The organism is Alkalimonas amylolytica (assembly GCF_900107845.1).
GTDB lineage: Bacteria > Pseudomonadota > Gammaproteobacteria > Enterobacterales > Alteromonadaceae > Alkalimonas > Alkalimonas amylolytica.
Genome location: NZ_FNRM01000003.1, coordinates 230,686 through 287,031, shown reverse-complemented (window position 1 = coordinate 287,031; position 56,346 = coordinate 230,686). Strand labels below are relative to the sequence as shown.

Sequence of the window (56,346 nt, the reverse complement as noted above, 5' to 3'; positions counted from 1 at the left end):
TCGCCGCTGCAACTTGAACAGGACTCCGACTTGCAGGCATTGCTGGCGGAGGCCATCGCAGCCAGACAACAACAGCAAGCCCGGCAGGCTGCCTTTGCCAGTTTGGAGCCATCGGTACGGCAGCTGTGGGCCAAACACTGGGCAGAGCTTGAGCAGCAGTTGCTGGCATTGCAAAGTCGCTTTAATGCTACCAGGCATTACTCCAATACCGATGAAAAATTCCGGCAGATACTGACCGAGCTGGCTCAGTGGAGTCGGGGGCAGGGCACCTTCGATAAAAAAATGACGCATTTTGCCAGCGGGCGTTTTGTCTGGAAAAAAGGCCAGGCACCGGAGATAGAGCCGGATCATCCGGCTTTTGTCGCCATGGCTCATCTGGCTGAGCTGTGGCAACAGCAAGCCGACGCTGACGCAGGAACTGATGATGGTGATGGCATCCGCCTAAAAGAAGGCATTTTAAGCCATGCCCTCTACTGGTGTCGGCAGGAGCTAAAGCGACGACTCAACCGCCAGGCACAGCTTGGATTTAATGATTTACTGACTGAGCTACACAGTGCACTGGACCCTGCGCAAGCTGGCGAGCATGCCAGCCAGCTGGCCGCCGGTATTCGGGCGGCTTATCCGGTGGCTTTAATTGATGAGTTTCAGGATACCGATCCGGTGCAATACGGCATTTTTAACCGCATTTACCGCATTGCTGACAACGATACCAGCACAGCCGTGGTGCTGATTGGCGATCCCAAGCAGGCCATTTACAGCTTTCGTGGTGCCGACATTCATACCTATTTGCAGGCACGGCGGGATACGGCCGGTCGGCATTACAGTTTAAGTCGTAACTTTCGTTCTACCCAGGCAGTGGTTGATGCCTGCAATCAGCTGTTTTTGCAGGCCGAAGCGCATCCACGCGCCGCCTTTCGCTTTCAATCCGAGGGCAGTACCGACAATCCGCTGCCCTATACTGCTGTCAGTGCCAGCGGTCGCAACGAGCAGTTGTTGTTGGATGGCAAGGCCTTGCCGGCGCTGCATATTCAGCATCTCCCCGGCGAGGAGCCCTGGCGCATCAGTGCTTACCGTGAGCACAGCGCTTATCAGTGTGCCAGCCGTATTGCTTTTTTGCTCAATGCCGCCAGTGCCGGGCGTTGCCGCTTTGAGGGCGAGCAGAGCCGGCCGCTGGCAGCAGAAGACATCGCTGTGCTGGTTCGTAGTCAGCAGGAAGCACAGTTGATCAAGGCTGAGCTGGCTAAACTGCAGGTACCGGCCGTGTATTTATCCGATCGGGGCTCGGTGTTCGCCACGGCCGAAGCGGCGGATGTGCTGCTCTGGCTGCGGGCCTGCGCCAGCCCGATGGATTTAAGTCTGGTGAAAGCTGCGCTGGCCACGCCGAGCCTCGGCCTCTCCTTGCAGCAATTGATGACCTGGCAGCAGGATGAACTGGCACTGGAAGCTCAGGTCCAGTGTTTTTTGCGTTTGCAGGCCTGCTGGCGTAACCAGGGGGTGCTGGCCATGTTGCGGCAATTGCTTGATCACTACCAGCTGCCGGCCCGTTTATTGCGTCAGCAAGATGGCGAACGTCAACTGACCAACTTGTTGCATCTGGCCGACTGGCTGCAGCAACAGGCGGTGCAGCTGGAAGGCGAGCAGGCACTGATCCGCCAACTGGCCGAACACCTGGACGAGCCTGGTGAAGAGCAGGTGATCCGGCTGGAAAGCGATGCTGCCCTGGTCAAAATCATCACCATTCATAAATCCAAAGGCCTGGAATACCCGCTGGTGTTTTTGCCTTTTGTGGTGGGCTGGCGTCCCATAGATGGCAAGGTACGACAGGTGCCTTACCGGGATGCAAGCCATACAGGCACCGAAGTGGCCGGTAAGGACGCTTTTCCCGCCGCCTGGCAGCAGGCTGATGACGAGCGGCTCAGCGAGGACATGCGGTTGTTGTATGTTGCCCTGACCCGGGCTCGGCATGGCCTCTGGCTGGGTACGGCCGCCGTCTGTGTGCAGGGCAAAAAAATGCAAAACCATCAGGGCGCTTTTGGTTATTTGTTGAATGGGGAGACAGCGTATCAGCAGCCAGTCGAGTTGCAGCAGCAGTTGCAGGCCTTAACCGGGCAAGGCGCTGTGCTGCAGCTGGAATCAAGTGATGAAGCCGAGCCTTATCAGCCGGCAGAGGCGCTGCCAGAGCTGGAGCCAGCCGCTAGCCCACAGCTGCCACCTTATCGGCGTTGGTGGATTGCCAGTTACTCAGCCATCCGCTTTCAAGCGCATGCCGCCGAACGCTTTGCCAGTAGCCCCACGCACAGTACTGACCCTTTAAGCGAGCCAGAAGATGCCAAAGCCGCACTGCAGGCCGAGTTGTATGCTGCAGCCACTGCCGGCGTGACATTCGCAGCTAAGAGCGCAGCCCGGCTAACGCTGCCGGCTTCAGCAAGCCAATTGATGCATCAACTGCCCAAAGGAGCCGCCTTTGGTACCTTTGTCCACGCCTTGCTGGAATGGGCAGCAGCCCATCGTTATCTGGATGCTGCTGGTCGGCATTGGTCTGGCTTTGCCGCAGCGGTGCAGGATAAGCAGGGCCGGGCGGTAGAGCTGCAAAGGCGTTGTCAGGCAGTGGGGTTGGAGGACTCTGCCGGCGCACTCAGCGATTGGCTGTGTCAGTTTTTACAGCAATCGGTGCCGCTTCATGGTGAAGCGCAGCCATTGCAGTTGATGGCCGTCACCGCTCAGCAGATTACGGTGGAACTGGAGTTTTTATTACCGATCGAGCAGGTCAGCAGTGATCTGCTCGATCGGCTGATCCAGCACTATGTGCTGCCAGGTGAAGTGCGTCCAAACGCCGAGCCGGAACAGCTGAACGGCATGATCAAAGGCTTTATTGATGGGGTGGTTGAGCATCAGGGCCGCTACTATGTACTGGACTGGAAAACCAACAGCCTCGGCGATGAGGACGCCAGCTACAGCCAGCAAACGATGCAGCAGGCGATGTTGAGCCATCGCTACGACATGCAGTGTGCGCTTTATCTGCTGGCGCTGCATCGCTTATTGCAAAGCCGCTTAGCCGATTACGACTACGATCGTCATATTGGCGGTGCCTGGTACTGGTTTGTGCGTGGCTCTGCCGAGCCTGGCCAGCACGGGCTGTGGCAATACCGGCCCGAGCGGGCATTGATAGAACAGCTGGATGCCTTGTTGCGGGGAGAACTCATTCCTGGTGAACCTCCACAGCATACCCATGCAGCTCGTGAGGTGACATCATGAGTGCTCAGAGCCTAACGCCAACCCTGCCTACTTTATTGCAGCAGGCCGAAGACTGGTGCCAGGCCGGACTTATCCGCAGCCTGGATTGGATGCTGGCGCAGTTTTTCAGCAGGCAATTGCCAGAGTTGACCGAGCTGGAGCTATTAGCGGTGCTGCTGTGCAGTGAAGCTCATGGCCGGGGGCATGTTTGCCTGGATATCGGTGCTGTGCTTTTGCAAAGTAAGGTCAAAGCTCCAGCCGGGCGCAGTGAGCTTTGGCAGCAGGCCGATGCTGAGTTAAAGCAGTATCTGAGCGCTCACAGTGGGCAGGATTGGTTGCAGGCATTGCAAGGCTCGGCTCTGGTGGCCAGTCAACTGCCAGGTCAGCAGGCGCATACGAGGGCGAACGCCCCCTTTGTGCTGGCAGGAAGTGCGCAAAAGCCGCTGCTTTATATGCGTCGCTACTGGCAGTACGAGCAGTTGATTGCCGCCGAAATTACCCGGCGTTTGCAACCGGAAGCGCCGCTTGCTGTTGATCGTGTGGCCCCCTTGCTGCAGGGACTTTTTCCGGCGCATAAGCGCGCAGCGCCTTTTGATTGGCAGATGGCGGCCTGCGCTCTAGCGCTGCGTAGCCGCTTTGCCATTATAACCGGTGGACCAGGAACCGGTAAGACCACTACCGTGCTTAAGCTGCTGGCGCTGCTGCAGGGCCTTCAGCTGACCGGACAGCAAAAACCATTGCAAATCCTGCTGGCCGCGCCTACCGGCAAAGCCGCAGCCCGCTTGAATGAATCCATTGCCCAGAGTTTGCAGCAGCTGGATGTCAGTGCCTTGCCATTGCCGGATCCCGGGCAATTAAAAGCCTGGTTGCCGACCCGGGTGCAAACCTTGCATCGCTTGCTTGGCGCCCGCCCGGACAGCCGGCACTTTAAACATCAGCGCCAGAACCCGTTGGCGGCCGATGTGGTGGTGGTGGATGAAGCTTCGATGGTGGATGTGGAGTTGATGGCGGCGCTGGTGCAGGCTCTGCCGGCCGATTGCCGTTTGTATTTGCTGGGCGATAAAGATCAGCTGGCGTCGGTGGAAGCTGGTTCGGTATTGGGGGATCTGTGCCGTTTTGCTGAGGCAGGCAGTTACCGGCCAGGGACGGTGGCCTATTTGCAGCAACTGTGCGCGGCTGCTATACCAGAGCGCTATGTTGCAGCAGAAGACGCACCGGCGTTGGCGCAGGTCACCGCCATGCTACGTCACAGCTATCGCTTTACCGAAGGCGGTGCTATTCATCGGTTGGCAACTTTAGTGAATCGTGGTGGGACAACGGATGATGGCGCTCGGGTTGATGGCAATGAGCTTGAGGGTGCTGGGGATGCTTGCTCTGCGGTAACGACCATCAAAGCCATAGCGGCTGAACCGAATAGCCCGGTGCAATTGCTGCAGCAAAGCATGTCAGCGGTGTCAACTGGGACATCAGCTTCAACTGCCATGCCTTTTAGTGATGCACTTAAGGCTTTATTGCTTACAGGCTACCGGCCGTATTTAACCGCCGTAGCAGCCTTTGCACCGGAGGCCGAAACCGCGCAGCGGAACCAGACGGCGCTGCAGATTTTGGCGCTGCAGCGTAATTTTCAGCTGCTGGGCGCTGTGCGTGAAGGCGACTGGGGCGTACAGGGCCTCAATGCCCGCATTGAACGCTTACTGGCCCGGCATGGCTTGATCCGGCCTGAGGGGCTGGCCTGGTATCCGGGGCGGCCGGTGCTGATGACCCGCAACGATTATCAGGTGCAACTAATGAATGGTGATATTGGCGTCTGTTTACCCGTGCAGGAACAAGGTGAGACAGTACTGCGGGTGGCTTTTTTGGATGGGGAAGGCGGCATTCGCTGGGTGCTGCCCAGCCGCTTGCACAGCGCCGAAACCGTCTTTGCCATGACGGTGCATAAATCACAGGGTTCGGAGTTCCAGCATACAGCCTTGCTGCTGCCGGCAAGCAGCAGCCCGGTGCTGACTCGTGAGCTGCTGTATACCGGCATCACCCGGGCCAAAACGACCTTTAGCCTGATTTACGATAACGAGGCTGTGCTGGCCAGCACCATAACACAGCGGGTGCAGCGTGCCAGTGGTATTGCTTTGCTGTGATGGGTTTTTTTACTCAATTAAAAATGCCGGCATCAAGCCGGCATTTGTTTTTCTGTTTCTCGGATCTTAGTTGGCTAGGGTGGCAATGACTCGTACCTGATCGGTCACTTCACTGGCAGGGATATAGCCCAGGCTGTTCGGGTTGGCGGCGACAAATTCGATTTTAGCCGCGACTGAGTCTACTTCAACCGGTGGCCGGCCTTTACCAGTAAATACCAGACGAGACCAGTAGGCTTTCATCTGTGCCGGGCTTCGGCCCAACGCTTCTTGCTCGAATTGATCGCGCAGTGGGTTGTTCTCTGGCAAATTAACCGGCATCAGACTGCCGGCCCGGCCCATAAAAATACGGGATACTTCTTCCAGGCTGACATCAGCCGTTGCCGGGTGAGCGATAATCGCAATATCAGCAGCACAGACGGATGAAACAAGCGCCAGGCTGGCAAGCAAAAACTTTTTCATAGCTAGCTCCTTAAAAGACCAGATCGATACCGACAGTCAGCAACTGATCACGACGATCGGCTACTTTGTCTTTTTGTGAACTAAACTGCACTTTCAGTGCTGCGGATGGATGGAAATCATAGCGGCTGCCAATATTCCAGGTGTCACGCTTGGTGGTGAAGGATTCTACTACTGTAGTGACAGCAGGCCGGAATAGATTTTCGGCAGCCAATGCCTGATAAATCTCTGCCTTGCCATCATTATCACGACGCTCAAAGCTGACAAAAGGCGTGTAACTGTCGATTCGATAACCCGCCGACAGGTAATAGCCATTCTGGGTTGGGATCACGGTATCTTTCACCCGGGCACGGACCACTTCACCACTAAGCACCAGGCTGCCGTTATCGTAGCCTAAAGCAAGCCCCATAAAGGCACTGCTGGCATCATCGATGCGGATTTGACTGGCGGTACTGGCAAAGCCTGATTGTTCCAGCAGGTTGAGCAAACCTGAGAGTTCGCCATCTTGATCAACCAGCGTCAGTTTGCCAGTTAAATAAGCCAGCCGGGCACTGAAATCACCTTGTACCAGCTCCCAGGTAGCACCGGCAATTCGTTCGATAGTTGCATCAGCTGGGGCTGGGGTAATGGCGGTTGTACCGCTGTAGCTTCCCAGGATCAATTGCAGTGTAGAATCTACCTCACCTAACTGACCAAAGCGGACCAGAGAAACGCCTTCCAGATTATTAAAATCCAGATTGTAGACCGAGCTCGGTACCCGGGCCCAGTCGTAGGCATAGCCGACATCCATAAAATCGGAATAGCGGTAGAAAGGTGTGCGCAGGCGACCTGCATTGATACGGGTTTGGCTGTTCAGTTCATAGGTCAGGTAAGCCCACTCAAACTCAGCATTAAAATCATTGGCACCACGTCCCATCAGCTGAGCGGTCACGGACAAACGATCGCCAAGATCAGCTTGGGCCTGCAAGGCAAACAGAGATTCGTTTTTAAAGTCGACTTCGTTATTGTAGCCATAGAGGCTATCAGAGCTGGATAAGGTGCTACCTGCTTGAATGGATGCAAAGCCGTTGAAGCGAATTTCCGCCTGAGCTGCAGTGGCGCTCAGTGCCAGCAATACACCCAAACTGAGTTGTTTGATTTTTGATACCATGTGGATCTGTACCCCGATCATTGGTGGGAAATCGATGTGTGGGCTCCTAGGCCAGCAACACAGTGTTATTCCATCGAGGCAAGTGGACGCTTTAGAATGTGCGGTCTGGCTACCATAGAAACAGAGTTTCGTTAGGCCCATGACTTTGCGCGTTCAGCTTTTCAGCTGACTTGCCAAGTGGAGGCGCGAATTGTACAGATAGTGGTCAGTCCTGTAAAGGCTGTTTCCATAAATTTGAATAAAGAGTGTAGATTCCACCCGTATTTTTGATTAGCTAGGGGGTAAGCTTGGTCACGGCATCACCCACTTGTACATTACTGAGTAAGCGCTCACCCACGCTTTCGGCAATGGCCCAATCATAACCAAGATCGGTAATACGCACCGTCAGTGGGCTGACGCGAAAGCGGGTATTATCAGCCCGAATACCTTGTTGTCGGTACAAGATGGTGAGCTCATCACCACGTCTAAGTCCGACGTTTTGACCGCTTTTTAAGTGCAGTCTGTTATTGCCGATTTCAGTAATAGTTGCGATAAAGGGCTCGCAGCGCAAAGCATCTTCAATATCGATGACTGCAGCATCCAGTACCCGGTTAATGGCCTCACCATAGCTGGTCAACCAAAAGCGGTGATCCAATGGTGGTATGCTGGTACGTTGGCGGAAATCCCAGCGGGCTTGAGTACGGTACTCTTGTTGCAATAGCACCTTGCCTGTACTTAATTGTTGCAGTTGCAACCGCATGTGAAAAAAGCGCTCACGTCTGGCATCGGACCAAAACCGCAGGTTCATATCTGTCCGCTCACCCAAAGAGACATCTTCGATACTGGCAGTGACCAGATAATCCGCGTTAGTTTGCTGCACTAAACTGCTGCGCTCTCTTGCAGACAAGTGGCGGTTTAGATCCGGGTAGTCAAGCCAGCTTGGTATCGAGCTATTCGATAATCCTTGCAGCTGCTGATATACCTTTCTGGCGCTGACTTCACCAATGGTTTGCAGATCGCCAATCACGCTTTGTTGTGGATTGCGAAGTGTAAAGGGACTAACCAGCAGCGGCTTTTTGTAGCCCGCACCTTGGCATTGCGCATGTTGTGGGAAAATATCGGCCCGAATAGTCACTTCGAGAGTCCGACCAATGCGCTGCTCTCGGACCAGCTCAATTTGCCTTACTTCTGCATGGCTTTGCCATTGCATGGAGCTTTTTGTCAGTAAGCCATTAGTCACCTGCTGTACACTGCTGATGGAGGCTCCGGCATAGAGCAAGGCCCGTCGGACGGCATCTTCGGTAGCTTTGGTGCGAGCTTCGGCTTCGTCACCACCGCGGATCACCGCCTGACCACTGGCTTCAACCCAGTCGGCTGCAGCACTCAAGCTGATAAGCAGCAATCCTAGCCCAATAAACAGCATTCGCATGATGATTTTCCTCAGCACTAAACTATGCCAGACTTTTGACGTTAGTTGGTCTCTGACGATTGAAAAAGCAAGTTGTGTACCACTGTTCTCAAAACCAGGATCGTTAAGGCAAGTTGGCGCGTGTTTTGCTTTTAAAATGTATCACCTGTGGAGATTGATGATGAACAAAATCCTGATTATTTGCAGCTTACTGCTGTTGTCGGCCTGCAGTCTGGTAGCAGATCGCCATGTAGAGTGGGAAACTGTACCGCCAGAGCAGTTCCCGGTGCTTCGGGCTGTGGGCTATGCACCTTTATCATTGCAACCTGGAGAAAACGAGCAGCATAAAATGCTGATGGCATTACAGGCATCCAAGCTGGATGCTTACCGTGAGTTGGCAGAGCAAGTCTATGGTCAGCGCATTGATGCCACTACCAGTATGCAGCAATTACTGGTCCGTGATGAGCAGTTAAGAGCCTCAGTACAGGGGGTGATTCGGGGTGCCCGGGTGGTGAAAAGTTATCCGGTAGGGGATGCCTATGCCACAGAGCTGGAGCTGGATTTTAGGGATGTCTATGAGTTGTATCAGGCACAGCAGCCACAACGTCGTATTCGGCATGTCCGTTATTATTAAGAATGTTTTACAAAGAGATGGTCAAGCTTTAAAGCCTTTGCCTTTATGGTCGACCGCTGGTTTGCCTTTGCGATCGTAAGTCAGTCCTGATTTCCCATGCAGCTGCAACAGTTCATTTTTGAAGTGTTGCAAGTTGAGCTGGCTTTGTTCCAGTGCCAGGCGGTTCACTTCATTTTGTTGTTTGCAGTTGGTCAGTAGCTGTTCCATTTCCGACACAGCCTGCTGGAAATCTTCAGTTTGTCTTGCGTCTTGCAGTTGTGGATGCTCAGCAATGTGTTGATCAAGTTGCTGCAAGGCCTCCAGACAAGCTACTTTCTGTTGGCCAAGGCTTTCCAATTCATCTGGCTGACGACTGGCGATGGCGGCAATTTCTTGCCGCAATAACGAAAGGAGCACATCCAGGTGCTCCTTTTGCTGTAACAGTAGGGTATTCAGGTCAGTGGCTGTCATCAGTTTTTACGAAAAATTTCGCTCTCAAATTGCATAATGCGTTTGGCCAACTGTTCGACATTAATCTGGTACTTGCCATCAGCGATAGCCCGTTTAATTTTTTCAACCTTTTCCTGATCTATGCCAGAACTGTTGTTGGCTTTTTCTTGCAAGCGCGCCATTTGCTTGGCCTGTGGCGTGATTGACACAGAGTCCTGCTTGGCTTGCGGTGCTGTCGGCTGTGGGGTAGCGCCAGCCTGTTTTTGCTGCGTAACCTGCTGCCGTTGGTTGGTTTGTTCAACCGTTTCTTTTTTTACCTGGTTGCCAGCATTGGCTGGCGGGGTGTTGTTAATTTGACTGACCATCTGAAACCTCTACCTACTGATCAAACTCCCTATGCTCATACTAACGGCAGGGATATAGAAAACTTTAGAATTTTTTTCTGTGAATGATTAAAAGTGTACTTTTACTTCATTCACTGCCGTTACACTGGCTTCAATCAGCTGATTTGATTGACGGTTTCGTATCCGAATCAAATCACCCAGGCTACCATCCTGCTCGGCAATGCCTGTGGCGCTGACACTTAAGCTTGCATGATCTACATGAATTGTAACAACATCGCCACGACATACAAGACAAAGATCCTGCAGACTAATAATTTGGCCCAGGCTAATAGCTCTGCGATTACGGGCACCTAAAATAAACTCAGGGTTATCAACGGGTGTACCGCGCTGCAAGCGCCGCTCGCGTTGTTCCAGTTGCAGCATGTCGGCAGTTAACCGAGTGCCAGGCGATAGGTTTTGCCGCGCGACCACAGCTGTTACCAGGTCAGTGAAGCGGGCAGGTATAAAGAGTTGCCAGGGTTGAGGGGCTTCGCAACGAATTTGTACTGTGGCCTGGCGATTGCGCAGGGCACCGGGCAAGCTTAGCTCTACAGGTGCAGCACAGCTTTTTACCCCGATGCGGGGATCCAAGCCCTGCAGTTGCCACTGACGCTCTGCTTGTTCATCTTGCTGCTGCGTTTCATTCAACCATTGCAATGCCAGCTCAGTCAGCTCTTCTGTCGAGTACTGATGGAGCGGTGCATCGGCTTTTACAGCTATCGTGGTGAAAATAACCACGATTGGCAGGATAATTTTGGCAATGCAGCAGATTTTATCGTACATTTTCATAAGGTTTCGGCTATGCTTAGTGACGAGTTTCGGTAATAAAAACCAGTGTCAAAATTCAGGCGGTTTGAATTGAAAGCGCCTCGTTGTAGTGCAATAGCAAGAATCGATCCTCTTTGCCCGATGACAGGAGCCGCAGATGGCAAGTATTTTAGATTCCGTAAATCAACGCACGCAACTGGTGGGACAAAACCGGTTGGAGTTGCTGCTGTTTCGCCTTCCAGGCAAGCAGCGCTATGGGATCAATGTCTTTAAAGTGCGCGAAGTATTGCTGTGCCCTAATTTAACGGCGCTACCAAAACGTAATAAATGGGTGCGTGGCATTGCCCATGTTCGCGGTCAAACCATTTCAGTGATTGATTTGAGCCTGGCGATTGGCGGTAAGCCGATTACCGATTTAGCAACGAGTTTCGTAGTGATTGCTGAGTACAACCGCTCCGTCCAGGGCTTTTTAGTGCAAGGTGTTGAGCGCATCATTAATATCAACTGGGATTCCATTATGGCTCCTCCAGAAGGAACCGCCGGTAAGCAGAGCTATCTGACCGCAGTGACTGAGGTGGATGGGGAGTTGATTGAAATTCTAGATGTGGAAAAAATTCTGGAAGAAATTAGCCCTTCACCAACCAGTTTAAGCAAAGATATTTCGATTGATACTGTCCAGCATGATTTGGGGGAGCGCTTCATCCTGATTGCCGATGATTCGGCAGTCGCGCGAAATCAGGTGAAAAAAGCTCTGGAAAATCTGGGTGTAAAAATGCACCTGGTGAAAAATGGCCGCGAGGCCTTTGAGTTTTTGCAGCAAACAGCAGCCGATTGTGAGTCATCCATTACTGAAAAAGTGGGTTTGTTAATTTCTGATATTGAAATGCCGGAAATGGATGGTTATACCCTAACCGCTGCCCTGAAAGCTGAACCAAAACTACAAAAACTGCATGTGATACTGCATACCTCATTAAGTGGTGTCTTTAATCAGCAGATGGTAAAAAAGGTAGGGGCAGATGATTTCATCGCCAAGTTTAACCCCGATGAGCTGGCCGAATCTGTTCAGAAGTGGCTGCATGTGGATTAATGGCAGTTAAGGAACCAATCGATGCCAAATCGTGAGCTGCAAGACAGCGAGTACAAGGTGTTCCGTGACTTTCTGGAGCAGCAATGCGGTATCGTGCTGGGCGATAATAAGCAGTACTTGGTGAAAAGCCGGCTTGGTCCTTTGATGGCCCGCTTTAATGTGGCGTCTTTGTCTGAGCTGGTAGCAAAAACCCTGAGCCCTTTTGAGCGCCAGTTGCGTTCTGCTGTAATAGATGCGATGACGACCAATGAAACCTTATGGTTTCGGGATACCTATCCATTCGAATTGTTAAAGAAGCAAATTCTGCCTGAGCTGGAAAAAACCAGCCGTACGTTAAAAATCTGGTCGGCGGCCAGTTCTTCAGGTCAGGAGCCATACTCCATTGCCATGACCGGGCTTGAATACCAGCAAAGCCGACCGGGTGCTTTTAGCTTGGGGCTTCATGTGCTGGGAACCGATATCTCCAATACCATGCTGGAGCATTGCCAGCGAGCTGAATACGATGGCCTGGCATTATCCCGTGGATTATCGCCTGAGCGGCGGGCTAAGTTTTTTGAAGACAGTGGCAACGGCATGATGCGGCTAAAAGCTGCCGTGCGGAAGAATGTCAGTTTCCGCCACCTCAATTTATTGGACAGTTACGCACTGCTGGGTAAGTTCGATATCATCTTTTGCCGCAATGTGCTGATTTACTTCTCCCCTGAGGTAAAAGCCAAGATTATCCGGCAGTTCGCTGGGGCTTTAGGGCCCCGTGGTTACCTGATTTTAGGCGCTTCTGAGTCGTTATCCAGTGTGAACTCTGACTTTGAAATGATTCGTTGTAACCCTGGCATCATCTATCGTAAAAAGGTTTAACACCTCTTATACCTACCTAAATAGCATCTAAAAAAATATTTGGCCCATCTTTTGCTTTGATTTCATCAGTTGGATGGAAATGAGGCAAATACCATGTCAATCAGTTTCAAAAATGCCTTTGGCATGCACCCAGAAGCCATGGTGATACGCGAGAAGCGCACTCAGGTGTTGGCCGAGAATATTGCCAATGCGGATACGCCAGGGTTTAAAGCGCGGGATATTGATTTCCAGCAAGTACTGGCGAACGCTCAGCATCGGCAAGGACGGACGGCTGCCCGCACCCATGAAAAACACTTTGCTATCGATAGCTCGGTACGAAAAGAGATGCAATACCGTAATCCAGACCAACCCGATACCGGTGATGGCAACAGCGTCGATATTCACCGTGAACGTAACCTCTTTATGCAAAATGATTTGGCGTATCGCACCAGTTTGCAGTTTCTGGACGGCCGGATTAGCAGTTTGAAAAAAGCAGTCAAAGGACAATAACCATGAGCTCTTTCAAAGTATTTGATATCGCCGGCAGCGGCATGACTGCTCAGTCAGTCCGGCTCAATACCACCGCCAGTAACATTGCCAATGCCAACAGTGTGAGCAGCAGTATCGAGCAGACTTACCGCGGCCGTCATCCTGTATTTGCGGCAGAGCTGGCCGAGGCCAAGCGGATGCAGGGGGAAGTGTCCGGAGTACAGGTGTTGGGGATAGTGGAGTCCGATGCACCGCTGAATATGGAATACAGCCCAAATCATCCATTGGCTGATGAGAATGGTTTTATCTACAAGCCAAACATCAATGTGATGGAAGAAATGGCCAATATGATATCAGCTACCCGCTCCTATGAAACCAATGTGAATACCGCAGATGCGGCCAAGAAAATGTTGATCCGGACACTGCGTCTTGGTCAGCAACAGTAATGAGGGCTGAGTGATGACCATCAATGCAACCAATGGCCTGAGTCGGGATCTGTACTGGCAGGACGATAACAAAGTACCGGATCGTAACAATGGTGCTTTGACCCAGGCTGACTTCTTTGCTTTGCTGACGCAGCAGCTGGCGTTTCAGGATCCAACCAAGCCAGTTGAGAATGATCAGATGATTGCTCAGATGACCAATTTCACCATGGCCGATGGCATCAGCTCGCTCAATACCAATTTCAAGAGTTTTGCTGAGAGCATGAGTTCGAATCAAGCGTTGCAGGCTTCTTCGCTGGTAGGTCGCAGTGTGCTGGTGCCTTCATCAGAAATGGTTTTCACCGGTCAGGACTTGTCGCGCGGTATTATTGATTTCGAGCAGCGCGCTACCAATGTGCGGGTCCGTATTGAAAAGCCCAATGGCGAATTGGTGCAAACCATCACTATCCCTGAAGTAGCAGCTGGTAAGTTTGACTTTGTTTGGGACGGTACCAACTCAAAGGATCAGGACATGCCACCTGGGGTCTACAAGATCAAAGTAGATGCGAATATGGGTGGTGAGAATCAGTCGGTACCGGTGATGGTGTATGCGCCGGTCTCCAGTGTCAGTTTAGGTCAATCTGGCAAAGGGATAACCCTGAACCTGGTTGGCTTGGGTGCCTTTAAATTAGCAGATGTACGTGAGATTTCTTACGGCTAATGGCCGCTGCCATAGCCTTGGATGAGAGGTGAGTTATGAGTTTTAATATCGCGTTAAGCGGCCTGGCCGCAGCACAAAAAGATCTGGACGTTACCGCCAATAACATAGCCAACGTCAATACCACCGGTTTTAAAGAGTCGCGTGCTGAGTTTGCTGATGTCTATGCAACCTCGATTTTTGCTTCCGGCCGAACCAAAGTAGGGGATGGTGTGACAACCTCGGTGGTGGCACAGCAGTTTAACCAAGGCTCGCTGCAATTTACCAATAACTCGCTTGATCTGGCGATTACCGGGGAAGGCTTCTTTGCCACTACGCCGGATCGCTTGTCGCGCGATTTTACCTACACCCGGGCCGGTAACTTTAAGTTGGATAAAGACAACTTTATTGTCGATAACCGCGGCAATTATTTGCAGGGGTTTAGCGTGGACCCATCTACCGGTCAGAATCAATCGGTGAGTTTAAGCACTACCCAGCCAATCTCGATTCCAACCACGGCCGGTGCCCCTCGTGCGACCAATAACGTCTTTATTACAGCGAACCTGAACTCGTCCGAGCTGATCAATACCACCACCTTTGAGCCCACGGATCCAGCGACATACAGTCACTCCACCTCAGTGACTGTGTATGACAGCTTAGGTGAGCCGCATATTTTGAGTATGTATTTCCGTAAGGCAGCTGTAGGTGATTGGGAAGTATTTGCAGTGTGGGATGATGTGACGGCTGCCCCTTTTGGACCGACGACCCTTCAATTTGACTCCAGTGGTGAATTGATCATTCCTCCAGGTCCACCACCAACACCACCGGTATTGGCACTGAATGCTGCCACCCTGAATGATCCGTTAAATGGCTACCTGACCAATGGCGCTGAGTTTTTGACGGATGTAGTGATTAACTTCCGTGATCCGGCTGGTATTCGTACCCCAACGCAATACGCAGCACCTTTTGATGTCACCAACTTAAGTCAGGATGGTACTACGGTGGGTAATCTGACCGGGGTGGATATCGATGCCTTTGGACGGGTACTCGCCACCTACAGCAATGGTGATGAAGAGTACCTGGCTCAGGTCACTTTGGTGCAGTTTGCCAATGTTCAGGGACTAAAGCAGGTAGGCAATACTTCCTGGCAGCAGACCATTACTTCGGGCGAGCCCATTGCCGGCCAGGCCAATGTGGGTACCTTTGGTGCTATCAATTCCTCGGCACTGGAGCAATCGAATGTGAACCTGACCACTGAGCTGGTGGACTTGATCAGTGCCCAGCGCAACTTCCAGGCCAACTCGCGGGCGCTTGAGGTAAACAGTACCTTGCAGCAGACCATCCTGCAGATACGTTAATCCCTTCCATATCGCTTTTCAAAGCCACCTGCGGGTGGCTTTGCTGTTTTTGCACCATAAAGCAGGTTGTGGCACTTGTTTTGCATTGTTTAAAGCTAGCAGCCACAACCACGTTAATTAGCAGGAGGCCGTGATGGATAATTTGCTCTACATCGCCATGAGCGGAGCCAAAGAAAATCAGCATGCTATCAGTGTACGGGCCAATAACCTGGCCAATGTCGGCACTACCGGTTTTAAAGCGGATTTTGAACAAGCCAGAGCCATGCAGGCATTTGGTGCCGGTTTACCGACCCGTGTGTTTTCGATGACAGAGCGTCCTGGTCATAATTTTGACGCTGGTCCCTTGGTGATGACCGAACGCGACCTCGACATTGCCATTAAAGGTGATGGTTGGTTTGCCGTCCAGTCGGTCGATGGCAGTGAAGCCTACAGCAGAGCCGGCAGTTTGCAAATCAATGCTTTTGGCATGCTTGAAACAGCCAGTGGCCTGCCAGTGATTGGAGAAGATGGGCCGATCCAACTTCCTTTGCCTTTGGCCAAAGTCGAAATTGGCCAGGACGGGACTATTAGTGTGTTACCCCAAGGCGCGCCAGCTGAAGCTTTGTTTGAGGTCGGTCGCATAAAGTTGGTGAACCCAGAGCTTGCAGACATTGAAAAAGGCCTGGATGGCTTGTTCCGGCGCAAAGATGGCGTGGTTGAACCGGAAAGTCCGGAGGTGGTTCTGATTAACCGCGCGCTTGAGCGCAGCAATGTCAATGCGGTGGGAGAAATGACACATATGATTAGCTTGCAACGACAGTTTGAAATGCAGGTGAAAATGATGAAGAACGCACAACAAATCGATCAGAAGCAAGATTCGCTTCTGTACATCATGGGTTAAGCGAAGGAGGCAATCATGCATCCAGCATTGTGGATAAGTAAAACGGGCTTAGATGCCAAGCAGCGGGATATCTCTGTTATCTCAAATAACTTGGCGAATGCCAGCACCATAGGCTTTAAAAAGAGCCGGGCGGTGTTTGAGGATTTGCTGTATCAGAATGTCAATCAACCCGGTGGTCGCTCATCGCAAAACTCCGAGCTGCCCAACGGCCTGATGATAGGCGCTGGTACCAAGGTGGTGGCAACTCAGAAAAACTTTACTCAGGGCAACATGATTACCACCGAAAATAGCCTTGACTTGATGATTCAGGGGCATGGTTTTTTTGAGATCCTGATGCCTGATGGCACCATTTCCTATACCCGTAATGGCCAGTTTACCGTCGATCAGGATGGCAATATGGTGACCTCCGGGGCAGGTTTTCAGCTGGAGCCAAACATTGTGGTACCACCTGAAGCCACAGGTATTACCGTATCGCAAGATGGTGAGGTTTCAGCACGGATCCCCGGCCAGGCGGATAATGCGGTGTTAGGGCAGATCACGGTGACCAACTTTATCAATCCGGCTGGTTTAGAACCTATTGGACAAAACCTGTTTCGCGAAACTGCGGCCAGCGGCGATCCGGTGCAGGGCATCCCCGGTTTGGAGGGGTTAGGCTTGATTGTGCAAGGAGCGCTGGAAACCTCCAATGTCAATGTCACTGAAGAGCTGGTTAGCTTGATTGAAAGTCAGCGGGTGTATGAGATGAACTCCAAAGTCATTTCATCGGTGGATCAGATGCTTGGCTTTGCCATTCAACAACTTTAATTGAAGGAGGCGGTGATGCGAGTTTTAACTGCGGTTACCTGTGGACTCTTGCTGGCCGGTTGCTCCAGTATGCAGCCGCCCAAGCAGGACGATCCTTTTTATGCGCCAATGCCGCCGGCACCTGCGCCCAGAGCCATTGAGCGAAATGGTTCCTTGTTCCAGGCACGCTATGCCAACAGCATGTACTCGGATAGCCGCGCCCGGCGCGAGGGCGATATTATTACGGTGGTGCTGAGGGAGCGAACTCAGGCCTCAAAAAATGCCCGCACTGAAACACAGCGTGACAGTAGCAACCAAATTGATCCCATCGTTGGCTTAGGTGGTCGCCAGTTGAATACTATTCAGCTAGGTACCAACAGCAGCAATGATTTTAAAGGGGATGCCAAATCGAATCAGAGCAATAGCCTTACCGGAGATATCACGGTCAATGTGATTGAAGTGCAACCCAATGGCAACTTGTTGATCCGCGGTGAAAAGTGGTTACAGCTCAATACTGGCAGAGAGTTTATCCGGTTAACGGGCATCATCCGGCAAGAAGATGTCGAGCGCGATAACACCATCGAGTCGAATAAAATTGCCAATGCCCGTATTGAGTACAGTGGTACCGGTGCATTTCATGGTGGTCAATCCCCAGGTTGGCTTACCCGGTTCTTCTCAGGGCCAGCCTGGCCATTTTGAGGGTAGTGTATGAACTTCTGGCAACGACTAATACTGCTTGGCTTTTTGCTGGTGACCAGCAGCGTACAGGCTGCTCGGGTGAAAGATGTCGCGGACGTAGAAGGTGTTCGCAGCAACCAACTGGTAGGCTATGGTCTGGTGGTTGGCTTGCCGGGGACCGGTGAGCAGAGCCCTTTTACCGAGCAGAGCTTTCGCGCCATGTTGTCCAACTTCGGCATTAATTTGCCGCCCGGCAGTCGAACACAGATAAAAAACGTGGCTGCTGTGGCGGTGCATGCCGAACTACCTCCTTTTGCCAAACCAGGTCAGAGCATAGATGTCACTGTATCGTCGGTTGGCAGTGCCAGTAGTTTGCGTGGCGGTACTTTGTTGCAAACCTTTTTGGTGGGGCTGGATGGCGAAGTCTATGCGGTCGCTCAAGGTAGCCTGATTGTCAGTGGCCTGGGTGCGGAAGGCATGGATGGCTCACGTATTCTGGTCAATACGCCAACGGTTGGCCGTATCCCCAATGGCGCGACTGTTGAGCAGGAAGTGCCGTCACCTTTTGCTGATGGCGATTACATTACTTTTAATCTTCACCGGCCGGATTTTACCACCTCACGCCGATTGGCCGAGACCATTAATGAGTTTATCGGTCCGGATACCGCATACTCTCTGGATGGCTCCTCTATTCGAGTGCGAGCGCCACGAGATATGAGTCAGCGGGTAGCGTATCTGTCGACCTTAGAGAACCTGACTTTCGAGCCAGCTAGTAACTCGGCACGCATTATTATCAACTCCAGAACCGGTACTATTGTGATTGGTAAAGAAGTCCGGCTCTTTCCTGCGGCGGTTACCCATGGCGGCTTAACCGTGACCATTGCGGAAAATCCGCGGGTGATCCAGCCTAACCCCTTTGCTGGCGGGGAAACCATGATAGAAGAAAGCACCATCATCGATGTGAATCCTGAGCGTTCTCGGATGTTTAAATTCGATCCTGGTGTCACGCTGGATGATTTGGTTCGCACCGTCAATGCGGTAGGGGCAGCGCCGGGTGATCTAATGGCGATTTTAGAAGCACTCAAAGAAGCCGGTGCCATTCATGGCGAGCTGGTGGTGATTTAGGAGCATAGGTATGGACTCAATTCGCCAGCCGCTGTCGTACCATGATATCAACAGCCTGCAGCAAATACGCCAGTCGGCGGGGCAGGATGAAAAGCAAGGCTTGCGCCAGGCAGCAGAGCAGTTTGAAGCCATATTTATGAATATGTTGCTTAAAAGTATGCGTGAAGCCAATGCACACTTTGAAGCCGAAGGCATGATGCACAGCGAAACCACGCGTTTTTACCGCGATATGCACGACAACCAGTTGGCCTCAGATCTGTCGCAAAGTGGTAGTTTGGGGCTGGCGGACTTGATTGTGCAGCAGCTTGATCCAACCGCTGCTGTAAGCAGTGCACGTCCGCCTATACCTGGTGACTTACTGATGCCGCAGCCGATACAGCGCCAAAGCCAGCAGCAGAGGACTCGTATGGAGGCCACTGCTGCAGAACCGCAAGCAGCGCTGTCTGCCAAAGCAGTGAAAAAACCCAGCAGTTGGCAGGTTGCTTCACCGGCAGAGTTTGTGGAGCGTTTGTTACCAGCTGCCCGGGAGGCTGCTTCTGCGCTTGGGCTTGATCCTTTGGCCTTGGTAGCACAAGCGGCACTGGAAACAGGCTGGGGCCAGCATATGATCCGCACTGCGAATGGTGAAAACAGTTACAACCTCTTTGGTATTAAAGCCAGCCGCGGTTGGCAGGGGGAAACAGCAGTGGTGGATACCTTGGAATACCGCCAAGGCGTGGCCCAAAAAGAAAAAGCGAAGTTTCGGGCCTATGCCTCGCCGGAACAAAGCTTGCAAGACTATGTGCAGTTTATTCGTGGCAGTGCCCGCTATCAGGATGCGGTGAAAGTTGCCTCGGACAGCGTGGCATATTTTCGCCAGTTACAGGCGGCAGGTTATGCTACGGATCCAAATTATGCAGAGAAAATTAAGTCGGTATTAAGCAGCCCAACGATTCGGGCCTTTCGCAGTACAGTTCAAGATTAACGGATACTGGCCGATAACAGCTATGGTTGGTGGTAACAAACACTTTGGTGGAGTCGCAAGATGTCGGATAACTTACTCAGAATAGGGTCTTCAGCCGTCATGGCCAGCAGTACCTTGCTGAATACCACCAGTAACAACATTGCCAACATCAACACCGAAGGCTATGTTCGTCAACGTACTGAATTCGAAGCGCAAATCCTGGGGCTAGGCGTTGGCAAAGGCACCACTGAGCGGCTGGTCAATGAATTTACCTTAAAGCAGCTGCGTCGTGATACATCTTCCTATGCATTTTCCAGACAGTACCTGGATGAAGCCAACCGGGTAGACGCGCTGTTTTCCAATCCCGCCAACAGCATCGCGACTGGCATGAATCAGCTGTTTGATCAATTCCAGATTGCCAATAACGACCCAACAACGCTTGCGAACCGCCAGCTGATCATCGGCAGTTCGGAAGCATTGCTGGATCGCTTCAACACCATGTCGACCCTGGTGCTGGATCAAGATTTGTTTATCAACCAGCAGCTGGATATTTATGTTGATGAATCCAATGGTTACATCAAGCAAATTGCCCAGTTGAATAAAGAAATTGCCAGTTATGGTACTGGCGCCAGTCGTCCAATTCCTCTGAACTTGTTGGATAAGCGTGACGAAGCCATTCGGAAATTGTCCGAAATGGTCGAAATTCGTACTTTGGATGCCAGAAACGGTGAGAAGCTAGTATTTATGGCAACTGGTCAATCCCTGGTGGTAGAAAATGGTGACTTTTCTCTGCTAGCTGCGCGCGGCAATCCGGATCCTTCCCGCAAAGAGCTGCGTTTACAGTTATCCGGCAATACCAATGTCATCCGTGACATCAATGTCAAGCAGTTGGGGGGTAAGTTGGGTGCGCTGATTGCTTTTCGTGAAGAGATTCTTGACCCCACCCAGAATAAACTTGGTCAGGTCGCGCTATCGCTGGCCGATGCCCTGAACGAGCAGAACAAACTGGGAATGAACTTAAATGGTGAGCTGGGTGGCCCACTGTTTACCTTGCCAAGCTTTAGTGGCTTTCCCTATCAGAGCAACAGTGCTGGTTCCAGTTTAACCGGTACCGTAGAGGCTGGTCAGGGCAGCAAGATCCCACCGAATGATCTGCGTGTGACTGTCTTATCGGCCACTGAGGTACAAGTACAAGCTGTCGATTTAAAAGGCAACGTGATTGCCGGCTCTGAAATCGTGGTTACTGTGGCTGGTTTTCCTGCCACCATAACAGCCGATGATGCCGGTGGCGATCTCTATGGTTTTAGCTTTGAGATTAATGGCGCTGTTGGTGATCAGTTTGAGTTTAAACCTTTGGCGACAGCCGCTCGGCAAGTTGGCATGGCTACGACCCGGCCGGAGGATATTGCCCTGGCGTCACCCATTCGGATTGATCAAACGCTTGGGAATTTAGGAAATGGGAAAGTTGCTAACTTGCAGGTTACGGATACTACCCCTGCGACTGCACCCGACTATGGTTTTACAGCTCCTGCTGGTTTGGTTAATGGCCCCTGGACAGTGACTTACCTGGGTAGCAACAGTTTTCAGATTGAAGACAATGTGGGTAACGTAATCGCAAACCCTAATTTTGCTTCGGCCAACTATCAGAATTTGTTTGAAGAAGCCGGTGTCGATGTCGGTTTTGACTTTTCAATTAGCGGTATTCCAAGTGCCGGTGATACTTTTACCATTGAATTCAATAGTGGTGGCTTTAACGATAACCGGAATGGTTTGCAACTTGCCGGTTTACAAACCGATACCACAACGACTCGGCTCAATGCATTATCAACGCCTGGTGGTGTGAACAGTGCCAGTTTTAATCAAACTTATGCATCGATGGTGAGTTTGATCGGTGAGCGTACCAATCAGGCCCGCAACAGTGAAGCTGCGAATGATGCCTTGTTGCAACAAAGCAAGCTGTGGTTTGAGTCTTTATCGGGCGTTAGTCTGGATGAAGAGGCTGCCAATTTGGTTCGGTTCCAACAAACCTATCAGGCGGCGACCCGGATTATTTCTACATCACAAACCATTTTTGATACGCTGCTGGCGGCAGTGAGGTAATTCCTATGCGCATGTCGTTCAATATGAAATTCAATCTGGGCCTGAATGGTGTACTGAACACCAACGCCAAGATGTCCCGGGCACAGGAACAACTGACCAAGCAGACTCGGATATTGACTCCGGCCGATGATCCGGCTTCCTCTGCCAAGGTACTGGGGCTGGATCAAAGCCTGGCGCAGACCGAGCAATATCAAAACAACTCCATTTTACTTAAGAACAATCTTGCACTGCAGGAAACCGTTTTATCCAACATGCGCACCTCCATGGATCGAGCCCGGGTATTGGCGATCGCGTCTGGTAATGGGGCCTATGCGGAGGAAGATTTAAGAGCTGTAGCTGCAGAGCTTCGTAATATTCAGATTGAGCTGCAAGACTTAATGAACACTAAGAATGCAGAAGGAGGTTATATCTTTGCCGGCTTCCAGGATAAGAATGTACCTTATGTTTTTAATCCGGTATCCGGACGCTATGAATTTGAAGGGGATGATGGCCAGAAATCATTGCAGATTTCTCCGACCATTGCTTTACCTGGTAACGATAGCGGCAAATTTGTGTTTGATGATGTGCCAGCAAGATTTAAAACCAGTGCAGCATCTATCGTGGCTGGTGGCGCAACTTCGGCATCGATTACGGTGACCAATCAGGATCAGTTCGATCGGTTTTATCGCTCTAACTACGACAACCTGACTCCGGCGAACAATACCTTCAATGTAGTGTTTACCGCACCGGATCAATACGAAATTCAACAAAATGGTACTGCTCTGGTACCACCGGTGACCGGAACCTATACGGCCGGGGAGTCCATTAACTTTCGTGGTACCCGCATCACGGTTGACGGCCCTGCTGTGCCGGGACAGGTGGATTTTAGTTTACAGCCACCAGAGAAAAAGAACATTCTGGACACATTGGAAGAATTCATTGCTCGGCTTGAGAATCCTGATTTATCGGCTTTTCAGCTCAATGAAGGTATCTTGGATGCTATATCCCAAATTTCCAACTCTGCCGATAAAGTAGATAACTTCATGGCCAATGTTGGTGGTCGTATCAATGTGATTGATAGTGTGTTTGAAACCAATGAAGATTTAAAAATCAACAACAAGTCGTATCGGGCTGATTTATCTGAAGTGGATTATGCTGCTGCATTAACGGAAATCACCAAGCAAGAAATTGCTTTGCAGGCGATCTCGGCAACCTTTACCAAGGTATCTGGTGTGTCACTATTCGACTTTCTTCGCTAAATATTTTTTTTGAGATAAACATGCGTAAATGTAGGCTAGCTAATTTTTTTTAGATGAAATCAAAAAAAAATCGAAATTCCTCTAAACTTCCTGCCTTAGCTTCCGATAAATAAGTATCTGAGATGATGTTGTGACAGCCTCACAACACAACGATACAGCGAAGCAGGCAGGAGATTTATTATGTCACTTTACGTCAATACCAATACCTCATCACTGAACGCGCAACGTCAGCTATTTAACTCTGGTAATGCACTGGATGTGGCTTTCAAGCGTCTTTCTTCAGGTTTTCGCATCAACAGTGCAGCTGATGATGCGGCAGGCCTGCAAATATCTAACCGTCTAACCAGCCAGGTGAATGGCTTGGATCAGGCCGCCCGAAATGCTAACGACGGTATTTCTCTGGCTCAGGTGGCGGAAGGTGCGATGGATGAAATTACCAACTCGTTGCAACGGATCCGGGTGCTGGCTATTCAGGCCCAAAATGGTATCAATAATTCTGCTGACCGCGCGGCCTTACAAAAAGAAGTGACCCAGTTAAAACTGGAAATCAGCCGTATCGCTGAGACCACCCAGTTTGGTAAACAAAATCTGTTGCAAGGTACTTATTCTGCAGTCTTTTTGGTTGGAGCCAACGCCGGACAGAATATCAACATTAACTTATCACGAGCCGGTGGCGGCTTTGGTACCTCAGGTCTTGGTTTGGCAGGATTGAGCGTTTCTTCAGTTGCCGGTGCTTCTGCAGCATTGGCTGCCTTGGATAGTGCCATTGCAGTTATTGATGGTACTCGTGCTGACCTTGGTGCCATCCAGAACCGTTTCCAGGCGACGATTCGTAACCTGACGAATATCTCAGAGAACGTAGCTGGTGCCCGCAGTCGGATCCGTGATACGGACTTTGCAAAAGAAACTGCTGAGCTAACACGTACTCAGATTCTGCAGCAGACCAGCACTACAGTATTGGCTCAGGCAAATCAGCGACCACAGGCAGCTTTAAGTCTGCTGCAGTAAAAGGATACTCCTGCTTCAAACCAAAAAGCCGCAATTGCGGCTTTTTTCATTTATGATTTATTCTCGCTATAAAGTGTTTATTTTTAGATGTTTTCTAAAGTTTGTCTTTATTTTTCCGATATATAGACTGTATGGATTTAATTTTTCCATGCGATAAATTCAGACAGGAGAACAACCATGTCATTATACGTCAATACCAATACCTCGTCGCTGAATGCCCAGCGACAATTGTTTAACTCGGGCAACTCGCTGGATGTTGCCTTTAAGCGTTTGTCATCCGGCTTCCGGATTAACAGCGCTGCCGATGATGCGGCTGGCCTGCAAATCTCCAACCGCTTGACCAGTCAGGTCAATGGTTTGGACCAGGCAGTTCGTAATGCCAACGATGGTATTTCACTGGCTCAGGTCGCCGAGGGCGCGATGGATGAAATTACCAACTCGCTGCAGCGGATCCGGGTGCTGGCTATCCAGGCACAGAATGGTATCAATAACTCAGCTGACCGCGCTGCGCTGCAAAAAGAGGTGACACAACTGAAGTTGGAAATGAGCCGGATTGCCGAGACCACCCAGTTTGGTAAACAAAATCTGTTGCAAGGTACCTACTCAGCAGTATTTCTGGTCGGTGCCAATGCAGGCCAAAACATCAGCATCAATTTGTCCCGTGCCGGCGGTGGTTTTGGTACTTCAGGTTTGGGGCTGGCTGGTTTAAGTGTCTCCAGTGTTGCAGGTGCTTCAGCAGCATTGGCCTCCATCGACAGTGCCATTGCCATTATTGATGGTACCCGGGCTGATTTGGGTGCGCTGCAGAACCGCTTCCAGGCTACGATCCGAAATCTAAGCAATATTTCGGAGAACGTATCTGGTGCACGTAGTCGGATCCGCGACACCGATTTTGCAAAGGAAACTGCAGAGCTGACACGTACGCAGATCTTGCAACAGACCAGTACCACTGTGTTGGCGCAGGCCAACCAGCGGCCACAGGCTGCCCTGAGTTTGCTGCAGTAATTCAGCCTCAGTGACAGCGGAGTTCTCACGAGTAGGTGAGGATTTTGCCAGACAATAGGGTTGTTCACCTTGGTCTCTGCATGATCAGATGAGTGTATCTGATTCATGCAGAGCGCCATGTGAGCATACAACCTATTGACCTGCAGGCATAGAAGCGGCGGCGTCTGTTTGACGCCATGCCGTGGCCTGTTTGGTAGCTTGTCAGAAGGAAGTCAGTATGGCATTGATGGTAAATACCAACCAGTCTTCATTGGCATCTCAACGTTTGCTGAGCAACGCGACAGCAGGTTTGAGTTCAACTTTTGAGAAACTGAGTTCGGGGTATCGGATTAACAGGGCAGCAGATGATGCGGCTGGCCTGGTGATCAGTGGTACCTTGACCAACCAGGTTCTTGCTTTGAATCAAGCGGTGCGCAATGCAAATGATGCTATTTCGTTGGTGCAGGTGACTGATAGTGCGATGGATGAAATCGCAACCAATCTTCAGCGTATGAGGGTTTTGGCTATTCAAGCTGAGAATGGTTTGAACACTGAGGTCGATTTGGATGCATTGCAGCAAGAGTTTGATCAAATGCGTCAGAGTATCGATTCAATTGCAACCAACTCCGAGTTTGCCGGGATCCCTTTGTTGGATGGAACGGCAGGGGAGCTGACATTTTTGATAGGCGCTGAAGCCGGGCAAAAAAAGGTAATCGTTCTTGATCAGGATTATCGGGTGAGTCCGGATGGCCTGGACTTAGGTGAAGTGGACTTGCGAGAGGATGATACTGAAAGCATTTTGGCTTCCATAGATGATGCTTTGTTACAAATCGATAGTGCACGGACTGATTATGGTGCCATCCAGAATGCTCTGCAATCGACCATTAAAAACCTGAGTAATGTCAGTGAGAATGTCTCTGCGTCACGTGGTCGTATCAAAGATACCGATTATGCGAAAGAAACCACAGAACTGACTCGGACTCAAATTATCCAGCAGAGTAGTATCAGTGTGCTGGCACAGGCGAATCAACGACCTCAAGCTGCTTTGCTGGTGCTTGACTCAGGATAAACCGATTTTAACGAGCAAGACAAGAGAGGCCACTTTTAGCCCCGGTTAAATTGCAGTTTTGCCGGATAGAACAAAGGCCAAAAGGCAGGAAATATACTCCGGAGTGACTCTTAAATTGCCTTACTCTGCTCATCAGCCACCGTTTAGGTGGCTTTTTTATTTGAAATTTATTGAACAAAAACAGTGGTTTAATTTTTTCTCGTCGAATTTATAAAAAAAAACGAAATTTTCCCTAAAGTTCTCATGAACCAAGCCGAAACACTGGTTAAGCCGAGTTGCAGCTTGGCTCCGTTGACGGTACGTCGGTAACCACCGATACCCGTAGTGCAAAAACAAAGTAGAAGGCATAACGGTTTTGCAGAACCCGTGCTGGATACTAAGGAGTGACTCATGTCTTTATTTGTCAATACCAATACCTCGTCGCTGAATGCTCAGCGTCAATTGTTTAATTCTGGTAATGCGCTGGACGTCGCTTTTAAGCGTCTGTCATCAGGCTTCCGGATCAACAGTGCAGCCGACGATGCAGCCGGTTTGCAAATATCTAACCGTTTAACCAGCCAAATTAATGGCTTGGATCAAGCGGTACGTAATGCCAATGACGGTATTTCTGTAGCTCAGGTCGCTGAAGGTGCTCTGGAAGAAATTACCAACTCATTGCAGCGGATCCGGGTGCTGGCGATTCAGGCTCAGAACGGTATCAACAACTCATCCGACCGGGCAGCACTGCAAAAAGAAGTGACGCAGTTGAAGCTGGAAATGAGCCGTATTGCGGCCAATACCCAGTTCGGTAAGCAAAATATTCTAAATGGTACCTACTCTGCTGTGTTCCTGGTAGGCGCTAATGCAGGTCAAACCATCAGCATCAACTTATCTGGTGTTGGTAACGACGGTAAGAGTTTTGGTACCTCTGGCCTTGGTTTGTCAACCCTGAGCATCTCTTCCGTTGGTGGTGCTTCAGCTGCACTGGCATCGATTGATAGCGCGTTGACACGGATTGATGGTGTGCGTGCCGACTTGGGTGCCTTGCAAAACCGTTTCCAGGCTACGATTCGTAACTTGACCAACATTTCTGAGAACGTTTCTGGCGCTCGTAGCCGGATCCGCGACACAGATTTTGCGAGAGAAACCGCTGAGCTAACCCGGGCACAGATTTTGCAACAAACCAGTACTACTGTGTTGGCGCAGGCAAATCAGCGGCCTCAGGCGGCTCTGTCATTGTTGGGCTAAACTTAATTGAAACGGTCGGCGAAAACTCGCTTTAAAGTTTTCGCCGCTCGGGTCGATAAGGAGTTAAGCAATGAGTAGTGTGAATGCAACAAGTGCGGCTGTTATGGTCACTCCGTTACCGCAAGGTTCGGAAGCCGCACTAAGCAGCTCTTCCGCTACCTTGCCCAATAACAGCAAGGCGGCGTCAGAGCCCATGCAGGCTGCGGCTGCCGAGCCGGTTGATAAGCAGCAGCTGCAAAATGCAGTGGATGTTATCAATCAGGCGGTCGAACTGGATCAACGTGGGTTAAGCTTCACCATTGATGATCTGTCTGGTCGCTCCATCATCAAAGTCAGGGATCTGGCAACGGATGAGTTAATACGGCAAATACCGACAGAAGAAATTCTGAAAGTTGCGCAGGATATTAAACGACTCCAGGAGGAGATGGGGCAATCGATTGGCCTGTTAATCGATAAAAGAGTGTAGGAGTATTCAACAATGTCTGGTGTAAACTTTTTAGGGTCAGCCTCTGGCTTACCACTTAATGACTTGGTGATGTCCTTTGTCAACGTTGAGCGTCAGACAAAAATGGGCCGCATCGAGGACACCAGAAAACAGCTGGATGCTTCTTTATCCGGATTTGGTCGGCTTAAGTCGGCCTTATCCGGCCTACGTCAAGCTAGCCGTGACATTGGCGGTACAAAGCTGAATCAACGCCAGGCTTTGATTAATCAGCCTGAAGACAAAACTTATTTTCGTGCTGAAACCAATTTCAGTGCAGCGCCAGGTCGGTTTGAAGTGAATGTTAATCAGCTGGCTGGTGGCAGTCGGCTCGAGTCTGCCGATGGTGACTTTACTTCTGCTAATGATGTGGTGTCCACCACCGCAGGCCAGTTAACCTTCAGTGCCGATGGCAAGAACTTTACCATCAACGTAACTGCAGGCATGACACTCGATCAGTTACGTTTACGTATTAACCAGAATAAAAACAACTTTGGCGTTGATGTCAATTTGATCAATGCCGGTGATGGCCTTGGTACCAAAATGGTATTTACTTCCAAGGTTACCGGGGATGGCAATGATCTGGTTATTAGTAACAACAATGCAGAGCTTGATAAATTATCGACCGTAGCGACCGGCCCTGATCCGGCCGGTCTTGAATACAGTCGTAATGCCCGCAATGCCATTATTGAAGTCGATGGTATTACCGCAACCAGCAAAACCAACACCTTTAAAAACGTTATTCAGGATACCACTATTTTTGCCGAGGAGCTGACTGAGCCGGGCAATCCTATTCGTTTGGAAATTGCCACCGACAAAGAGGCGGCGGAAGAAAAAATCAACACCTTTATTGAGCGCTACAATGCTGTGGTGACCTTGGTCGCTGATTTGACGAAAGGCAGAAAATTGTCGAGCGATGGCAAAACAGTAGAGGCTGAGGGCGGATCTTTGTCTGGTGATCCTTTACCCAGAAGCCTAATGTCACAGCTTAGAAACTTAGTCAGCTTAAAGCTGGATGTTGCAGACAGTAATGTATCAACCCTCTTCCAAATGGGCATAGGCTTCACGAATGATGGAAAGCTATCCATCAGTAGCAATCGTGAATTTGGTGGTGAGTCTGGCCGTCAGCGCTTTGAGCGCACGCTTGACCAAAATTATGATGATATGGCCCGTTTTTTTGGTGCAGACGATGGCTTGGTGGATAAATTAGACAAGTACATTACTGAATTCAGTCAAGCTGGTGGCATTATTGCTACCAAAGAATCGGTCCTACGTGATCAACTCTCTCAGAATACCAAAGCAAGTGAAGCGGCTGAACGGTACCTGGCAAGTTTTGAAGATACCTTGCGCAAACGTTATGGTGCGCTCGATAGCCTGCTTGGTTCCATGCAAAATACCGCCAATTTTGTAACAGCCCAATTAGCCAACCTGCCAGGGTTTGGTGTGAATAAATCCAAATAATCGAGGTTCCTATGAGTTATGGCATTAAAGCGTACAAATCCGTTGGCGTAAAAGATGATTTGGCCGTGGCTGATCCACATCGTGTGATTCAGTTATTGATGCAAGGTGCTCTGGAGAATATGGCCAAAGCAAAAGGCAGTATGGAGCGGAAAGATTATGCCGGTAAATCAGCCGCGGTTTCCAAAGCCATGACAATTATTTCCGCTTTGCAAGGGTCATTGGATATGGAAGCCGGTGGTGAGATTTCTGATAACCTCTGGGCTTTGTACGATTTTATGGTGAATCATTTGATGCTGGCCAGCCGCAGCAACAGCCCAAGCAAAGTAGATGAAGTGATGGAATTAATGCTATCCATTAAAGGTGCTTGGGATCAAATTCCTGTCAGTGAGCGGGAGAAAGGTTACCAAATGCAAGTTGCCCGTCAAAGCCATAGCGCTTCAGGTTTTTAATGCCATCTTTTATTGACTGGAAAAATCAGGTGGCCACGGCTCAGCAACAGCTGAGCCAATTGATGCAAGATACAACCGATCTCTCCAAAACTCAGCTGCAATTTCAGCAGTATCAGGAGTTGCTTCATTCTGGCGTGAAATTTGCTGAAGACTCTGAGTCTTATGGTCTTTTCCTTCGCGAGCAGCTAGACTGGTTACAACAACAAATGGTTCTGTTTGAAGCTGAAAAAGTGGCGGCAGCAGCTGAGTTGTTGCAACTCGAACGCCGAAAAAAAGCGAAGTCAGGCTACGATCAGAATACCTGAACTGACAGATCCACACCGGCTGTCCGTTCTGAAATGCCGGAACATCTATGCTCAAATACATTAATTACCAGTTGCACGAGGATGCTGAGCGCCAAGCTCAGGTAGAGCAGCAAGCCGCTGCAAAGATTAACTCAATCTTTACTGCAAATATGGCAGCTTTCCAACAATTTATCCCGTCAGTCGTCGATATCGTGCAGCAACACACCATGCAACAATACTCGGTATTCAGCACTAAAGATGCCATGCTCAATATTGTCGACTTTGCTACAGGACGTGTTGTTTATGGCTCTGATCCAATCCAAGAGGTAGCAGAAGAGGTCGCTGACTTTGTAGCTCATGCTCCTTATGTCGATTTATACCATTCTGATGTTGGGACAGCGGACTGGCCAGCAGAACCGTTGCCAGCACAAATTAATACCCTGGTTGTGTTTGGTATGGGGTTTGGATACCAACTCAATGAGCTGTTGCAGCAGGTTCGGGTACGTTACCTTATTGTTTATGAGCCTTCAGTGGATATGCTGTTTTGTTCACTGCAAGCGAATGACTGGCTGGCTTTATTCGAAACGGCTGCTGCATTAAATACCCAAATTTTTCTTCAGCTAGGAAATGATGGTAGCTCGCTTACCACTGATTTAGCAGAACTTTGTCAGGAAACGGAGCAAGACAGAGTGTACCTGTACCGTCATTACTTTCATCCAGTGATGGATAAAGTTATTGATTACGCCATGACACATCAGGGCGAGCCCGGTAAATTGTTGGCAGAGAGTGCGCATATTGGTCGGTACGAACATTTATACGATTTTATCAGTGAACGCAACCCCGGCGTGTTAGGTACAAGTCAGCCCCAGTCATTTACTGATGAAAAGCGCTATCAGCGGAATATGGCTGCTCTAAAAAAGTTCTACCCTAAGGTGCACCTGGCCATTCAAAAACATCAGGCAGAGCACTGGCAACTGGTGCAAGAGCAAGGGCAACCAAACCTCTATCATAAGCAGCGCAAGGCACTGTTTTACCAGAATATTGAACAGGAATCTGAAGCCCTTGTTGATTATTTTGTCCATCACCCCTACAAAGATGATGTGATCTTGGGTCAGCGTATTACCCGAAAACTTGAGCACTATCTTCATTTTTCGTACATGAAGAAAATACAACCGATATTAACCAAGACATTGCAGCAAAATAGTCGTTTGCCTCAACAAGTTGATTCTTTAATCGTCTTTGGGGTAGCCCTTGGTAAACACCTTGAGCACCTGTCTTCCATGCATCGTATCAAAAGCCTTTATATTTGTGAGCCTAATCTGGATTTTTTTGCAGCCAGTTTGCACGTGACCGATTGGGCGTCAATCTTTGAGCAGGCTGATGAGGATAAACGACGTATTTATCTGAACCTCGGCGGTGATGGTAGTCGCTATTTTTATGATTTGATGATGCAGTTTTATCAGGTTGGAGCTTATTCCATCGCCAATACCTACATGTTGAGCTCGTATTACAACGAGACTATGCAAAAAGCGATTTATGATTTGAGAGCTGAATTGAAGGTGGTATTGGCGATAGGAGAGTATTTCGATCACGCACGCTATGGCCTGGCTCATACCTATTATAGCCTAAGTAATGGGCATCATTTTTTTAAAAAAGAGCGGAAAGGCCTGCAGCAGCATGACTTTCTCAAATTGCCTGTCTTTGTGGTTGGTAATGGACCAAGCTTGGATCAATGTTTTGATTATTTAAAAGAATATCAAGACCAGGTGATCATCATCAGTTGTGGTACGGCGTTAAAAGCTTTACACAGCCATGGTATCAAGCCTGATTTTCATGCTGAAATTGAGCAAAATAGAGCGACCTTCGATTGGATCAACCAAGTGGATGATCCAAGCTATTTGCAAGATATCCGTCTTCTCAGTGTCAATGGTATTCATCCGGATACGGCAGCTTTATTTGCAGAGACGTATCTCTGCTTTAAAGAAGGTGAAACATCCACCATCGTATTTGAGCGCGAGTTGGCCAAAGAGAATGTGCAGGTAGCATCACTTAGCTATGCCTATCCAACGGTGACTAACTTGGTGGTAAATGCCATGTTGAAGCTTGGAGTTAGGTTGCTGTATCTGTTTGGTGTTGATTTAGGCTATGCGGATATAAACTATCATCACTCTAAATCATCTGCTTACTATAAGAAAAATGGCGAGCAAATTTACGCTTACCAGAAAGCTCACGGTGGTGGTCTGGTTACCGCTGGCAATTTTCGCTCACAGGTTTTTACGAAAACTGAGTTTGATGTTTCGCGGAAACTTATTGAGCAAGCTATAAAAGCCCATAGCAAGGATCTCGAAGTATACAACTGCAGTGATGGTGCCAGAATTGAGGGGGCAAGGCCTCTTCAGCCCGCAAATATCCTTTTGAGCCATATGAAGCTTGATAAACGAAAGGTGATGGCCGATTTTTTAGAGCAGAGCAGTTATTCATCCTTTGCTGATTTAGCACAGCCGGTGTGGCAACGGTTCAATTTTACCGCACTTGAACGGGGTATAGATGAATGGGTTTGCTTACTTGAGGAGCCTGTCGCTACGGCCGAGCAGGCTTTAGCCTTCATCGATAAGCAATGGTTGTTACTGCGTAAGTTTGGTGGTGATCAATACAACCTGCTGTACCTGATGATGCTGGGCAGTACAAATTACATTTCAGCTGTCCTTACTAAATTGTCTGTTAGCATTGATGAAGAGCACAAGGATTTGTTGGATGCTTTTCATGATGTTCAGCATATCTGGATTGATTATTTAAAAAGTGTCAAAGCGGACATGCTAAATGATCCGCTGGCATGCGATGGCGTTTCGGTTGCTTACTTAATGGATCGTTTAAAAGAGCCGTGAACAAAACGGCTATTTTGGGGAAAGCTTTCTCTAAGGCTAAAGCAAGCTTAAGTTGTGGCCGATATGCATTACATAAACCGGCAATACTTTGACAGAGGACCCGTCGGATGAAAACCGTGCTAACTTACGGAACCTTTGATCTGTTCCATATCGGGCATGTAAATTTATTGCGACGCGCCAAAGCGCTTGGTGACAGGCTGATTGTAGGTGTTTCAACCGATGAGTTTAATGCACGAAAAGGTAAGAGTACCTTGGTACCCTTTACTCACCGCTCAGAGATTGTGCGTAGCTGTCGCTTTGTTGACTTGGTGATCCCTGAGTGCGATTGGAAGCAAAAGGCAGACGACATTCAGACTTATCAAGCGAATGTTTTTGTGATGGGAGATGATTGGCAAGGAAAGTTTGATGACCTGGGAGCACTTTGTGAGGTGGTTTATCTTGAGCGCACTAAAGAGGTTTCCTCGTCGTCATTAAAGCAAGCGATTTCAGTATTCATGCAACTAAAGAATGAGTTGAGTGTATGAAGAAGAATAAGATAGTTGTCTATACGGCCATAGCAGGAGACTACGATAAACTCTTAGCTCCAGAGTTGATTGAAGACGGTGTGGACTATGTTTGTTTCACCGATAATCCCGATTTAACATCTGATCTATGGCAACTCCGGCCCTTTACCCCGAAAGAGTATAAGTTTGCGCAACAGGATCCTGTCCGGCTTGCTCGCCGGGTGAAAGTGCTGCCGCACGAACACTTCCCAGACTACGAATACAGCATTTGGATGGATGCAAATTTGACGTTACGTGGTAGCGTCAAGGAGCTTATTAATATTGGGTTAGAGACCTGTCACTTAGCCACCTGGCAGATGCCGGAGCGGGTATTGTGTACCTATCAGCAAGCAGAAGCGCTCATCAAAGGCAATTACGATGCTGCTGATGTCATTCGGGAGCAAATGACAAAGTATCGCCTGTTGGGCTTCCCTGAAATGAATGCTGAACTGGACCAGCATGGAGTGATGACATGCGTTCTGGTTCGCAAGCACATGGAGCCTGAGTTAATGAGGGCTATGTACGATTGGTGGGCTGAGATTGCACTCCATAGCCGTCGTGATCAACTCAGCTTTCATTACATCGCCTGGAAAAACCAACTGAAATACTATCTGTATGATGGCAATGCCCGGGATAATCGCTTTTTTATCTGGCGCCGCCATGACTCCAGAGTAGCCTATTTACAATCACTCGGGCAGACCATCTTACAGCAGATTGAAAGCCGGGCGGCAGAAAGGGCTATTGTATTGTGGGGCACAGGCAGCGCAGCCAGGCAAACAATGCAAGCATTACCAGGCTTGAAGGTTGAGGCGTCTGTTGATAGTAATAGCGCTCATTGGGGTAAAGAGATAGCAGGGCTTGCTGTTTATAGCCCAGAGCAGCTAGACGCTCGTTTGCACTATGTTGTGATTGCGTCATCATATTATTATGAGATTTCTACTCAGCTATGCGAGCGAGGGTTTTCCGATGAAACGGATTTCTCGTTTGGTATTTCCAAAGAATTAATCGGGCTTGTTAATTTCAAAGACTGGTAAAAGGTGGTGAATGCTACCGCTATAAATGAGTAAAGCCGATGCAATTCATTAATATGACAGACTCCACTTGTAAGCATAAAGCTATAATTCTAGTGGTGTCACCATTTCAGTACTGGTGTGCGCTGGAATACTTACATCAATACCACCCTGGAGCTGAAACTCTGGTGTTGGATGCCTCAGGGTTTTGTGGTAATTCAACCCGGCAGTTGCAGACGTTGTATCGGTTGTATCCACCCGGGCGCATTCGTGTGCTCGAGTTACTGCGACAAGGGACGCTGCAGGAGCGCATTGCTAGTTATGCCGGCCTGGCCACAGATTATGCAGATGAGTGCTTTGATACCATTGTGATTGGGGATCTTCGCCAGCAATGGATGCAGGATATTGCCTGCAGTGTAACGGCTAAGCAGCTGATTGTGGTGGATGATGGTGCGGCCACCAATCCTATTCAGCGCCATGTGCTAAAGCCTGCCGGGTATCGACTGCCAGTAAGCATGTACCGGGGCGATCCTTCACGACGGGCACAGGCACTTGCCATTAAACAAGAGCTGGGACTTCGCATTGAACCGAAAGCCGCTCGGTTGTTTTCGATTTTTTCTTTTGAAGACAACAACCATTGTCTGAGAAATGATTTATCGTTATTACGCCAAAACTGGCAGCCGGTTTCCTCTAGCCATCGGGAGTGGCATTTTATTGGTTCTCCGGTCTGCGAAAAAGGCTTTGTTCCAACAGCCGATTATCGGGCGATTGTCGAGGATGCAGCTGTGCTTGGTAGCGGGGAAGGGCAAGCTATCTACTTTGCTCACCGTTCAGAAGACATGGCCGAGAAAACGCCCTGGCTTGAGCAGTTGGGGTTTCAGATAGAGCACAACGATACACCCTACGAACTGTTGCTGGCAGAGCAGGGCCGTAAACCCGGATTGGTGACAGGTCTGCACTCGACTTGTTTGTTCAATCTGAAAATGCTGTTTGATAAGCAAGTCCGGGCCTGCTGCTACCAGCTGCCCGACGCCTTGCTTGGCTCTTTTCAGACAACACCTTGGGGCAGCGATTATTTTAGCTTGTACGATCATATTACGGCGATTTATCAGCGTCTTGCCGAATTTGGCATTGAAATCCGTATGCTGAGTGAAAGCAAAAGGAAAACAGGATGAAGAAAAAAGTAGCGTTGTTGACCGGGGTTACAGGGCAAGATGGTGCTTATTTGTCGCGCTTTTTATTGGATAAAGGCTATCAGGTTCATGGTATTCGAAGGCGCGCTTCCTTGCCAAACCTGGACCGGCTCCACGACTTGGTGGAGCTGCCGCAAGAAGTTAACAACGACTTTTATTTGCACTACGGCGATATGACGGACTCGCTCTCGTTGGTGCGTTTATTGAATGAAACCCAGCCGGATGAGGTGTACAATCTGGCAGCGCAAAGCCATGTGCATGTCTCTTTCTCATCACCGGAGTACACTGCTGATGTGAATGCTAATGGCACCTTGCGGTTACTGGATGCTATCCGCACCCTGAAAATGGAAGACAAGGTTCGTTTTTATCAGGCTTCAACGTCCGAGTTGTATGGCAAAATCCAGCAGCCGCGTCAAAGTGAAACCACCCCATTTTATCCACGTTCTCCCTACGCCACTGCCAAGCTCTTTGCCTATTGGGCGACCATAAATTACCGCGAGGCTTATGGCATCTTTGCCTGTAATGGCATTTTGTTTAATCACGAGTCCAAGTGGCGTGGTCGCTCCTTCGTAACCCGAAAAATCACGGCGGCAATTGGCCGAATGATGTACCAGCTGCAGGATTGTTTGTACCTTGGTAACTTAAATGCTGAACGTGACTGGGGGCATGCCAGGGATTATGTGGAAGCCCAGTGGTTGATTTTACAACAGGAGCAGCCGGATGACTTTGTCATCGCTTCTGGTCGTAAAACATCGGTCAGACAGTTTGTAGAAGCTTGTTTTACGTTGGTGGGTATTGAGCTTGAGTGGCAAGGCGACGGGGTAGATGAAGTCGGGCGGATTGCCAGTGTGGATCAAGCGCGCTTTGCCAGCCAGGTGCCCGGGCAGACTTGCCCTTATCAAAGCGGGGAAGTTCTGGTGCGGGTTGATCCTTTCTATTTCCGGCCAAATGAAGTCGATGTACTTTGGGGCGACGCCAGCAAAGCAGAGCGGATCCTTGGCTGGAAACCTAAAATCAGTCTGGAACAGATGGTGGAAGAAATGGTCGGACACGATTTGTCGCTGGCCCGAGACGAAGCTATTTTAAAGAAGTACAGCAATGAATAACAGCGACGATTTTATTCCTGTCTCCAAGCCCTACCTAACGGCCGAGGCTAAGACACTGGTGTTGGATTGCCTGGAAACCGGCTGGATCTCTTCCAAGGGCGCTTATGTTGAGCGTTTGGAACACGAGTTTGCTGCCTACCTTGGTGTGCCGTATGCCATCAGTGTCAGCAGTGGGACGGCCGCCTTGCATTTGGCCTTGTTGGCACTGGGGATAGGCCCAGGTGATGAGGTGATCGTACCGGATTTAACTTTTGCCGCAACTGCCAACGCGGTGTTGCATTGCGGGGCCAAGCCAGTACTTTGCAGCGTTAACTGGCAGGACTGGACTTTGGACCCAACAGATATTGCACGTTGCCTAAGCCATGCTACCAAGGCCATTATCCCGGTGCATTTGTATGGTATGCCAGCCCGGATGGCCGAGCTGCAAGTCATCGCCAAACAGCATCAACTGTTTCTGATTGAGGATTGCGCCGAGTCGCTGGGTGCCAGTATCGGCCAGCAAGCAACCGGCAGTATTGGGGATTTGGGGTGCTTTAGTTTTTTTGCCAACAAGCTTATCACAACTGGAGAGGGCGGCATGGTCACCACCCATTGTGACCAGTTGGCACAGAGGGTAAGGTGCCTGCGTGATCATGGCATGCTCCCTGAGCGCCGCTATTGGCATGAACTGGCAGGTTTGAATTATCGGATGACCAATATTCAGGCCGCCCTTGGGGTATCACAGCTGCAGCATTTGGATGCCTTTTATCAGCAACGTCAGCAGCAGGAGCAATGGTATCAGCAGTACTTAGCCGGGGTACCAGGCCTGGAGTTTAAATTACAGCGTCAGGGGGTGAAAACCGTCAATTGGCTGATGTCGTTGCGCGTCGACCCAGCCAAAGCAGGTTTTCATGCTGCAGAGCTGATGTATGACTTGCAGCAGCATCAGATTGAAACCCGTGGATTTTTTTACCCGCTGCATCTGCAGCCACCTTACCTGGATCAGAGTGAGGCATTGCGATCGATGGAGCAGTTAGCGGCTGAGGGTATCTCGTTACCAACCTTCGTTGGACTGACACAAAGCCAGGTTGAGCGCATTTGCCTAAGGATCCGCCAGTTTGCAAACGCCAGACTACAGGAGCCTGTATGATGCGTTCTTACCAGTTTTCCCAGCAGATTCAGTTAGGCCGGCGTCTGATTGGGCCTGAGCAGCCCAGCTACATCATCGCCGAAGCGGGCGTCAATCATAATGGCGATATGGCTATGGCACATCAGTTGATTGATGTAGCGGTAGCTGCCGGTGCGGATGCAGTGAAATTTCAGTTATTCAGCACTGAAGCCCTAATCCGCTCCGACGTTGTAAAAGCAAGCTATCAACTGCAGGGGGAAGGCGATGCGCAATCGCAGTTTCAGATGCTCAAACAACTGGAAATTAGCCCGGCACAATGCAGGCAACTTCAACACTACTGTGCTCAGCACGGCATTGAGTTTTTGGTCACCCCCTTTGATGAACCCAGTCTGGAGCAGCTCAAGGAAGCCAAGCTGAGTGCACTTAAGATTTCTTCGACCGATTTGACCAATCTGCCATTTCTCGTCAAAGCCGCCAGCCTGAAGATCCCGTTGATTGTATCGACTGGCATGAGTGAGTATTCCGAGGTGCAGCGCGCGGTCGACACTCTGTATCCACACTGCAAAGATCTAATCTTGTTGCAATGCACTTCCAGTTATCCGGCACCAGACTCGGCTTTGAACTTGCGGGTGATGCAGAGTTTTCAGCAGCAATTTCAGCTGTTGGTTGGTTACTCAGATCATACGGTTGGTCTTGGAGCATCTCCTTATGCGGTGGCTGCAGGGGCTGTCTTGGTGGAGAAGCATTTCACCCTCGATAAATCCTTGCCAGGGCCGGATCATCAGGCTTCGCTGTCGCCTGAGGAACTGCGGCAATTTGTTGCTGAAATTCGCCGGGTCGATGCCATGCTGGGCTCTGCGGTAAAATCCGTTGAGTGGTGTGAGCGTGCCAATCGCGCTTCGTTGCAAAAATCCATGGTGGCGGCATGCCGGATAGAGGCCGGTGAGCCTTTTACTGCGCAAAATCTGGTAGCCAGAAGAACCGGTGGGATAGGGGTTTCACCGGTTTATGCAGAGCAGTTGTACCGGCTTTGTGCCACAAGAAATTATGACGCCGGGGATATCATTGATGGCTGAAGCGCTGATCGTGTTGGGCGCTGGCGGCCATGCCCGCTCTGTGCTTGCGTTACTTAACAGTTTGCAGCGCCCGGTGCATGCTGTGCTGGACCCGGCTGCCCAGCCTGGAGAAACCATCATGGGGGTGCCAGTGCTGGCAGAATTGGCCCTGACCGCCCCTTGCGTGCTGGCTGTGGGGGATAACCAACGGCGTGCAGTGCTCTTTAAGCAGCATCAACAGTGGGTGTTGGCTGATGCTTTAATTCATCCGAGCGCTTTGCTGGATGCAACCGCTACCCTTGGCAAAGCAAGCCAGGTTCTGGCTTTAGCTTACATCGGGCCAATGGCGCGACTAGGGCTGAATTGCCTGGTGAATACCAGGGCTGTGATGGAGCATGAGTCGTGCCTTGGTGACCATTCCCACCTGTCGGTGGGTGCTGTGTTGCTTGGCAGGGCTCAGGTGGGTGCTTATTGCTTTATTGGTGCCGGTGCTGTGATTAAAGATGGGGTCAGCCTCTGTGATGGGGTGGTGGTTGGCGCCAATGCTTTTGTCAATGTCGACATCACTGAACCCGGTACTTATGTCGGAACACCAATCAGGAGGCTTTGCTAATGGATGCTGCCATTTATGTGTCCAGTTCGTGTGTCAATTACCGCTCCATCGCCCAAAGTGTGCAGCATCTGGCGGAGCGGGGGTACAAAGCCATCGAGCTGTCCGGCGGTACCCATTACTACCCCGGTTTTGTCGATGACTTGTTGCGTCTTAAGCAGCAGTATCATCTGCAGTATCGGTGTCACAATTACTTTCCGCCACCACAGCAGCATTTTGTACTGAACCTCTCGGCCAGTGATGATGGGATCCGCGATACCGCCATTGCTCATGTCAAACAAGCCATAGCCTTGTCGGTGCAACTGGAAGCCGATCGCTTTGCCATTCATGCTGGCTTTCGGTTGCAACCGGCGGTAGAGCAGCTAGGGCAGGTGATTGCATCGCAGCAGCTGCAGCCAGAGCAGGCTGCCTTGCAGCGTTTTGCTGAGGCCTGGGCAGAGTTGCAGCCCATTGCCGCTCAGGCTGGGGTGAAACTCTATGTTGAAAACAATGTTTTGTCGGCGGCGAACCTGTCGGCTTTTGGCGGGGAAAATCCATTTTTAGCGACAGATCGGCAGTCCATAGAACAATTAATCGCTGTAACCGGAGCCCCTTTGTTGCTGGATGTGGCTCATCTGAAAGTAAGTTGCCAGAGTTTACAGCTGGACTTTGTCAGTCAATTGCATAAGCTGATGGCGACAACCGATTACCTGCATTTGAGTGACAATGATGGCAGCGCCGATCGTAACCAAGGACTGCTGGCTGGTCATAACCTGCTTGAGTTGTTATCGCAACACGACTTTTCCGGTAAAACCATCACGCTGGAAGTGTACGATGGCGATGTCAGTCTGGCACAAAGCATGCAGGCAGTAAACCGCTTGCTGGAGCTACGGCATGAGCACTAAAATCCGGACAGAAGCCCGTGTATTGGCTATCGTGCCGGCCCGCTCTGGCTCTTTGCAATTGCCAGACAAAAATATCCGACCTTTTCATGGCAAGCCACTGATGGCCTGGAGTATTGAAGCAGCGCTGACCTCCGGAGTGGTCGATAGTGTGGTGGTGTCTACCGATAGCCCTGACTATGCCGCTATCGCCTGTCAGTACGGTGCCGAAGTGCCCTTTCTGCGCCCCAAGGATTTGTCCGGCAGCGATGCCGGTTTAATGGCCGCCCTGCAGTATACTGTGCAACAGTTGGCGCTGCTTGGTCGCCATTTCGACTGGGTGCTGTGTTTGCAGCCTACTTCGCCGCTTCGCACCGCTTCACACATTAAAGATGCCGTACAGCAGTTTGCGGCCTTAGAGGATCCAAACAAGTCGATGGCGTCGGTCTATCCGGTCGACGCTAAATACCGTTGGCTGCTACGCACCTCCGAAGAGGGACGTTTGCAGTTTTTGGACAATGGATTAAATCAGCAGGGCGTTTATGCCCGGCAGCACAATGGAGCTGTCTACATGCCTAATGGCGCGATTTTTATCATGCAGACCAACAAGCTGGTAGCACAGTATACCGAGAATACCTACCCGTTTTTGATGGATGAGGCAAGCTCGGCTGATATTGATACGCTGGATGAGTTTATTCAAGCTGAATCACTCTGGCTTCGGGCTCAGTAAATCCGCAACAGCTCGATTTGTGCTGGTATCTGTTTTTTTAGCCGAAGGTACAGCATATCTTGATACACATCAGATGAAATCACGATCGCCTGCATTGATGCCAGTGCATCCTCCAAAGTTGCAACCTTATAACCGAAAAGCTCACTACCGGCTTTGGCAGGATCGGCATCGAGCAGGCCGCCAATCGCCTGGCTGGGAGCCAAAGCATTCAGCAGCAAGCGGCTGTGTTGTCCGGTACCATAAAGGTAGACACTCTTGGCAGGGTAATGCGCCAGCTTTTCGCGCAGTAGGGTAAATTTCTGCTGGCGCTGTTGCTCGCTGACTAACTTTGCCTCGGCTTGATAGCGCGATCTGTTTTGCTCGAGATCTTGCAAAAACTCCAGGGTACGGCGGTACTCATTGGCATCGGTGGCTAGTTGATGTGGAGCACATTTTTGAAACATGCTGTGAATAAAGTCGTCACTGTGCAGACACTGGTAGCCAGAGGATGCCAGCACGCTGTTCAGGGTCGCTCTGGTAAAATGATAGGTGTGGGCATTTTGCAGATAACGCAGAAAATCGCATTGATAACGCTGCTTTAGCCCTGCTAAGCCCGGTACTTCAATGTACAAGATGCCATCTGTTTTTAATAACTGATGAATAACCTCAAGTTCGGCCGGGATATCGAGAAAGTGCTCCAGCACATGACTAAGGATAATAACATCGTATTGCTCAGCCCCGATTTGCAGCAATTGTCGGCTGCTCTTATGCAATAAATTCAGTCCTTGCTGGCGGCCATACTCCAGATAATTGCTACCAAGATCAATCCCGCACACCTCAAAACCTTGCTGTTGAAATGCGTACAAAATCCCACCGGCACCGCAACCAATTTCCAGCACCTTGTTGCCAAGCTGCGGTACCTGTGACTGTAAATATGTCAGGATCTGGCGACCATGGCCATATTGTTTGCCAAAAAATTCCTCAGAAGCCTCAGCCGCGCCAACATAAAGGGGGCGGTAATCATGCTGATAAAACTGCTGGTAACTTTGCGCAGTCATTCGTGGTGAAGTTCTCAGCTGACCGCATTGGCGGCAAATCACCGTGCGGACCGGAAGGCCGTAGCGATCTTTTTCTGCCAGAACATCGTCATCCTGTTGCCCACATAAGCAACTGGTGTTTTCCATGGCGTAGACACCAGCCGCCAACTTTTGTAGGACGCTTTGCCGCGCAGCTTGCTGGATAGGGCAGAGTGACAAGGTGAACTGCGCATCATTTTGAAAGCGAGGGCTAATTAGCATGAAAAACTCCTGGATTTGAATAAGCAAAGCGTTAAATGAGTTCACGAGTGTTGTCAAGTAGGCTTTCAGTGAGAGCCTGCTTCAACGCTGCTTGTTTTTGACCGTATTCTCTAAACAGACCTTAAAACTGCTGCTGTAAATAAGCTATGATTTTATCGGCCGCAGTCGATGGAGCTTGATAATACAACGCAGTTAATTGGTGCCGTTTTGCCAGGCAATGCGCAGGCTCACCCTGTTGGAGCCAGTCGCTTAGCTGTGCCAGCAGCTCAGTCTGGTTGCCCGAAACTTGCCCCATAACAAACTGCTCGTCTGGTATCAGGGTGGCACCACGCAGGCTTTTGTACTGGGCAAGATCGTACTGGTAATAAAAAATTGCACGATCAGCCAGCATAAAATCAAAAGCAATGGACGAGTAGTCGGTGATCAGCGCTTTGGCCTCGGCCAGCCAGGGGTAAATGTTTTTACCGCTGGGGTACAAGTAAATATGCGGCAATTCAGGCAGGGCTTGCAAGTTGTCCTGTTCGGTCAACCCCATGGCATCGCCAAATTTTCTGGAGATAAAAGGATGAAACTTCAGGATAAAACTGACATGGTGGTGGGCACACCACTGCTCAAGTTCGGCCAGATTAAGCGGATAATCGTTATCGCCCCAATCGCGGTAGGTGGGTGCGTAAATCATCAAATCACCAGTTTGCTGTTGCACCTCACGCAGCAATGCTGGCGGCTCCGCATTAATCCAGTCGCGTTGTTCGCTTTGTTGGAGGAATGCATCGTTACGCGGATAGCCAAGCGCCAGATAAGCTTTGGCGCGAAAAATCTTCGGAAAAATATGCTGGTTAAACCAGGTTGAGCTGGAAATAAAGGCCTGATCACACAGATGCGGGTAATGCGCATTGCCGCTCAGCGCTTTGTAGGGCAGGCCATGCCAGAGCTGGAACACCGGGATGTGACGGCGCAGCAAGCTGAACGTCTGGCCGGTGTACTCGTGATCCACCACCAGGGCTTTGGCCCGCAGGCAGCGCCAAAGCGCGTACAGCGACATGCAGCCAAGAAAATGACGGTCTTGCGCAAGTTCAGGCATCTGCTGTTTAAGGCGGCGACCTAGCAGCCAGGCCTGCTCCGGTTGTTGCCTCTGGTGTTCGCGATAACACAGCAGCACGTTGCTGTCGAAAAAGGCTTCAGCATAATACAGATAGCCTGAGCGGGGCACCACAACACGCAGAGCACCAAAAACAGCGGATAACAGCACAGAGCGCAGCTCACTCCAGTAATGCCGCAGCGGCAAGCGGTAACGCTGCAGCCGGTTTTTTGCATCTACAGACCAGAGCTGCTGTTTACGAAAGCCGCGCGTGAGCAAACCTGCGGCTACCTGAGCGGTAAAAGCCCCCGGGGCCAGCACGATGATGGCACCAGCCTTAGCCTGCTGTGCTGTGTTGATAAGGCCATCGCCTTGCTTCAGGTTATCGGCCAGCCCGGCGATGACATAGCCTTGAGCCGCCAGGCGCTCAGCCAGCGCTTTGCCGGCTGGGTTGGCTGGGGCGATGTAAAGCGGTTGCTGCGTTTTATCGGCTACAGGTTCTGGCATCAAGGCTCCGGGGCTTAGGCAGTACTGCCGGCATCCACAGTAAGCACGGTACCGGTCACGGCGGCCGCTTGTTCGCTTAGTAAATACAGCACGGCAGCGGCGGCATCGTCCGGGGTGGCCAGACGGCCGAGCGGACTGCGCCTTTTAATGCTCTCCAGTTTGTCGCCCTGCAAGCTCTGCGTCATCTCGGTTTGCATGTAGCCGGGGGCGACGCAATTGACGGTGATACCCGCTTTACCTACTTCCCGCGCCAGTGACTTACTAAAGCCTTCCAAGGCCGCTTTGCTGGCGGCATACACACTTAAACCATTAAAACCGGTACCGGCGATGATGGAGGAAATATTGATAATACGCCCACTGCGGTTTAGCAGCATCGGCCGGAGCAGATACTTGCACAGCAGGATAGGGGCTTCAATATTTAGTGCGAGCAGCTGATGAATTTCACTGTTGTGCATGGTGGCTAACACGCCATCGTAACCGACCGCTGCATTATTTATTAAAGCATAGGGGCGACCAAAACGTTTGATCCAGCTGGCGCACCGGGCCGGAAGCTCTTCAAGCTTCGCCAAATCGACGGCTTCAAATTCAAGCGCCGGCTGCTGTTGCCTTAACGCGGCCAGCTCGGCGCTTTCGGTGCGGGATAACGCCAGCACCCGATAATGTGCCGTTAACAGCTGCCGGCAAATGGCCAGCCCTAATCCGCGGCTGGCACCAGTCACAATCACTAAGTCAGACATTCGATTCCTTACGGCTTAACTTGCCGCTGCTGTTGTTGGCCAGTTCCGATACCCAGTGATACCGTGTTGGGATCTGATAGCGTTGCAACTGCGTTAAGCAGAGTTGCATCAGCTGACTTGGCAGTTTTTTCAGGTCACTGCCAGGTTTTGCGACGACATCGGCGACCACCAACTGACCAAGCACACTGCTGGCTTTACCATAGACTCTGGCCTGCAACACGGCCTCATGCTGCAGCAGAACCTGCTCCACCTGCTCAGGATGAACTTTATTACCACCAACATTGATGGCACCGTTGGCGCGGCCAAGAAACAGTACCCGCCCTGACTTCAGCTGTACCACATCGCTGGTATCGATAAAACCATCCGCATCCACAACGATATGTTGGCTTCTGACCGGGACGGTCGCTGGCTTGATGCAAAGATGGTGCTCTGCATTGATGCGCATTTGGATCCCTGAGCGTGTTTGCTGTAACCAAGCCTCTGGAAAACCAGCCTGACCGTCAGACACGGAAAAGCCAACACCGGCCTCAGTTGACGCATAGATATGCAAAACACGGGCTGTTGGGAACAGCTGTTGCAGCTTGGTTAATAACGGCTGATCGGCAATCTCGCCTCCGAGCGTCAATTGCAGCAAGGGCAGTTCAGCCAGCTGATTGGTCATTAGCAATTGGCGCCAAAGTGATGGTGTGGCGGAAAGAGCATTGACCTGATAGCGTTTAAATACCTGCATCCGCTGATGTGCATCTCCGCTGCTGGCGTCGATCAAACAGGCACCGCTTAGTGCACTTTGCAGCAGGACTTGCAGGCCAGCGAAGCGATAGGGCTGGTAGCAAAGCCCCCAACGTAATGCGGAGGCTGGGTTGCTTTTAACGGCCCGACATAAACTGGCAAAGCGATGAGGGATCCATTTTGGCGTGCCTGTGGTGCCAGAAGTGGCTAAGTACCAGACGGTTTCAAGCGCTGGCTCGGTCGAGTGGCAGAGTTCGCTAAGCGGCGTTTTTACTGCCGTATCGGCTGGCCAATGCATCAGATCTGCCGGCATAGCCAACTCCTGCGTTGTGTCTGGCAGCAAATACAAAGCTGAGCACCAACCGTCAAAAGCAAGCAGGGCACACAGAAACTCCGTGGTGCTGGTGTACTCTAGCGCCAAAGCCTTGCCATACAGTTCTGGATGTGTGTTGCGAAGCTGTGTTGCTCTATTGTGTAGTTGCTCAAAGCTTAGTGGCAAAGCACCATCTACCGCCAGTCGATCAGGCGGAGTTTGTGGTAACTGTTGCCAGAAAGCCATCATGATGATCCAGCTGCCTGTTGGTAGATATGAATAAACTCACCCAGGGTTCTTGGGTACACGGCAATTTGCATCTCGCTGAAGGGGTCCATGCCAAGTTCCTCCTCCAATTGGGCAACCAACATGGCGAAACCGAGTGAGTCGAGGCCACTCTCCAGCAACACCGTATCATCGGTCAGCGGTTGGCTGATTTGGCAGTTGGCCAGCTCGGCAACCTGCAGTAGCGTTTTTTGGATATGAGTTTGTAGGTCCACACGAAATCCTATCAATTGAAAAATTCTATAAAGGTAGCTGCGTTGGCAATTTGCTTTGGTAGTTTAGCCAGTATCGTGGCTCGGTTCGATTGCCAGTCAGCCGTTGCATAGCAAAAGTGATGAACCTGGTAATGCACGCCATTGCGTTTAGAGGCTGCCGGTGTGATGGCAGTTTCCTGATAACCGAACAGCTGATGCAGTTTAAGCACACTGTGATTAAACGACAGAACTTCCGCATGCAAGGTGTTGCAATGACTTTGGAGCGCGGCGTAATCAAGTGCTGCAATCTCCAGCAGCAAGCCACTGCCAGGCCATACATCGGTTTCGCCAAGGTAACAGCCCCATTCCAGCCCTGTGTCAGAGTGGGGTTGAAAATACAGAGCACCAATGGGACGCTCGTTTTGCCACATCACAAAGAAAACCGTACCGGTCGTGTTTAACTGCTTGAACCAGGCTTGATGTTGCTCCCAGCTTATCAGCTGGTCATGGTGCATATTGGCGCGGATGGTCGCTTTATTACGCCACTGCCAAACAAGTTTCAGCTCGTCTTCGCTCAGCAAACGAAAGGTACTGCGCGGGTAGTGTTTCACAGTACTCATGGTTTGGCCCTGAGTTCCCGCTCAATCATAAAGGCTTCAGCCAGTGGTAATCCAACACTGCTGCCTCGCAGCTGTTGGCGTGCCAGTATGGCTTGCATCGAGCGGGCATGTGGAAAGGGCCTTAGCTCTGTCGCGTAGCAGTGCAAGGCGGCTTCAACTTTGTCTTGTACACTGTGCGTATCGATAAAGAGTGTTGGTCGGAACACAGGCCCGCTTTGAGCCGCCCATTCGGTACTGCTAGGCACTTCAAAACAGTAGATGCGTCGTACGCTGTGACCAGGTTGTGGCCGGCAGGCGGTAAGAACGGCTTGATAGCTAATGCGGTGATCGATGTTCAGATCACCGCCAAAGTGGGTGTAAATGGTATCCGGTGCCAGCTGAGCGATCATTGGCTCTATCGCCTGGACAATCTGCAATAAGGGGACCGAGTCCATGGCATTGTCGGCAAAGCTTAAAAATTGCACTGAAGTGACGCCGAGAGCCTCGCCAGCCGCCCTGGCGGCCGCTTGCCGTGCTGATTGCTGTTGTTGGTGGGCTGGTCTTGATTGCTCACCATCGGCCAGAAACAGCACATGCACCTGATCACCAGACTGACTGTGCAATGCTATCGTGCCGGCACAGCCCAGTACTTCATCATCAGGGTGAGCGGCTACCACCAGGACAGTATTCATGCATTGGCTCCCGATTGCTCGTTGGTTTTTGAGGCGATAAAACGGACTTGAGCACTGAGCTCTCCATTCGCATTCAAGCTGGCGCTTGATAACTCCATCGTCCAGTTGCCATGGCGGACAAAGGCTCTGGGGTAGGTATCTGCATCCAGCATGCGGATAAAATCATACAACTGGTTGGCATCTGCTGTTTGGGGGAGTTCGCTTTGCAAAGGACTGCGTCGTTCAAATACCACAACCTCGCCTTGTTGAGGCTTAGGTTGCAGTTGCTTTGTGACAATCTGCTCTATCAATTGATAAACTAAAGGTGCAGCGCGCTGAAAAATTTGTTGCGCTGAACCTTCCAGTGATAAAGCGGTTTTGGCGTAGATTGGGCCAGCATCCAGTTCACTGGTCATTTGCAGAGCCGTTAACTTGGTATCGCAAAGACCGCGCAGGATCAGGTTTTGCAATGGGCTGCCACCGCGGCCAAAGGGCAAATCGGTCATATGAAAACAGACACAAGGCACGCTTTGAAGCATTGAATCTGGTACTTTCCAGCTCCAGTGCGGGAAAAAAATCATCGCTGGTTGCAGCTTTTCCAGCAGAGCTTCCGTTAGCTCATCCCGTGAGGATATCAGATGCCAGTTGCCGGGTAGCTGAGGGCTAAATCGGTGAAAGGCTTCGATATTCCAGGGCTTGATGGTTGCAACCAGGTAGTTTGACACAGCTTACCTCTTGCTGCCAGCGTCGACATTGCCGCTTAGGTGTTGCCAGCTCAGGGCGGTGCCTTTTTTCAGCTCGCAGGCCGCCGTCTTACCAAGAAACTGTGGCAGGTACTTGGGTGCCAGCCCCAAGCCCGGGCGCACGGAGCGCAGATTTTGCTCCGTAAAGAGCTCGCCTGCACGGATATCTTCGGCTATGTACAAAGAGCGGCGATAACGGCGCGAGGCCAGCTCTTTTTCCGTGGCGCCGTAATAGACCTGGCCCAGGGCATCTTTGGCCCGGTGACATTCATCCACCAACTGGCGAAACTCCACTGGCTCAAGTGAAAACTCAGCATCGACACCACCTTCACTGCGGTCCAGTACAAAATGCTTTTCAATGACACTGGCTCCAAGGGCAACACTGGCCACGGATACGCCAACGCCCATGGTGTGATCGGATAGCCCAACCTGACACTGAAACAGCTCTGCCAGGTGAGGGATGGTATTCAGATTGGCATCCAGCGGACGGGCCGGGTAGTTGCTGGTGCATTTGAGCAAAATAAGGTCTTTACAACCATTGTTGCGCAGCACTTCGACCGACTCAGCCAGCTCGGCCAAACTCGCCATACCGGTGGATACTATTACAGGCTTACCGGTACGGGCCACAGCCGCTAGCAACGCATGATCACTGTTTTCAAAGGAAGCAACTTTGTAACAGGGGGCCTGCAGCTGCTCCAGAAAAACCAGAGCGCTCAGATCAAAAGGGGTACTAAATGCGAGCATACCATGCGACTGAGCTCGCTCGAAAATGGCAGCAGTCCACTCCCAAGGGGTCATGGCTTTCTGATACAGCTGATGCAGTGAATAACCATGCCAGAGATTGGCAGGATCATCGATGTAAAACTCACCATCACTAACATCAAGCGTCATGGTATCTGCTGTGTAGGTTTGCAACTTGATAGCATCGGCACCGGCAGCAGCTGCGGCATCGACCATCGCCAGGGCTTTATCAAGGGATTGATCATGATTACCAGACAGTTCGGCGATGATAAAAGGAGGCTGAGTAGGGCCAATGGCCCGCTGGCCAATGAAAATATCGGACATAAAAAACCTCACTGAGACTGCGGACTGGCCGTTAAAGTCATTGTATCTGCTATCTTTTTATTTGTCATGCCACTGCTGGCTAGACAATGGCTTACAGTTGTTTTATCGGCCAATTGACAACTGACTTTAATCATCCTGTAACTGCTTGCGTAGTAAATCCACCACGGGTTTAAACTCCTGTCGGTTCGTATCGCTCAAATCCAGCAATGCTTCGTGGGCTCTGAGTATCATTTCACCTTTGTCTTGATCACTGGGTTGCCCAGTTTGAACCGGGGTTAGATCGATAGCCTGATTGGTCGGGTGTTCGATAAAATCAAATACGCGCTCGAGACAAAGGCCCTTTAATAACTGGTTAATCTCAGCGTTGGTAGAAAATAGCACCGGTTTTGGTAATTGATGTTGCTGGCAATGTCTGGCCAGACTGGCCAATAGCCCAATGTGGGTGCTGTCGATAAAGCTGGCTTCATTTAAATCGACGACCACCTGAGCACAAGCTGGCTGCTCCTGCTCGAATAACTGCTCAATCAGATCGTCCATGCCGATGGCATTGGTGTAACGAAGCTCACCGGTTAGCTTGAAATAACAGTGATCCTGCAAGCAGGCAAACAGAATCTGCTCATCGCTCATTGACATCTCCTGGACAATGGATTCTAAGGACGGTTAAATCATCCGGCAAGGATTGACTGACATCAACCTTAAAATCAGTAAAGAGTTGTGCCAGCTCAGTCACACCATGTTGTTGCAACAACGCCAGCTTTTGTTCGGTGGTTTCGCCTGGCAGTAAATCCAGCAAGCCGTCCGAGCAAAGCTGCATAGCAGTTCCTGGTGTAAAATCGATATGATTGTCTTGATAGTTGACGGCTTCAAACATGCCAGCAGGGGTACTTTTAAGCTCCAGCCATTGAGCCGCCTGACCTTCGGGTTGAAGTAAAGGCCAAGGGAAAGCGCCAGCATTGGCAAAGGCCAGCTGATGATTGCGTCGGTCTAGGACACCGTAGAACAGTGCGATGTACTTGCCAATGCCTTCTTTTAATAACTCGTTATTCAGCTCGGTAAGCAAGGCGGCGGGTTCTAGAATGAGCCTGGATTGCTGCTGCTTAAAGCGCTCAAGTTGTGAGCTGACAAAGCGTTTTAAATAAACCGTCACAAAGGCTGAAGCCACGCCATGGCCGGATACATCAGCAATATAAAAACCGCAGTGATCATCATCAATAACAAAGTAATCGACAAAGTCACCGCTCATGTATTCGGATGGGTAAAGCAGGTGCTCAAACTGGAAAGACTGCCAGCCCCACTGCCTAGGGGGTAACAGCTTAAACTGGACCTGTTTGCCAGCTTTTTCACCTGCCTGAAGTTCGGCCAGTGATTGCTTTAATCTGGCATTGGCAGCCTCTAGCTGCTGAGTGCGAGCAGCAACTTTCGCTTCCAGCGTTTGATTCAGTTGTTCCAGCTGACTGATTGCGAGGTATGATCGCAGTGCAGAGGTAATGGTTGTGGTGAGTCGCTGCATCGTCAGTTCAGTTTTTGAACGATAATCGTTAATGTCATATTCCTGAACTACTTTTTGTTCAGGTGCCTGCCCTGGCTGGCCTGTTCGCAGTATGATGCGTACCAGCTGATTGCGCAGTTCATCACGGATATAACGTGCCAATTTCAGGCCGGCATCATCGGTTTCCATCACCACATCAAGCAGAATGAGCGCAATGTCATTGTGTTGCTGCAAGATTGACCTGGCTTCTGCCGCACTGTGTGCGCTGATAAAAGAGAGTTTTCGTTGCTGAAAGCTATAATCGCGCAGAGCCATGGTAGTGACGTGGTGCATTTCAGGCTCATCGTCCACAATCAGAATGGACCAACTGCCTTGTTGCTCCGTTTCAACCTCATTATCGGCAAGAAAATCCATCGGTGCTTCTTCGGGTTCCGAGGCTGTCATAGCCTGAGGAAGTTGCTCCATCTTCAAACCTCTTTTCGGTTAAGAGACAAGTAGCGCTTTGACATTAACTATAGTGTTGTTTGCCCTAATTAGACCAGCCCACTAGTTAATTGTTACGATAACAGATGCTTTATCACAGCGCGAGGTCCTCCTGAGAGAGAAACCAAACTGGCTGCCTGTTGCCCCATTAACTTTAACTGTTCCGGTTGTTGCAACCAAGAATGCAGGGCATCGCGAAAGCCTGCTGTTGTTTGTTGATCCGCGGAACCAAGGCAGTGACAAGCTCCCAAGGTATGCAAATACTCAGTTGTGGCGACTTGGTTATCAGCTACGGTAACCACCAAAGCGGGGAGTGCACAGATGCAGCGCTCCCAATGGGTAGAGCCCCCAGCGCCAAGCATCAGCTGTGCCTGTCGCATTAATGAGGCCATGGTGGTGCACTGCACATGAAGTTGCAGCCTCGTAGAGCTATCACACAAGTGCTGCAGTTGCTCGCGCTCGGGATGCGACTGACCTATCACAATATCGGCATGCAGCGGGGCCAGGCCAAGTTGAAGAATAGCATCCACCGCTTTTCTGGTAAGGCCGAAGGGATCACTGCCACCAAAAAAAACCAGTAAACGGCCCGGCTCTCGCTGCACTGCCTCACTTTGGTAAAACTCGTCCCTGAGCAGGGCATAGCGTGGCCCGAGCAAACGGGGTGTTTCAGGATCGAGCCATGGATCGTAACGTTGTTGGTAATTGGGCAGTAGGTTTTGATCCAGCAATAAGTCACAGTCGTGCTGGCGATTGGCTAAATCATCAATCACCAGGATGCGCTGGCAGCGGGTTCGCATGGCATGGCAAAAATCAGCCGCCAGGCCATAGTGATCGACGATGAGCCAGTCAACCGGAGCATGCAGGTGCTGTAAACAGTCGATGGCATCTTCTGCTTCGGTGCAGCCGAGCCACTCTTGGTAGCCGCTAAGCTGGTTGGATGCCCCGTGAAGTGGCAGGGCTAAGAGCTGAAAACCTGCGTCTTCAACGAGTGAGATGCTATGTCCCGGGTGAGGGCGACAGAAAAAATGTATCTCAGCCCCTTGTTGTCTGAGTGCTTTGGCCAGTGTCAGACAACGCATCAGATGGCCGGACCCAATCCGGTTGGAGCTATCGGTGCGGATGCAAATCTTCATGGTCGGAGTCATTATGAAGCAATTGATACAACAGCTCGGCCCTTCGCCAGTCTGCTGGTGTGTCGATGTCTTGCACCCGGTGATCCGGCAGCAGATACATGCTGGCACTGTCGCTAAACATACGGTGCTCGCCACTTAACCAGCTGCTTGAGCGGCCCCAGTAAAACTGGCCGGCGTCATGAAAGGTTTCCGGCAGGTCTTGCGAGCGTTTACCAATACTCAGTGGATCAAATGGAGTGACCCCACCCTCAGCGGTTTGCAGTAAAGCCCGTTGTATCGGAAATGTGTAGCGGGCAGCACTGAACACAAAGTGACGAGCTGAGCTTTTAAGTATGGATAAACTATTGACCAGATCCTGCGGTTGCAGCAGCGGCGTCGTCGCGTACAGGCAACAAGTGTATTCAGGCAGCTCGCCGTGCGATTTTAACCACTGCAAGGCATGGCGAATAACCGGGGTTGTTCCAGTGTGATCGTCAGACAGTTCCTTGGGTCGCATAAAGGGAACTTCGGCGCCAAAATGCCTGGCGAGCTCGGCAATGGCCTCATCATCGGTTGAGACAATGACGCGTTCAATGCAGCCGCTGGCAAGGGCCGCCTTGATGGGGTAACTCAGCATGGGAGCACCGCAAAAATCACGACGATTTTTGCCTGGAATACGTTTGCTGCCGCCACGGGCCGGGATTATGGCCACTGTCATAATAATGCCTTCAGCTGTTCACAGATAAAGTCCTGTTGTTGCTCCGTTAGCTCTGGGTATAGCGGCAGGCTGATAATACGCTCGTAGAAATCTTCAGCGACGGGAAAATCTCCCCAATCAAAACCAAGCTGCTGATAATACGGCTGGGTGTGGATAGGGATGTAATGCACATTGACGCCAATACCAGCCTGACGTAAGCCCGCAAACACTGCTTTGCGTTTGTTTTTATCATGCAGACGAATAATAAACAAATGATAGCTACACAAGGTACTGTCCGGCTGGGGTGGGCAGTCCAGAGGTAAGCCTGATAATACCTGTTGATAGCGCTGGGCCAGAAGTTGACGGCGGCTGATGATCTCACGTAGCCGGTTACTTTGGCTTAGCCCCAGAGCCGCTTGCAAGTCGGTCATACGGTAGTTGTAGCCCAGTTGCAGTTGCTGATAGTACCAGGGGCCATGGGACGGCTCTGTCATCTGGCTTTCTTCGCGCGTGATGCCATGGCTGCGAAGCAGTTGCATCTGCTGAGCAAGCTCTGGTTGATTGGTCAGCGCCATCCCCCCTTCGGCGGTGGTAATAATTTTTACTGGATGAAAGCTAAATACCGTTATATCACTGTACTGGCATGAACCAACTGCCTGACCAAGATACTGGCCGCCAACGGCATGGGAGGCATCTTCAATAATCCGAAAATCAAACTCAGCAGCCAGGTGTCGCAGTTGCTGCATATCACAGCTTAAACCCGCCAGATGGACGGCAATCACCACCGTCGGCAGGCTTTCTTTGGCCCTGGCTTGCTCCAGTTTCGTGCGCAGAGCCTGAATGCATAGATTGCCGGTTTCCGCTTCGACATCAACAAAATCAAGCTGAGCACCGCAATAGCGGGCGCAATTGGCCGAGGCAACAAAACTGATGGGCGAAGTCCAGACCCGGCTGGCAGAATTTACACCCAAAGCCAGGCAAGCCAGATGCAGTGCTGAGGTGGCGCTGTTCATGGCAATGGCGTAGCTGGCACCGGTAAGCGTACACAGCTGTTGCTCAAAGGCTGGCACTGCTGGCCCCTGAGTTAAAAAGTCGCTTTGCAACACTTGCAAAACGGCATCAATATCGGCCTGGTTGATGTGCTGTCGACCATAGGGGATCATTGCATGGCATCCAGGTTAAACTGCAGGATCTCCTCAGCACTAAGAAAATGCGGGTTGGTATTGGACGCATATTCAAAACCAGGTTGTACCAGGTTACCTTTCTCATTCAGTGCATTGATATCAAAACTATTTTTACGGTTAAAGAACTTGATGGATGGAGCAATCACGAAGTGATCTGCAAACTCAAAAGTGTGATATGAGTTTTCTCCTGGACACATCACTTCATGCAGTTTCTCGCCGGGGCGAATTCCCACTTCTTTAATTGGGATCGTCGGTGCCATTGCCTTAGCTAAGTCCATAATGCGAATGGACGGGATTTTAGGAACGAAAATCTCCCCACCCAACATACGCTCAAAGTTCTTTAGTACAAAGTCGACCCCTTGTTGCAGGGTGATCCAGAAGCGGGTCATGTCCGTGTGGGTAACCGGCAAATGATCGTGGCCTTTATCTATCAGGTTTTGAAAAAACGGCACTACAGAGCCTCGCGAACCGACCACATTACCGTAACGCACCACGGAAAAACGGGGCCGGCTGCCACCGGCAATGTTGTTGCCTGCCACAAATAATTTATCCGATGCCAGTTTGGTAGCACCATACAGATTGACTGGGTTAGCGGCTTTATCGGTTGACAGAGCAATGACTTTTTCCACATTGGCATCAATGGCAGCATTGATTACATTCTCTGCGCCATTGATGTTGGTTTTAATGCACTCCATCGGGTTGTATTCGGCGGCTGGCACTTGCTTTAAAGCTGCAGCATGAATCACAAAATCGACGCCTCGCATGGCCCGGACCAGCCGGTCGGCATCGCGAACATCGCCAATAAAGTAACGCATGCAGTCCTGATGAAAGACTTGCTGCATCTCATACTGCTTCAGTTCATCCCGGGAATAGATGATGATTTTTTTTGGTTTGTATCTTGCCAGTAAGGTCTGGGTGTATTTGTGGCCGAATGAGCCGGTACCACCGGTAATAAGAATCGTTTTGCCATCAAACATGGTCTACACCTCTGTCATGCCGCTCTGTAACTGCTTGAACATAGCATAAATTGTGCCGACATCGAATGGTATTTGTATTTTCAGCTCTACTTGGGCTGCAAAATACAAGCTTGGGCGCTAAGAAACTCGCTTCTGACGCGGTTATTGGTTATAATTTAAACATATCATTTTGGTGAGGTGGTCCGGATGAAAGTCAGCAATAATAATTCCATTTTGAATCAGACAATTGCCCAGCAAGACAATTTGTTCAAAAAATTGGCGACTGCACGACGTATCAACAGTGCTGCTGATGATGCGGCTGGCCTGCAAATCGCCAATCAATTGACATCCAATATCAATGCCCGTGAACAGGCCACTCGTAATGTTTATGATGGCGTGTCTTTGGCCCGGGTCTACGATCAAGGCTTACAGGCCATCGAAGAGAATTTGCAGGATTTAAATACCCTGGCCATCCAGGCTGGCAATGGTATCTACGGTGCCAGTGAGCGCCAGGCTTTACAGCAGCAAGCCAATCAGTTGTTGGATAACATTCGCCAGACCATCGACAACACTGAGTTTGCTGGCAAAGGCCTGTTCAATCAAAGCGGTGATGTTACTTTTGGGACAGGTGATAGTAGCCTGAGTTTGGCAACGGATGATGTCAGTGCTTTACTGAGCAGCAGCGATTTGTTTGATTTTGATCTGACCAACCCGGCCCAACTAGGTACAGCATTGGGCAATGTGCAGCAGTCATTGCAGCAACTCGGTGGCTTGCGCGCTGATACCGGCGCTACCATCAATGCTTTTGAAGCCGCGGCCAGTGTGATAGATCGTCAGCGCATTGGCGAGTCGGAAGCTCGCAGCCGGATTGAAGACCTGGATTATGCCAAAGCCGTCAGTGATCAAGTGGCAGGCAATATTTTGCTGCAGTCCAGTATTAGTGTGGCTGCCCAGG

56 protein-coding genes and 1 riboswitch (2 of these 57 cut by a window edge) are annotated in these 56,346 nt (G+C 50.5%); of the genes, 35 read left to right on the top strand and 21 right to left on the bottom strand.

The window, feature by feature from the left end; translation table 11 throughout:
• Both recB and recD read left to right on the top strand, forming a co-directional pair.
• Positions 1–3,255: the 3' portion of an exodeoxyribonuclease V subunit beta gene (recB, locus tag BLW37_RS07570; RefSeq protein ID WP_091341537.1), read on the top strand. The gene continues 672 nt to the left of window position 1, outside the view; the window shows 3,255 of its 3,927 coding nt (coding positions 673–3,927); its start codon lies beyond the left edge, outside the window; it ends in the stop codon at positions 3,253–3,255.
• Entirely contained in the window at positions 3,252–5,369 is a 2,118-nt protein-coding gene (gene recD, locus BLW37_RS07565) for an exodeoxyribonuclease V subunit alpha (RefSeq protein ID WP_091341536.1), read from the top strand. Before recB ends, recD begins: the two co-directional genes overlap by 4 nt.
• Before the next feature lie 66 nt (positions 5,370–5,435).
• On the opposite strand, the gene BLW37_RS07560 is transcribed toward recD, so the two are convergent.
• From BLW37_RS07560 to BLW37_RS07550, 3 genes are all read right to left on the bottom strand, one after another.
• On the bottom strand, positions 5,436–5,828 hold the full coding sequence (locus BLW37_RS07560) for a type 2 periplasmic-binding domain-containing protein (RefSeq protein ID WP_091341534.1): 393 nt from the start codon (positions 5,826–5,828) through the stop codon (positions 5,436–5,438).
• Between the two features lie 10 nt (positions 5,829–5,838).
• Entirely contained in the window at positions 5,839–6,975 is a 1,137-nt protein-coding gene (locus tag BLW37_RS07555) for a porin (protein ID WP_091342020.1), read from the bottom strand.
• Between the two features lie 96 nt (positions 6,976–7,071).
• Positions 7,072–7,160: riboswitch (cyclic di-GMP riboswitch) on the bottom strand.
• An 89-nt stretch (positions 7,161–7,249) separates the two neighbouring features.
• Positions 7,250–8,383, bottom strand: coding sequence for a flagellar assembly protein T N-terminal domain-containing protein (locus BLW37_RS07550; RefSeq protein ID WP_091341533.1), 1,134 nt, complete (start codon positions 8,381–8,383; stop codon positions 7,250–7,252).
• A 160-nt stretch (positions 8,384–8,543) separates the two neighbouring features.
• On the opposite strand from BLW37_RS07550, the gene BLW37_RS07545 reads away from it, so the two are divergent.
• Complete coding sequence (locus tag BLW37_RS07545) at positions 8,544–8,996, top strand: LPP20 family lipoprotein (protein WP_091341531.1); 453 nt, start codon at positions 8,544–8,546, stop codon at positions 8,994–8,996.
• Between the two features lie 21 nt (positions 8,997–9,017).
• Here the strand turns inward: BLW37_RS07545 and BLW37_RS07540 are convergent, their stop codons facing one another.
• From BLW37_RS07540 to flgA, 3 genes are all read right to left on the bottom strand, one after another.
• Positions 9,018–9,446 (bottom strand): flagella synthesis protein FlgN, encoded by a 429-nt coding sequence (locus BLW37_RS07540; RefSeq protein WP_091341529.1) that lies wholly within the window; start codon positions 9,444–9,446, stop codon positions 9,018–9,020.
• Positions 9,446–9,790, bottom strand: a complete 345-nt coding sequence (flgM, locus tag BLW37_RS07535; protein WP_091341528.1) for a flagellar biosynthesis anti-sigma factor FlgM — start codon at positions 9,788–9,790, stop codon at positions 9,446–9,448. The genes BLW37_RS07540 and flgM overlap by 1 nt, the downstream gene beginning before the upstream one ends.
• An 87-nt stretch (positions 9,791–9,877) precedes the next feature.
• On the bottom strand, positions 9,878–10,597 hold the full coding sequence (gene flgA, locus BLW37_RS07530) for a flagellar basal body P-ring formation chaperone FlgA (protein ID WP_091341526.1): 720 nt from the start codon (positions 10,595–10,597) through the stop codon (positions 9,878–9,880).
• Between the two features lie 136 nt (positions 10,598–10,733).
• On the opposite strand from flgA, the gene BLW37_RS07525 reads away from it, so the two are divergent.
• The 31 genes from BLW37_RS07525 to BLW37_RS07375 all read left to right on the top strand — a co-directional run bounded on the left by BLW37_RS07525 (position 10,734) and on the right by BLW37_RS07375 (position 41,272).
• The gene (locus BLW37_RS07525; protein WP_091341525.1) at positions 10,734–11,663 is read left to right on the top strand and encodes a chemotaxis protein; all 930 of its coding nucleotides are present in this window, start codon (positions 10,734–10,736) and stop codon (positions 11,661–11,663) included.
• A gap of 21 nt (positions 11,664–11,684) precedes the next feature.
• Positions 11,685–12,518, top strand: coding sequence for a CheR family methyltransferase (locus tag BLW37_RS07520; protein ID WP_091341523.1), 834 nt, complete (start codon positions 11,685–11,687; stop codon positions 12,516–12,518).
• A gap of 93 nt (positions 12,519–12,611) precedes the next feature.
• Positions 12,612–13,007: a flagellar basal body rod protein FlgB gene (gene flgB, locus BLW37_RS07515; protein ID WP_091341522.1), complete on the top strand. Its 396-nt coding sequence runs from the start codon at positions 12,612–12,614 to the stop codon at positions 13,005–13,007.
• Between the two features lie 2 nt (positions 13,008–13,009).
• A complete protein-coding gene (gene flgC, locus BLW37_RS07510) occupies positions 13,010–13,432 on the top strand; it encodes a flagellar basal body rod protein FlgC (protein WP_091341520.1) in 423 nt (140 codons plus the stop codon).
• A 13-nt stretch (positions 13,433–13,445) separates the two neighbouring features.
• Complete coding sequence (locus tag BLW37_RS07505) at positions 13,446–14,129, top strand: flagellar hook assembly protein FlgD (protein ID WP_091341519.1); 684 nt, start codon at positions 13,446–13,448, stop codon at positions 14,127–14,129.
• A gap of 35 nt (positions 14,130–14,164) precedes the next feature.
• A complete protein-coding gene (gene flgE, locus BLW37_RS07500; RefSeq protein ID WP_091341517.1) occupies positions 14,165–15,463 on the top strand; it encodes a flagellar hook protein FlgE in 1,299 nt (432 codons plus the stop codon).
• 133 nt (positions 15,464–15,596) lie between these two features.
• Positions 15,597–16,343, top strand: a complete 747-nt coding sequence (locus BLW37_RS07495; protein ID WP_091341515.1) for a flagellar basal body rod protein FlgF — start codon at positions 15,597–15,599, stop codon at positions 16,341–16,343.
• A gap of 15 nt (positions 16,344–16,358) precedes the next feature.
• Positions 16,359–17,147, top strand: a complete 789-nt coding sequence (flgG, locus tag BLW37_RS07490; protein ID WP_091341513.1) for a flagellar basal-body rod protein FlgG — start codon at positions 16,359–16,361, stop codon at positions 17,145–17,147.
• 15 nt (positions 17,148–17,162) lie between these two features.
• On the top strand, positions 17,163–17,825 hold the full coding sequence (gene flgH, locus BLW37_RS07485; RefSeq protein WP_091341511.1) for a flagellar basal body L-ring protein FlgH: 663 nt from the start codon (positions 17,163–17,165) through the stop codon (positions 17,823–17,825).
• A gap of 9 nt (positions 17,826–17,834) precedes the next feature.
• Entirely contained in the window at positions 17,835–18,929 is a 1,095-nt protein-coding gene (locus tag BLW37_RS07480; RefSeq protein ID WP_091341509.1) for a flagellar basal body P-ring protein FlgI, read from the top strand.
• Between the two features lie 10 nt (positions 18,930–18,939).
• Positions 18,940–19,893: a flagellar assembly peptidoglycan hydrolase FlgJ gene (gene flgJ / locus BLW37_RS07475; protein ID WP_091341508.1), complete on the top strand. Its 954-nt coding sequence runs from the start codon at positions 18,940–18,942 to the stop codon at positions 19,891–19,893.
• A gap of 60 nt (positions 19,894–19,953) precedes the next feature.
• Positions 19,954–21,972, top strand: a complete 2,019-nt coding sequence (flgK, locus tag BLW37_RS07470) for a flagellar hook-associated protein FlgK (RefSeq protein WP_091341506.1) — start codon at positions 19,954–19,956, stop codon at positions 21,970–21,972.
• A gap of 5 nt (positions 21,973–21,977) precedes the next feature.
• Entirely contained in the window at positions 21,978–23,210 is a 1,233-nt protein-coding gene (flgL, locus tag BLW37_RS07465; protein WP_091341504.1) for a flagellar hook-associated protein FlgL, read from the top strand.
• Between the two features lie 180 nt (positions 23,211–23,390).
• Positions 23,391–24,218, top strand: coding sequence for a flagellin N-terminal helical domain-containing protein (locus tag BLW37_RS07460; protein WP_091341503.1), 828 nt, complete (start codon positions 23,391–23,393; stop codon positions 24,216–24,218).
• Between the two features lie 177 nt (positions 24,219–24,395).
• A complete protein-coding gene (locus tag BLW37_RS07455; protein ID WP_091341501.1) occupies positions 24,396–25,223 on the top strand; it encodes a flagellin N-terminal helical domain-containing protein in 828 nt (275 codons plus the stop codon).
• Between the two features lie 217 nt (positions 25,224–25,440).
• A complete protein-coding gene (locus BLW37_RS07450; RefSeq protein ID WP_091341500.1) occupies positions 25,441–26,271 on the top strand; it encodes a flagellin N-terminal helical domain-containing protein in 831 nt (276 codons plus the stop codon).
• A 390-nt stretch (positions 26,272–26,661) separates the two neighbouring features.
• Positions 26,662–27,498, top strand: a complete 837-nt coding sequence (locus BLW37_RS07445; RefSeq protein WP_091341498.1) for a flagellin N-terminal helical domain-containing protein — start codon at positions 26,662–26,664, stop codon at positions 27,496–27,498.
• A 70-nt stretch (positions 27,499–27,568) separates the two neighbouring features.
• Positions 27,569–27,964, top strand: a complete 396-nt coding sequence (locus tag BLW37_RS07440) for a flagellar protein FlaG (RefSeq protein ID WP_091341496.1) — start codon at positions 27,569–27,571, stop codon at positions 27,962–27,964.
• Positions 27,965–27,976: 12 nt separating this feature from the next.
• Positions 27,977–29,440, top strand: coding sequence for a flagellar filament capping protein FliD (fliD, locus tag BLW37_RS07435; protein WP_091341495.1), 1,464 nt, complete (start codon positions 27,977–27,979; stop codon positions 29,438–29,440).
• A gap of 11 nt (positions 29,441–29,451) precedes the next feature.
• Entirely contained in the window at positions 29,452–29,889 is a 438-nt protein-coding gene (gene fliS, locus BLW37_RS07430) for a flagellar export chaperone FliS (protein WP_091341493.1), read from the top strand.
• A complete protein-coding gene (locus tag BLW37_RS07425; RefSeq protein ID WP_091341491.1) occupies positions 29,889–30,194 on the top strand; it encodes a hypothetical protein in 306 nt (101 codons plus the stop codon). Before fliS ends, BLW37_RS07425 begins: the two co-directional genes overlap by 1 nt.
• Before the next feature lie 206 nt (positions 30,195–30,400).
• Complete coding sequence (locus BLW37_RS07420) at positions 30,401–33,058, top strand: motility associated factor glycosyltransferase family protein (protein WP_483860491.1); 2,658 nt, start codon at positions 30,401–30,403, stop codon at positions 33,056–33,058.
• A gap of 107 nt (positions 33,059–33,165) precedes the next feature.
• Complete coding sequence (locus BLW37_RS07415; RefSeq protein WP_091341488.1) at positions 33,166–33,582, top strand: adenylyltransferase/cytidyltransferase family protein; 417 nt, start codon at positions 33,166–33,168, stop codon at positions 33,580–33,582.
• On the top strand, positions 33,579–34,634 hold the full coding sequence (locus BLW37_RS07410) for a glycosyltransferase domain-containing protein (protein ID WP_091341486.1): 1,056 nt from the start codon (positions 33,579–33,581) through the stop codon (positions 34,632–34,634). The genes BLW37_RS07415 and BLW37_RS07410 overlap by 4 nt, the downstream gene beginning before the upstream one ends.
• A 38-nt stretch (positions 34,635–34,672) precedes the next feature.
• Positions 34,673–35,785, top strand: a complete 1,113-nt coding sequence (locus BLW37_RS07405) for a hypothetical protein (protein ID WP_139243675.1) — start codon at positions 34,673–34,675, stop codon at positions 35,783–35,785.
• On the top strand, positions 35,782–36,909 hold the full coding sequence (gene gmd, locus BLW37_RS07400) for a GDP-mannose 4,6-dehydratase (protein ID WP_091341482.1): 1,128 nt from the start codon (positions 35,782–35,784) through the stop codon (positions 36,907–36,909). Before BLW37_RS07405 ends, gmd begins: the two co-directional genes overlap by 4 nt.
• Positions 36,902–38,038: a DegT/DnrJ/EryC1/StrS family aminotransferase gene (locus BLW37_RS07395; RefSeq protein WP_091341481.1), complete on the top strand. Its 1,137-nt coding sequence runs from the start codon at positions 36,902–36,904 to the stop codon at positions 38,036–38,038. Before gmd ends, BLW37_RS07395 begins: the two co-directional genes overlap by 8 nt.
• Positions 38,035–39,093, top strand: coding sequence for an N-acetylneuraminate synthase family protein (locus BLW37_RS07390; protein WP_245785649.1), 1,059 nt, complete (start codon positions 38,035–38,037; stop codon positions 39,091–39,093). Before BLW37_RS07395 ends, BLW37_RS07390 begins: the two co-directional genes overlap by 4 nt.
• Positions 39,086–39,685, top strand: coding sequence for a NeuD/PglB/VioB family sugar acetyltransferase (locus tag BLW37_RS07385; RefSeq protein ID WP_171907574.1), 600 nt, complete (start codon positions 39,086–39,088; stop codon positions 39,683–39,685). The genes BLW37_RS07390 and BLW37_RS07385 overlap by 8 nt, the downstream gene beginning before the upstream one ends.
• Positions 39,685–40,566 (top strand): sugar phosphate isomerase/epimerase family protein, encoded by an 882-nt coding sequence (locus BLW37_RS07380; RefSeq protein ID WP_091341478.1) that lies wholly within the window; start codon positions 39,685–39,687, stop codon positions 40,564–40,566. The genes BLW37_RS07385 and BLW37_RS07380 overlap by 1 nt, the downstream gene beginning before the upstream one ends.
• Complete coding sequence (locus BLW37_RS07375) at positions 40,556–41,272, top strand: acylneuraminate cytidylyltransferase family protein (protein WP_091341476.1); 717 nt, start codon at positions 40,556–40,558, stop codon at positions 41,270–41,272. The genes BLW37_RS07380 and BLW37_RS07375 overlap by 11 nt, the downstream gene beginning before the upstream one ends.
• On the opposite strand, the gene BLW37_RS07370 is transcribed toward BLW37_RS07375, so the two are convergent.
• The 15 genes from BLW37_RS07370 to pseB all read right to left on the bottom strand — a co-directional run bounded on the left by BLW37_RS07370 (position 41,266) and on the right by pseB (position 55,412).
• Positions 41,266–42,549: a class I SAM-dependent methyltransferase gene (locus tag BLW37_RS07370; protein ID WP_091341475.1), complete on the bottom strand. Its 1,284-nt coding sequence runs from the start codon at positions 42,547–42,549 to the stop codon at positions 41,266–41,268. The genes BLW37_RS07375 and BLW37_RS07370 overlap by 7 nt on opposite strands.
• Before the next feature lie 121 nt (positions 42,550–42,670).
• A complete protein-coding gene (locus BLW37_RS07365; protein ID WP_091341473.1) occupies positions 42,671–44,134 on the bottom strand; it encodes a CDP-glycerol glycerophosphotransferase family protein in 1,464 nt (487 codons plus the stop codon).
• A gap of 14 nt (positions 44,135–44,148) precedes the next feature.
• Positions 44,149–44,871, bottom strand: a complete 723-nt coding sequence (locus BLW37_RS07360; RefSeq protein WP_091341471.1) for an SDR family NAD(P)-dependent oxidoreductase — start codon at positions 44,869–44,871, stop codon at positions 44,149–44,151.
• Positions 44,864–46,162: an ANL family adenylate-forming protein gene (locus tag BLW37_RS07355; RefSeq protein ID WP_091341470.1), complete on the bottom strand. Its 1,299-nt coding sequence runs from the start codon at positions 46,160–46,162 to the stop codon at positions 44,864–44,866. Before BLW37_RS07355 ends, BLW37_RS07360 begins: the two co-directional genes overlap by 8 nt.
• On the bottom strand, positions 46,159–46,413 hold the full coding sequence (locus BLW37_RS07350; RefSeq protein ID WP_091341468.1) for an acyl carrier protein: 255 nt from the start codon (positions 46,411–46,413) through the stop codon (positions 46,159–46,161). The genes BLW37_RS07355 and BLW37_RS07350 overlap by 4 nt, the downstream gene beginning before the upstream one ends.
• Positions 46,414–46,424: 11 nt before the next feature.
• Entirely contained in the window at positions 46,425–47,012 is a 588-nt protein-coding gene (gene pseH / locus BLW37_RS07345) for a UDP-4-amino-4,6-dideoxy-N-acetyl-beta-L-altrosamine N-acetyltransferase (protein WP_091341466.1), read from the bottom strand.
• Positions 47,009–47,683 carry a PIG-L deacetylase family protein gene (locus BLW37_RS07340; RefSeq protein WP_091341465.1) on the bottom strand — a complete coding sequence of 225 codons (675 nt, stop codon included), beginning with the start codon at positions 47,681–47,683 and terminating at the stop codon, positions 47,009–47,011. Before BLW37_RS07340 ends, pseH begins: the two co-directional genes overlap by 4 nt.
• Positions 47,680–48,387 carry a formyl transferase gene (locus tag BLW37_RS07335; RefSeq protein ID WP_091341464.1) on the bottom strand — a complete coding sequence of 236 codons (708 nt, stop codon included), beginning with the start codon at positions 48,385–48,387 and terminating at the stop codon, positions 47,680–47,682. Before BLW37_RS07335 ends, BLW37_RS07340 begins: the two co-directional genes overlap by 4 nt.
• A gap of 3 nt (positions 48,388–48,390) precedes the next feature.
• Positions 48,391–49,470 (bottom strand): pseudaminic acid synthase, encoded by a 1,080-nt coding sequence (gene pseI / locus BLW37_RS07330; protein ID WP_091341462.1) that lies wholly within the window; start codon positions 49,468–49,470, stop codon positions 48,391–48,393.
• 126 nt (positions 49,471–49,596) lie between these two features.
• On the bottom strand, positions 49,597–50,097 hold the full coding sequence (locus BLW37_RS07325) for an STAS domain-containing protein (RefSeq protein ID WP_245785648.1): 501 nt from the start codon (positions 50,095–50,097) through the stop codon (positions 49,597–49,599).
• Positions 50,087–51,424: a PP2C family protein-serine/threonine phosphatase gene (locus BLW37_RS07320; protein WP_342744203.1), complete on the bottom strand. Its 1,338-nt coding sequence runs from the start codon at positions 51,422–51,424 to the stop codon at positions 50,087–50,089. Before BLW37_RS07320 ends, BLW37_RS07325 begins: the two co-directional genes overlap by 11 nt.
• A 92-nt stretch (positions 51,425–51,516) precedes the next feature.
• Positions 51,517–52,575 (bottom strand): UDP-2,4-diacetamido-2,4,6-trideoxy-beta-L-altropyranose hydrolase, encoded by a 1,059-nt coding sequence (pseG, locus tag BLW37_RS07315; RefSeq protein ID WP_091341459.1) that lies wholly within the window; start codon positions 52,573–52,575, stop codon positions 51,517–51,519.
• A complete protein-coding gene (gene pseF / locus BLW37_RS07310; RefSeq protein WP_091341457.1) occupies positions 52,550–53,272 on the bottom strand; it encodes a pseudaminic acid cytidylyltransferase in 723 nt (240 codons plus the stop codon). Before pseF ends, pseG begins: the two co-directional genes overlap by 26 nt.
• On the bottom strand, positions 53,269–54,414 hold the full coding sequence (gene pseC / locus BLW37_RS07305) for a UDP-4-amino-4,6-dideoxy-N-acetyl-beta-L-altrosamine transaminase (protein ID WP_091341455.1): 1,146 nt from the start codon (positions 54,412–54,414) through the stop codon (positions 53,269–53,271). Before pseC ends, pseF begins: the two co-directional genes overlap by 4 nt.
• Complete coding sequence (pseB, locus tag BLW37_RS07300; protein WP_091341454.1) at positions 54,411–55,412, bottom strand: UDP-N-acetylglucosamine 4,6-dehydratase (inverting); 1,002 nt, start codon at positions 55,410–55,412, stop codon at positions 54,411–54,413. Before pseB ends, pseC begins: the two co-directional genes overlap by 4 nt.
• Positions 55,413–55,598: 186 nt before the next feature.
• Between pseB and BLW37_RS07295 the strand changes: the two genes are divergently transcribed.
• Positions 55,599–56,346, top strand: partial view of a flagellin gene (locus tag BLW37_RS07295; RefSeq protein WP_091341452.1) — the 5' portion only. The gene runs 44 nt beyond the window's last position; the window shows 748 of its 792 coding nt (coding positions 1–748); it begins with the start codon at positions 55,599–55,601; its stop codon lies beyond the right edge, outside the window.

What these genes read in the sequence shown, in the direction of transcription:
- recD (WP_091341536.1), top strand. Translation starts at nt 3,252, where the DNA reads ATGAGTGCTCAGAGCCTAACGCCAACCCTGCCTACTTTATTGCAGCAG.
- BLW37_RS07560 (WP_091341534.1), bottom strand. Translation starts at nt 5,828, where the DNA reads ATGAAAAAGTTTTTGCTTGCCAGCCTGGCGCTTGTTTCATCCGTCTGT.
- BLW37_RS07555 (WP_091342020.1), bottom strand. Translation starts at nt 6,975, where the DNA reads ATGGTATCAAAAATCAAACAACTCAGTTTGGGTGTATTGCTGGCACTG.
- BLW37_RS07550 (WP_091341533.1), bottom strand. Translation starts at nt 8,383, where the DNA reads ATGCGAATGCTGTTTATTGGGCTAGGATTGCTGCTTATCAGCTTGAGT.
- BLW37_RS07545 (WP_091341531.1), top strand. Translation starts at nt 8,544, where the DNA reads ATGAACAAAATCCTGATTATTTGCAGCTTACTGCTGTTGTCGGCCTGC.
- BLW37_RS07540 (WP_091341529.1), bottom strand. Translation starts at nt 9,446, where the DNA reads ATGACAGCCACTGACCTGAATACCCTACTGTTACAGCAAAAGGAGCAC.
- flgM (WP_091341528.1), bottom strand. Translation starts at nt 9,790, where the DNA reads ATGGTCAGTCAAATTAACAACACCCCGCCAGCCAATGCTGGCAACCAG.
- flgA (WP_091341526.1), bottom strand. Translation starts at nt 10,597, where the DNA reads ATGAAAATGTACGATAAAATCTGCTGCATTGCCAAAATTATCCTGCCA.
- BLW37_RS07525 (WP_091341525.1), top strand. Translation starts at nt 10,734, where the DNA reads ATGGCAAGTATTTTAGATTCCGTAAATCAACGCACGCAACTGGTGGGA.
- BLW37_RS07520 (WP_091341523.1), top strand. Translation starts at nt 11,685, where the DNA reads ATGCCAAATCGTGAGCTGCAAGACAGCGAGTACAAGGTGTTCCGTGAC.
- flgB (WP_091341522.1), top strand. Translation starts at nt 12,612, where the DNA reads ATGTCAATCAGTTTCAAAAATGCCTTTGGCATGCACCCAGAAGCCATG.
- flgC (WP_091341520.1), top strand. Translation starts at nt 13,010, where the DNA reads ATGAGCTCTTTCAAAGTATTTGATATCGCCGGCAGCGGCATGACTGCT.
- BLW37_RS07505 (WP_091341519.1), top strand. Translation starts at nt 13,446, where the DNA reads ATGACCATCAATGCAACCAATGGCCTGAGTCGGGATCTGTACTGGCAG.
- flgE (WP_091341517.1), top strand. Translation starts at nt 14,165, where the DNA reads ATGAGTTTTAATATCGCGTTAAGCGGCCTGGCCGCAGCACAAAAAGAT.
- BLW37_RS07495 (WP_091341515.1), top strand. Translation starts at nt 15,597, where the DNA reads ATGGATAATTTGCTCTACATCGCCATGAGCGGAGCCAAAGAAAATCAG.
- flgG (WP_091341513.1), top strand. Translation starts at nt 16,359, where the DNA reads ATGCATCCAGCATTGTGGATAAGTAAAACGGGCTTAGATGCCAAGCAG.
- flgH (WP_091341511.1), top strand. Translation starts at nt 17,163, where the DNA reads ATGCGAGTTTTAACTGCGGTTACCTGTGGACTCTTGCTGGCCGGTTGC.
- BLW37_RS07480 (WP_091341509.1), top strand. Translation starts at nt 17,835, where the DNA reads ATGAACTTCTGGCAACGACTAATACTGCTTGGCTTTTTGCTGGTGACC.
- flgJ (WP_091341508.1), top strand. Translation starts at nt 18,940, where the DNA reads ATGGACTCAATTCGCCAGCCGCTGTCGTACCATGATATCAACAGCCTG.
- flgK (WP_091341506.1), top strand. Translation starts at nt 19,954, where the DNA reads ATGTCGGATAACTTACTCAGAATAGGGTCTTCAGCCGTCATGGCCAGC.
- flgL (WP_091341504.1), top strand. Translation starts at nt 21,978, where the DNA reads ATGCGCATGTCGTTCAATATGAAATTCAATCTGGGCCTGAATGGTGTA.
- BLW37_RS07460 (WP_091341503.1), top strand. Translation starts at nt 23,391, where the DNA reads ATGTCACTTTACGTCAATACCAATACCTCATCACTGAACGCGCAACGT.
- BLW37_RS07455 (WP_091341501.1), top strand. Translation starts at nt 24,396, where the DNA reads ATGTCATTATACGTCAATACCAATACCTCGTCGCTGAATGCCCAGCGA.
- BLW37_RS07450 (WP_091341500.1), top strand. Translation starts at nt 25,441, where the DNA reads ATGGCATTGATGGTAAATACCAACCAGTCTTCATTGGCATCTCAACGT.
- BLW37_RS07445 (WP_091341498.1), top strand. Translation starts at nt 26,662, where the DNA reads ATGTCTTTATTTGTCAATACCAATACCTCGTCGCTGAATGCTCAGCGT.
- BLW37_RS07440 (WP_091341496.1), top strand. Translation starts at nt 27,569, where the DNA reads ATGAGTAGTGTGAATGCAACAAGTGCGGCTGTTATGGTCACTCCGTTA.
- fliD (WP_091341495.1), top strand. Translation starts at nt 27,977, where the DNA reads ATGTCTGGTGTAAACTTTTTAGGGTCAGCCTCTGGCTTACCACTTAAT.
- fliS (WP_091341493.1), top strand. Translation starts at nt 29,452, where the DNA reads ATGAGTTATGGCATTAAAGCGTACAAATCCGTTGGCGTAAAAGATGAT.
- BLW37_RS07425 (WP_091341491.1), top strand. Translation starts at nt 29,889, where the DNA reads ATGCCATCTTTTATTGACTGGAAAAATCAGGTGGCCACGGCTCAGCAA.
- BLW37_RS07420 (WP_483860491.1), top strand. Translation starts at nt 30,401, where the DNA reads ATGCAACAATACTCGGTATTCAGCACTAAAGATGCCATGCTCAATATT.
- BLW37_RS07415 (WP_091341488.1), top strand. Translation starts at nt 33,166, where the DNA reads ATGAAAACCGTGCTAACTTACGGAACCTTTGATCTGTTCCATATCGGG.
- BLW37_RS07410 (WP_091341486.1), top strand. Translation starts at nt 33,579, where the DNA reads ATGAAGAAGAATAAGATAGTTGTCTATACGGCCATAGCAGGAGACTAC.
- BLW37_RS07405 (WP_139243675.1), top strand. Translation starts at nt 34,673, where the DNA reads ATGCAATTCATTAATATGACAGACTCCACTTGTAAGCATAAAGCTATA.
- gmd (WP_091341482.1), top strand. Translation starts at nt 35,782, where the DNA reads ATGAAGAAAAAAGTAGCGTTGTTGACCGGGGTTACAGGGCAAGATGGT.
- BLW37_RS07395 (WP_091341481.1), top strand. Translation starts at nt 36,902, where the DNA reads ATGAATAACAGCGACGATTTTATTCCTGTCTCCAAGCCCTACCTAACG.
- BLW37_RS07390 (WP_245785649.1), top strand. Translation starts at nt 38,035, where the DNA reads ATGATGCGTTCTTACCAGTTTTCCCAGCAGATTCAGTTAGGCCGGCGT.
- BLW37_RS07385 (WP_171907574.1), top strand. Translation starts at nt 39,086, where the DNA reads ATGGCTGAAGCGCTGATCGTGTTGGGCGCTGGCGGCCATGCCCGCTCT.
- BLW37_RS07380 (WP_091341478.1), top strand. Translation starts at nt 39,685, where the DNA reads ATGGATGCTGCCATTTATGTGTCCAGTTCGTGTGTCAATTACCGCTCC.
- BLW37_RS07375 (WP_091341476.1), top strand. Translation starts at nt 40,556, where the DNA reads ATGAGCACTAAAATCCGGACAGAAGCCCGTGTATTGGCTATCGTGCCG.
- BLW37_RS07370 (WP_091341475.1), bottom strand. Translation starts at nt 42,549, where the DNA reads ATGCTAATTAGCCCTCGCTTTCAAAATGATGCGCAGTTCACCTTGTCA.
- BLW37_RS07365 (WP_091341473.1), bottom strand. Translation starts at nt 44,134, where the DNA reads ATGCCAGAACCTGTAGCCGATAAAACGCAGCAACCGCTTTACATCGCC.
- BLW37_RS07360 (WP_091341471.1), bottom strand. Translation starts at nt 44,871, where the DNA reads ATGTCTGACTTAGTGATTGTGACTGGTGCCAGCCGCGGATTAGGGCTG.
- BLW37_RS07355 (WP_091341470.1), bottom strand. Translation starts at nt 46,162, where the DNA reads ATGATGGCTTTCTGGCAACAGTTACCACAAACTCCGCCTGATCGACTG.
- pseH (WP_091341466.1), bottom strand. Translation starts at nt 47,012, where the DNA reads ATGAGTACTGTGAAACACTACCCGCGCAGTACCTTTCGTTTGCTGAGC.
- BLW37_RS07340 (WP_091341465.1), bottom strand. Translation starts at nt 47,683, where the DNA reads ATGAATACTGTCCTGGTGGTAGCCGCTCACCCTGATGATGAAGTACTG.
- pseI (WP_091341462.1), bottom strand. Translation starts at nt 49,470, where the DNA reads ATGTCCGATATTTTCATTGGCCAGCGGGCCATTGGCCCTACTCAGCCT.
- BLW37_RS07325 (WP_245785648.1), bottom strand. Translation starts at nt 50,097, where the DNA reads ATGAGCGATGAGCAGATTCTGTTTGCCTGCTTGCAGGATCACTGTTAT.
- BLW37_RS07320 (WP_342744203.1), bottom strand. Translation starts at nt 51,424, where the DNA reads ATGGAGCAACTTCCTCAGGCTATGACAGCCTCGGAACCCGAAGAAGCA.
- pseG (WP_091341459.1), bottom strand. Translation starts at nt 52,575, where the DNA reads ATGAAGATTTGCATCCGCACCGATAGCTCCAACCGGATTGGGTCCGGC.
- pseF (WP_091341457.1), bottom strand. Translation starts at nt 53,272, where the DNA reads ATGACAGTGGCCATAATCCCGGCCCGTGGCGGCAGCAAACGTATTCCA.
- pseC (WP_091341455.1), bottom strand. Translation starts at nt 54,414, where the DNA reads ATGATCCCCTATGGTCGACAGCACATCAACCAGGCCGATATTGATGCC.
- pseB (WP_091341454.1), bottom strand. Translation starts at nt 55,412, where the DNA reads ATGTTTGATGGCAAAACGATTCTTATTACCGGTGGTACCGGCTCATTC.